The 57,671-nt window shown below is 59.3% G+C and carries 46 protein-coding genes (2 of these 46 running past the window's edge); 27 read left to right on the top strand and 19 right to left on the bottom strand.

Going from position 1 to position 57,671, the window contains the following annotated elements; all coding sequences use genetic code 11:
• The 8 genes from mhpB to EQV93_RS16585 all read left to right on the top strand — a co-directional run.
• Positions 1–675, top strand: the 3' portion of a protein-coding gene (gene mhpB, locus EQV93_RS16620; RefSeq protein ID WP_240891955.1) for a 3-carboxyethylcatechol 2,3-dioxygenase. The gene continues 279 nt to the left of window position 1, outside the view; 675 of the gene's 954 nt are visible here — the last part of the coding sequence; its start codon lies beyond the left edge, outside the window; its stop codon occupies positions 673–675.
• A gap of 17 nt (positions 676–692) precedes the next feature.
• Positions 693–1,556, top strand: coding sequence for an alpha/beta fold hydrolase (locus tag EQV93_RS16615; protein WP_122783629.1), 864 nt, complete (start codon positions 693–695; stop codon positions 1,554–1,556).
• A 14-nt stretch (positions 1,557–1,570) separates the two neighbouring features.
• The gene (gene mhpD / locus EQV93_RS16610) at positions 1,571–2,359 is read left to right on the top strand and encodes a 2-keto-4-pentenoate hydratase (protein WP_122783630.1); all 789 of its coding nucleotides are present in this window, start codon (positions 1,571–1,573) and stop codon (positions 2,357–2,359) included.
• 51 nt (positions 2,360–2,410) lie between these two features.
• A complete protein-coding gene (locus tag EQV93_RS16605; RefSeq protein WP_122783631.1) occupies positions 2,411–3,349 on the top strand; it encodes an acetaldehyde dehydrogenase (acetylating) in 939 nt (312 codons plus the stop codon).
• A gap of 10 nt (positions 3,350–3,359) precedes the next feature.
• The gene (gene dmpG, locus EQV93_RS16600; RefSeq protein WP_146425297.1) at positions 3,360–4,370 is read left to right on the top strand and encodes a 4-hydroxy-2-oxovalerate aldolase; all 1,011 of its coding nucleotides are present in this window, start codon (positions 3,360–3,362) and stop codon (positions 4,368–4,370) included.
• A 184-nt stretch (positions 4,371–4,554) separates the two neighbouring features.
• Positions 4,555–5,760, top strand: coding sequence for a 3-(3-hydroxy-phenyl)propionate transporter MhpT (mhpT, locus tag EQV93_RS16595; protein WP_122783633.1), 1,206 nt, complete (start codon positions 4,555–4,557; stop codon positions 5,758–5,760).
• Between the two features lie 74 nt (positions 5,761–5,834).
• Positions 5,835–7,106, top strand: coding sequence for an OprD family porin (locus EQV93_RS16590; RefSeq protein WP_146425301.1), 1,272 nt, complete (start codon positions 5,835–5,837; stop codon positions 7,104–7,106).
• A gap of 90 nt (positions 7,107–7,196) precedes the next feature.
• Entirely contained in the window at positions 7,197–8,900 is a 1,704-nt protein-coding gene (locus tag EQV93_RS16585; RefSeq protein ID WP_240891954.1) for an amidase, read from the top strand.
• 157 nt (positions 8,901–9,057) lie between these two features.
• Here the strand turns inward: EQV93_RS16585 and EQV93_RS16580 are convergent, their stop codons facing one another.
• The 4 genes from EQV93_RS16580 to EQV93_RS16565 form a co-directional block, all read right to left on the bottom strand.
• A complete protein-coding gene (locus tag EQV93_RS16580) occupies positions 9,058–10,695 on the bottom strand; it encodes a DUF1302 domain-containing protein (protein ID WP_122783636.1) in 1,638 nt (545 codons plus the stop codon).
• Between the two features lie 99 nt (positions 10,696–10,794).
• On the bottom strand, positions 10,795–12,177 hold the full coding sequence (locus EQV93_RS16575; RefSeq protein WP_240891953.1) for a DUF1329 domain-containing protein: 1,383 nt from the start codon (positions 12,175–12,177) through the stop codon (positions 10,795–10,797).
• Positions 12,178–12,272: 95 nt separating this feature from the next.
• Positions 12,273–14,711, bottom strand: coding sequence for an efflux RND transporter permease subunit (locus EQV93_RS16570; protein ID WP_240891952.1), 2,439 nt, complete (start codon positions 14,709–14,711; stop codon positions 12,273–12,275).
• Positions 14,712–15,083: 372 nt separating this feature from the next.
• Positions 15,084–15,554, bottom strand: a complete 471-nt coding sequence (locus EQV93_RS16565) for a hypothetical protein (protein WP_199750909.1) — start codon at positions 15,552–15,554, stop codon at positions 15,084–15,086.
• Positions 15,555–16,018: 464 nt separating this feature from the next.
• Between EQV93_RS16565 and EQV93_RS16560 the strand changes: the two genes are divergently transcribed.
• Complete coding sequence (locus EQV93_RS16560) at positions 16,019–16,249, top strand: hypothetical protein (protein WP_122783639.1); 231 nt, start codon at positions 16,019–16,021, stop codon at positions 16,247–16,249.
• 18 nt (positions 16,250–16,267) lie between these two features.
• On the opposite strand, the gene EQV93_RS16555 is transcribed toward EQV93_RS16560, so the two are convergent.
• From EQV93_RS16555 to EQV93_RS16545, 3 genes are all read right to left on the bottom strand, one after another.
• On the bottom strand, positions 16,268–16,486 hold the full coding sequence (locus EQV93_RS16555) for a hypothetical protein (protein WP_122783640.1): 219 nt from the start codon (positions 16,484–16,486) through the stop codon (positions 16,268–16,270).
• Between the two features lie 120 nt (positions 16,487–16,606).
• Entirely contained in the window at positions 16,607–17,956 is a 1,350-nt protein-coding gene (locus EQV93_RS16550) for a phospholipase effector Tle1 domain-containing protein (RefSeq protein ID WP_240891951.1), read from the bottom strand.
• A gap of 251 nt (positions 17,957–18,207) precedes the next feature.
• Complete coding sequence (locus EQV93_RS16545; RefSeq protein WP_122783642.1) at positions 18,208–18,612, bottom strand: TraR/DksA family transcriptional regulator; 405 nt, start codon at positions 18,610–18,612, stop codon at positions 18,208–18,210.
• Positions 18,613–19,494: 882 nt separating this feature from the next.
• On the opposite strand from EQV93_RS16545, the gene EQV93_RS16540 reads away from it, so the two are divergent.
• Both EQV93_RS16540 and EQV93_RS16535 read left to right on the top strand, forming a co-directional pair.
• Positions 19,495–19,773: a type VI secretion system contractile sheath small subunit gene (locus EQV93_RS16540; RefSeq protein WP_122783643.1), complete on the top strand. Its 279-nt coding sequence runs from the start codon at positions 19,495–19,497 to the stop codon at positions 19,771–19,773.
• Positions 19,774–19,990: 217 nt separating this feature from the next.
• Entirely contained in the window at positions 19,991–20,704 is a 714-nt protein-coding gene (locus EQV93_RS16535) for an HPP family protein (RefSeq protein ID WP_122783644.1), read from the top strand.
• Between the two features lie 28 nt (positions 20,705–20,732).
• Here EQV93_RS16535 and EQV93_RS16530 read toward each other — a convergent pair whose 3' ends face one another.
• From EQV93_RS16530 to EQV93_RS16490, 9 genes are all read right to left on the bottom strand, one after another.
• Positions 20,733–22,088 (bottom strand): MATE family efflux transporter, encoded by a 1,356-nt coding sequence (locus EQV93_RS16530; RefSeq protein WP_240891950.1) that lies wholly within the window; start codon positions 22,086–22,088, stop codon positions 20,733–20,735.
• A gap of 94 nt (positions 22,089–22,182) precedes the next feature.
• The gene (locus EQV93_RS16525) at positions 22,183–23,391 is read right to left on the bottom strand and encodes an acetyl-CoA C-acyltransferase (protein WP_122783667.1); all 1,209 of its coding nucleotides are present in this window, start codon (positions 23,389–23,391) and stop codon (positions 22,183–22,185) included.
• Between the two features lie 9 nt (positions 23,392–23,400).
• Positions 23,401–23,871, bottom strand: a complete 471-nt coding sequence (locus tag EQV93_RS16520) for a MaoC family dehydratase (RefSeq protein WP_122783646.1) — start codon at positions 23,869–23,871, stop codon at positions 23,401–23,403.
• Positions 23,872–23,880: 9 nt separating this feature from the next.
• Complete coding sequence (locus EQV93_RS16515; protein ID WP_122783647.1) at positions 23,881–24,666, bottom strand: SDR family oxidoreductase; 786 nt, start codon at positions 24,664–24,666, stop codon at positions 23,881–23,883.
• A gap of 201 nt (positions 24,667–24,867) precedes the next feature.
• Positions 24,868–25,746, bottom strand: coding sequence for an SDR family oxidoreductase (locus tag EQV93_RS16510; protein ID WP_122783648.1), 879 nt, complete (start codon positions 25,744–25,746; stop codon positions 24,868–24,870).
• Positions 25,747–25,756: 10 nt separating this feature from the next.
• On the bottom strand, positions 25,757–26,908 hold the full coding sequence (locus tag EQV93_RS16505; RefSeq protein WP_122783649.1) for an acetyl-CoA C-acetyltransferase: 1,152 nt from the start codon (positions 26,906–26,908) through the stop codon (positions 25,757–25,759).
• A 2-nt stretch (positions 26,909–26,910) separates the two neighbouring features.
• Positions 26,911–27,969, bottom strand: coding sequence for an acyl-CoA dehydrogenase family protein (locus tag EQV93_RS16500; protein WP_146387163.1), 1,059 nt, complete (start codon positions 27,967–27,969; stop codon positions 26,911–26,913).
• 8 nt (positions 27,970–27,977) lie between these two features.
• On the bottom strand, positions 27,978–29,132 hold the full coding sequence (locus EQV93_RS16495) for an acyl-CoA dehydrogenase family protein (RefSeq protein WP_240891949.1): 1,155 nt from the start codon (positions 29,130–29,132) through the stop codon (positions 27,978–27,980).
• A gap of 9 nt (positions 29,133–29,141) precedes the next feature.
• Positions 29,142–29,906, bottom strand: coding sequence for an enoyl-CoA hydratase family protein (locus tag EQV93_RS16490; RefSeq protein WP_122783652.1), 765 nt, complete (start codon positions 29,904–29,906; stop codon positions 29,142–29,144).
• 255 nt (positions 29,907–30,161) lie between these two features.
• On the opposite strand from EQV93_RS16490, the gene EQV93_RS16485 reads away from it, so the two are divergent.
• The 16 genes from EQV93_RS16485 (at position 30,162) to EQV93_RS16410 (ending at position 50,009) form a co-directional block, all read left to right on the top strand.
• Complete coding sequence (locus EQV93_RS16485; protein WP_122783653.1) at positions 30,162–31,334, top strand: acyl-CoA dehydrogenase family protein; 1,173 nt, start codon at positions 30,162–30,164, stop codon at positions 31,332–31,334.
• Complete coding sequence (locus tag EQV93_RS16480; RefSeq protein ID WP_146425313.1) at positions 31,331–32,515, top strand: acyl-CoA dehydrogenase family protein; 1,185 nt, start codon at positions 31,331–31,333, stop codon at positions 32,513–32,515. The genes EQV93_RS16485 and EQV93_RS16480 overlap by 4 nt, the downstream gene beginning before the upstream one ends.
• Before the next feature lie 223 nt (positions 32,516–32,738).
• The gene (locus EQV93_RS16475; RefSeq protein ID WP_146425316.1) at positions 32,739–33,185 is read left to right on the top strand and encodes a DUF411 domain-containing protein; all 447 of its coding nucleotides are present in this window, start codon (positions 32,739–32,741) and stop codon (positions 33,183–33,185) included.
• 410 nt (positions 33,186–33,595) lie between these two features.
• Positions 33,596–35,164 carry a glycogen synthase GlgA gene (gene glgA, locus EQV93_RS16470; protein ID WP_240891948.1) on the top strand — a complete coding sequence of 523 codons (1,569 nt, stop codon included), beginning with the start codon at positions 33,596–33,598 and terminating at the stop codon, positions 35,162–35,164.
• 23 nt (positions 35,165–35,187) lie between these two features.
• Positions 35,188–36,999 carry a malto-oligosyltrehalose trehalohydrolase gene (treZ, locus tag EQV93_RS16465; protein WP_240891947.1) on the top strand — a complete coding sequence of 604 codons (1,812 nt, stop codon included), beginning with the start codon at positions 35,188–35,190 and terminating at the stop codon, positions 36,997–36,999.
• Positions 36,992–39,073 carry a 4-alpha-glucanotransferase gene (gene malQ / locus EQV93_RS16460; RefSeq protein WP_146387155.1) on the top strand — a complete coding sequence of 694 codons (2,082 nt, stop codon included), beginning with the start codon at positions 36,992–36,994 and terminating at the stop codon, positions 39,071–39,073. The genes treZ and malQ overlap by 8 nt, the downstream gene beginning before the upstream one ends.
• Before the next feature lie 32 nt (positions 39,074–39,105).
• Positions 39,106–41,838 (top strand): malto-oligosyltrehalose synthase, encoded by a 2,733-nt coding sequence (locus EQV93_RS16455; protein WP_240891964.1) that lies wholly within the window; start codon positions 39,106–39,108, stop codon positions 41,836–41,838.
• A 16-nt stretch (positions 41,839–41,854) separates the two neighbouring features.
• A complete protein-coding gene (locus EQV93_RS16450) occupies positions 41,855–42,094 on the top strand; it encodes a DUF2934 domain-containing protein (RefSeq protein WP_240891946.1) in 240 nt (79 codons plus the stop codon).
• A 105-nt stretch (positions 42,095–42,199) separates the two neighbouring features.
• The gene (gene glgX, locus EQV93_RS16445) at positions 42,200–44,362 is read left to right on the top strand and encodes a glycogen debranching protein GlgX (RefSeq protein WP_240891945.1); all 2,163 of its coding nucleotides are present in this window, start codon (positions 42,200–42,202) and stop codon (positions 44,360–44,362) included.
• 2 nt (positions 44,363–44,364) lie between these two features.
• Positions 44,365–45,366 carry an acyl-CoA dehydrogenase gene (locus tag EQV93_RS16440; RefSeq protein ID WP_240891944.1) on the top strand — a complete coding sequence of 334 codons (1,002 nt, stop codon included), beginning with the start codon at positions 44,365–44,367 and terminating at the stop codon, positions 45,364–45,366.
• Positions 45,363–46,121 carry a PIG-L deacetylase family protein gene (locus tag EQV93_RS16435; RefSeq protein ID WP_240891943.1) on the top strand — a complete coding sequence of 253 codons (759 nt, stop codon included), beginning with the start codon at positions 45,363–45,365 and terminating at the stop codon, positions 46,119–46,121. The genes EQV93_RS16440 and EQV93_RS16435 overlap by 4 nt, the downstream gene beginning before the upstream one ends.
• A gap of 3 nt (positions 46,122–46,124) precedes the next feature.
• A complete protein-coding gene (locus tag EQV93_RS16430; RefSeq protein WP_240891942.1) occupies positions 46,125–46,724 on the top strand; it encodes a class I SAM-dependent DNA methyltransferase in 600 nt (199 codons plus the stop codon).
• Entirely contained in the window at positions 46,721–47,422 is a 702-nt protein-coding gene (locus tag EQV93_RS16425) for a glycosyltransferase (protein WP_240891941.1), read from the top strand. The genes EQV93_RS16430 and EQV93_RS16425 overlap by 4 nt, the downstream gene beginning before the upstream one ends.
• A gap of 65 nt (positions 47,423–47,487) precedes the next feature.
• A complete protein-coding gene (locus EQV93_RS16420) occupies positions 47,488–48,288 on the top strand; it encodes an endonuclease/exonuclease/phosphatase family protein (RefSeq protein ID WP_122783665.1) in 801 nt (266 codons plus the stop codon).
• A 903-nt stretch (positions 48,289–49,191) separates the two neighbouring features.
• The gene (locus EQV93_RS16415) at positions 49,192–49,536 is read left to right on the top strand and encodes a hypothetical protein (protein ID WP_240891940.1); all 345 of its coding nucleotides are present in this window, start codon (positions 49,192–49,194) and stop codon (positions 49,534–49,536) included.
• A complete protein-coding gene (locus EQV93_RS16410) occupies positions 49,536–50,009 on the top strand; it encodes a DUF6392 family protein (protein ID WP_240891939.1) in 474 nt (157 codons plus the stop codon). Before EQV93_RS16415 ends, EQV93_RS16410 begins: the two co-directional genes overlap by 1 nt.
• 350 nt (positions 50,010–50,359) lie before the next feature.
• Here EQV93_RS16410 and glgB read toward each other — a convergent pair whose 3' ends face one another.
• The 3 genes in view from glgB to EQV93_RS16395 are tightly spaced (at most 46 nt apart) and all read right to left on the bottom strand, a layout consistent with a single transcriptional unit that may run on beyond the window.
• Positions 50,360–52,588: a 1,4-alpha-glucan branching protein GlgB gene (glgB, locus tag EQV93_RS16405; RefSeq protein WP_146387143.1), complete on the bottom strand. Its 2,229-nt coding sequence runs from the start codon at positions 52,586–52,588 to the stop codon at positions 50,360–50,362.
• Positions 52,588–55,935, bottom strand: coding sequence for a maltose alpha-D-glucosyltransferase (gene treS, locus EQV93_RS16400; RefSeq protein WP_122782110.1), 3,348 nt, complete (start codon positions 55,933–55,935; stop codon positions 52,588–52,590). Before treS ends, glgB begins: the two co-directional genes overlap by 1 nt.
• A gap of 46 nt (positions 55,936–55,981) precedes the next feature.
• Positions 55,982–57,671, bottom strand: partial view of an alpha-1,4-glucan--maltose-1-phosphate maltosyltransferase gene (locus tag EQV93_RS16395; RefSeq protein WP_122782109.1) — the 3' portion only. It continues 308 nt past the right edge of the window; only the last 1,690 of its 1,998 coding nucleotides appear in the window; the start codon falls outside the window, past its right edge; its stop codon occupies positions 55,982–55,984.

Below are 57,671 nucleotides of genomic sequence, written 5' to 3'. Positions count from 1 at the left end.
TGCGCACAGGCGGTCATGGACGCGGGTATTGATACCGCCGTGTCCTACCGCATGCAGGTCGACCACGCCTTTGCGCAACCGCTGGAGTTGCTGCTGGGCGGGTTGAGCCAGTGCCCGGTGATTCCCGTGTTTATCAACTCGGTGGCGGTACCGCTGCCCGGTTTCAAGCGGGCGCGACTGCTCGGCGAGGCCATTGGCCAATGGGCCAAATCGCTGAACCTGCGGGTGCTGTTTCTGGCCTCCGGCGGCCTCTCCCATCAGCCTCCCGTGCCGGAGTTGGCCAAGGTCGATGCGCGTATGGCCGACCGTTTGATGGGCAGCGGTCGCCAGTTGCCCGCCGATGAACGTCAGGCACGCCAGCAACGGGTGATTCAGGCAGCACGCCACTTTGTTGAAGACCAGAACAGCTTGCACCCGCTCAACCCTGTGTGGGACCAGCACTTTCTCGACACCCTGGAACAAGGCCGGTTGAGCGACTTCGACGGTTTGGGCAATGACGAACTGTCGGCGCTGGCCGGTAAGTCGACCCACGAAGTCAAGACTTGGGTGGCCGCCTTCGCCGCCTTGTCAGCTTTCGGCCCTTACCAGGCCGAAGGCCGTTACTACCGCCCGATTCCCGAGTGGATCGCAGGCTTCGGCGCTTTGGGCGCGAAGCCGCTGCACACCTCCCTTTGAATTCAAGGAACACTGCCATGACTGCCACTGCATTCACTGAAGCGTCCACCAGCCGGTTCGCCCGCATCAAAGAAGGCGATCTGGACTTACAACTGCATTACAACGATGTCGGCCAAGGCAAAGAGACCGTGATCATGCTTCACGGCTCTGGCCCCGGTGCCAGCGGCTGGGCCAACTTCAACCGCAATATCGAACCCTTGGTCAACGCCGGTTACCGGGTGATCCTGCTTGACTGCCCCGGCTGGAGCAAAAGCGACCCGGTTGTGAGCCAAGGCTCGCGCTCGAACCTCAATGCCACCGCGCTCAAGGGTTTGCTGGATGTGCTGGATCTGGACCGCGTGCACATTATTGGCAACTCAATGGGGGCCCACAGCACCGTGGCCTTTGCTCTGGAAAACCCTGAGCGCATCGGCAAACTGATCCTGATGGGCGGCGGCACCGGCGGCCCGAGCGCGTTTGTGCCGCAACCCACTGAAGGCATCAAGCTGATCGGCGCGCTGTACCGCGATCCGACCATCGACAACCTGAAGAAGATGATGAGCGTCTTCGTGTTCGACGCCAGCAGCTTGACCGAAGAGCTGTTCCAGACCCGCCTCGACAACATCCTGTCGCGCCGCGACCACCTGGAAAATTTCGTTAAAAGCAGCACCCTCAACCCCAAGCAATTCCCTGACTTTAGCCATCGCCTGCACGAAATCAGTGCCGAGACTTTGCTGGTGTGGGGCCGTGAAGACCGTTTTGTACCGATGGACACCGGCCTGCGCCTGCTGGCCGGCCTGCCTAAAGCCCGACTGCACGTATTCAACCGTTGCGGGCACTGGGCGCAGTGGGAACACGCAGATGCGTTCAACCGCATGGTGCTGGACTTCCTCACCCATTGATGACTGAGACTCTTATGAATGTGACCCCAGAAACATTGGCGCAATTGGCCGCCGACCTGCGCCAGGCTGAAATCAGCGGCGAAGCCATCGGGCCGCTGCGCGAGCAGATCGGTGAAGACAACGCCAGCGCTGCGTACGCCATCCAACAGCTAAACGTCGCCCACGCCGTAGCCAATGGCCGCCGTGTGGTCGGCCGCAAGATTGGCCTGACCAACCCCAAGGTGCAAGCGCAACTGGGCGTCGACCAACCGGACTTCGGCACCCTGTTTGCCGACATGTGCTACGGCGACAACCAGACCGTGCCCCTGGAGCGTGTGCTGCAACCCAAAATCGAGGCAGAAATCGCCTTGATCCTGCAACACGATCTGCCCCACGCCGACACCACCTTTGACGAAGTCATGAGCGCGACGGGCTGGGTTGTGCCCGCGCTGGAGATTGTCGGCAGTCGGGTGCAGCAATGGAATATCCGTTTCGTCGACACCGTGGCCGATAACGCCTCCAGCGGCTGCTATGTGTTGGGCGGCCCGGCTCGGCGCATTGAAGGGCTGGACTTGCGCAACGCGGTTATGCGCATGACCCGCAACGATGAGCAAGTGTCCACCGGCAGCGGCGCGCAATGCCTGGGCCACCCGATCAATGCAGCGGTATGGCTGGCCCGCACCATGGCGCGGCTGGGCAATCCGCTCAAGGCCGGCGACATCATTTTGACCGGGGCATTGGGGCCGATGGTGGCGGTGGCCGCCGGGGATCGTTTTGAAGCGCACATCGAAGGCATTGGCCAGGTCGGCGTGGATTTCTCGTAAGACAGGCACCGCCGGGCAACCGGCAACCTGCGTGCACATGAGGCAACAATAATGAACAAGAAACTTAAAGTCGCGATCATCGGTTCCGGCAACATCGGCACCGATTTGATGATCAAGATACTGCGCAACGGCAAGCACCTGGAAATGGCCGTCATGGTCGGCATCGACCCCGCTTCCGACGGTCTGGCTCGCGCCGAACGCATGGGCGTGGCCATCACCCACGAAGGCGTCGAGGGCTTGACCCGCATGGACGTGTTCAAGGACATCGACTTCGTCTTCGACGCCACCTCAGCCGGTGCTCACGTCAAGAACGACGCCTTTTTGCGCTCGGTCAAACCGGGTATTCGCCTGATTGACCTGACGCCTGCGGCCATCGGCCCGTACTGCGTACCCGTGGTCAATCTGGAACAGAACCTCAATCAGCTCAACGTCAACATGGTCACCTGTGGCGGGCAAGCGACCATTCCGATGGTGGCGGCCGTGTCCCGTGTGGCCAAGGTTCACTACGCCGAAATCGTCGCCTCCATTGCCAGCAAATCCGCCGGCCCCGGCACCCGCGCCAATATCGACGAATTCACCGAAACCACCTCCAAGGCCATCGAAGTGATTGGCGGCGCGACCAAGGGCAAGGCCATCATCGTGATGAACCCGGCCGAGCCGCCGTTGATGATGCGCGACACGGTGTTTGTGCTGTCCGAAGCGGCCGATCAGGCCCTGGTTGAAGCCTCCATCGTCGAAATGGCAGCGGCCGTGCAGGCCTATGTGCCGGGCTACCGACTCAAACAAAAGGTGCAGTTCGACGTCATCCCCGAGGATGCACCGTTGAACATCCCCGGTCTGGGCAAGTTTTCGGGCCTCAAGACCTCGGTCTTTCTCGAAGTCGAAGGGGCTGCCCATTACCTGCCCGCGTACGCCGGCAATCTCGACATCATGACCTCCGCTGCCTTGGCCACCGCCGAGCGCATGGCGTTGTCGATGCTTAACGCCTGAGGAGAAAACCATGAACGGTAAAAAGATCTACATCAGCGACGTGACCCTGCGCGACGGCAGCCATGCGGTACGTCATCAGTACTCGCTCAAGAACGTGCAAGACATTGCCCGCGCGCTGGACAAAGCCCGTGTCGACGCCATCGAAGTGGCCCACGGCGACGGCCTGCAAGGCTCCAGTTTCAACTACGGTTTTGCCTCTCACACCGATCTGGAATGGATCGAAGCAGCAGCGGACGTGATCAGCCACGCCAAAATCACCACCTTGCTGCTGCCCGGCATCGGCACCGTGCATGACCTCAAGGCCGCGTATAACGCCGGGGCGCGGGTGGTGCGTATTGCCACTCACTGCACCGAAGCAGACGTGTCGAAACAGCACATTGAATACGCCCGTGAACTGGGCATGGACACTGTGGGTTTTCTGATGATGAGCCACATGATTCCAGCCGAGCAATTGGCCGCACAGGCCAAGCTGATGGAAAGCTACGGCGCCACCTGCGTGTACATGGCCGACTCGGGCGGAGCGATGAACATGCAGGATATTCGTGATCGCTTTCGGGCGTTCAAAGCGGTGCTCAAGCCTGAAACCGAAACCGGCATGCATGCCCACCACAACCTCTCGCTGGGTGTGGCCAACTCGATCACGGCGGTTGAAGAAGGCTGTGACCGGATTGACGCCAGCCTTGCGGGCATGGGCGCCGGGGCCGGTAATGCGCCGCTGGAAGTGTTCATTGCTGCTGCCGAGCGCATGGGCTGGAACCACGGCACTGACCTGTACACCTTGATGGATGCGGCGGATGACATCGTGCGGCCATTGCAGGACCGGCCAGTGCGGGTCGACCGCGAAACCTTGGCGCTGGGCTATGCGGGTGTGTATTCGAGCTTCTTGCGCCACGCCGAAATTGCCGCGCAGAAGTACGGTTTGAAGACCTTGGACATTCTGGTCGAGCTGGGTAAACGGCGCATGGTCGGCGGTCAGGAAGACATGATCGTCGACGTGGCGCTGGACCTGCTCAAACGCTGATCCTTGCTTCCCTACCCCCGTAGCAGCTGCCGAAGGCTGCGTTCGGCGACGCAGTCGTCGTAAATCCGGCTCACGCGGTTCACCTGCATTACCGCGTGCTCTGAATGGACGATCGCTGCGCAATCGAACGCCGCCTCCGGCAGCTGCTACGGGGCGTACTACAACAATAAAACGGGTACAGCCCATGACATCGCTCAACGTCACCACCGCTTTGCCGGTGGCGCGCACTATCGCTTTGTGTTTCCTCGTGGCCCTTATGGAAGGCCTCGATCTGCAAGCCGCCGGGATCGCGGCCCAAGGCATGGCTGCCGCTTTTGAACTGGATAAGTTACAGATGAGCTGGGTGTTCAGCGCCGGGATCTTCGGCCTGCTGCCCGGCGCGTTCGCGGGTGGCCGGCTGGCGGATCGCATCGGCCGTAAACGCGTGCTGATGGCGTCAGTGGCATTGTTCGGGGTGTTCTCACTGGCCACGGCCCTGGCATGGGATTTCAATAGCCTGTTGATTGCCCGTTGCCTGACCGGGGTGGGCCTGGGCGCCGCCCTGCCCAACCTGATTGCGCTGACCAGCGAAATAGCCGGCCCGCGCTTGCGCGGTATGGCGGTCAGCCTGATGTACTGCGGCGTGCCACTGGGCGCCGGGCTGGCAGCGATCATCGGCATCGCCGATCTGGGTGGCAGCTGGCACAGCGTGTTTTACGTGGGTGGGGTTGTGCCGCTGTTAATCGTGCCCCTGCTGGCCCTGTACTTGCCAGAGTCGCTCCAGTTTCGCACTGCTCAGGAGGCGGTGCCGGTAGGCGTTGTGCAGGGTCTGTTCCGCGAAGGCGCAGCGCTGCCCACGCTGCTGATTTGGGTCAGCTATTTCTTCACCCTGATGGTGGTGTACATCCTGATCAACTGGTTGCCGAGTCTGGTCATCGGTCAAGGTTTCAGCGGGCGTGAGGCCAGCTGGGTAATGCTCGCCCTGCAATTGGGGGCCGCCGTCGGCACGCTGTTTCTGGGCTGGGTGATGGATCGTCTGCCCGCCTGGGCTCTGTCTGCGTTGATCTACGTGGGTATTCTGCTGTCACTGACCGCGCTGGGACTGGCCACTGACCTGCAAAGCATGCTGCTGGCAGGTTTTGTCGCCGGTTTTTTTGCGACTGGCGGCCAGTGTGTGCTGTATGCGCTGGCACCGCACTTCTATCGCCCGTCCATCCGCGCAACAGGTGTGGGCAGCGCGGTGGCCATCGGCAGGCTGGGGGCCATGAGCGGCCCGTTGGTGGCCGGCAAAATGCTCGCACTGGGCACCGGCACCGCCGGCGTCATGCTGGCGTCGGCACCGGGCATCGTCATCGCCGCCGTGGCGATGTTTTACCTGTCGCTTCGGCGCAACACAACCACACCGGACTGACCCCAACGCTACACATTGCGCGTCGACACGACGCGCAATGCTTGACCCCTAATAACAATAAAAGTGAATCCGCCATGCTCAAACCTGTGCTTTCGGCACTCTGCGCCTGCACCTGCGCTTTCTATATCGGGCACGCGTGTGCCAGCGGCCTGGTCGAAGACAGCCACGCCGATCTGGTGATGCGCAACTATTACTTCGACCGCAACTACGTCAACGCCACGCCACAAGCCGCAGCCCGCGAATGGGCGCAAGGTTTTATCCTCAACCTGCGCTCGGGCTATACCGAAGGGCCAGTGGGGTTCGGCCTGGATGCCCAAGGCATGCTCGGGGTGCGTCTGGACTCCTCGCGTGCCCGCACCGGCACCGGGCTGCTGCCCTACAGTGCCAGCACCCGGGAACCTGCCGATACCTATTCGGAACTGGGCCTCACCGCCAAAGCCCGGGCGTCGAAAAGTGAACTGCAAGTGGGCACCATCAGCACCTTCCTGCCCATTGCATTCGCCAGCCCGACCCGCCTGCTGCCGCAAACCTTTCGCGGCGCGTACCTCAAATCCCGGGAGCTGGATAACCTGATCCTGCACGCAGGTTGGCTTGATCGCATTAACCTGCGTGACTCCACCGACTACCAGAAAATGTCGGTGGGCTCACCCAATGGCCGTTTCAACGGCGCTGCCGAGTCGAACCGTTTTATGTTTATCGGGGGCGACTACGCGTGGTCTTCGAGCCTGACCCTCAAGTACTACCATGCTGAACTGGCGCAACTGTACCGCAAGGATTTTTATGGCTTTGTCGATGATCGTCCCCTCGGCGCGGGACGTCTGAAAAGTGATTTTCGACTGTTTATCACTGGCGAAGACGGCGCCGCCAAGGCTGGCCCGGTCGACAACCGCAATGCGGCGTTGATGCTGACCTACAGCCTGGGAGCTCACAGATTGGGGGCAGGCTATATGCAGCTCACCGGCAAGACCGCCATGCCCTATCTGTTTGGCACCGAGCCACTGGTGATTACCGAGGGCACCCTGAGTTCTGAATTCCTCAACCCCAAAGAGCGCAGCTGGCAGGTGCGCTATGACTACGACTTTGCAGGGCTGAGCGTGCCGGGCCTCAAGGGCATGTTGCGCTATGTGAGTGGCGACAATATCGAACTGGCCAAATTCGGCGGCTCCAATCTGAGCGAAAGCGAAAAAGACATCGAGATCGCCTACGTGCTTCAAAGCGGCCCGCTCAAAGACCTGTCGCTGCGCGTGCGTAATGCTTGGTACCGCAACGACTTTATCGCCCAGGCCAGTCACCGCGATGACAATGAATTGCGCGTCAATGTCGATTACACCTGGAAGTTATGGTGAAAAAAGCACGCTAACGGTCACATGGGCTGGCTCAGCAGGCCGAAGTTTCGCTAAGCTCTGCCACCCCTATCAGCCACCAGCGGTAAGCGCATGATTGAAGTCACCGAGGTTTCCATTGCCCACCTGCGCGCGGCGCTTGAGTCCGGCCAGACCACTGCCGTGGAACTGGTGCAGGCCTATCTCGCGCGTATCGACGCCTATGACGCCCTCAACACCCCCACCGCGCTGAACGCGGTGGTGGTGCGCAACCCTGACGTGCTGACCGAGGCGCAGGCTTCTGACGAGCGCCGCGCCAACGGCCAAAGCCTCGGCCCGCTGGACGGCATTCCGTATACCGCCAAGGACAGCTATCTGGTCAAGGGCCTGACGGCAGCGTCTGGCAGCCCGGCCTTCAAGGATCTGATTGCCTACCGCGATGCGTTCACCATCGAGCGCTTGCGCGGTGCCGGAGCCATCTGCCTGGGCAAGACCAATATGCCCCCGATGGCTAACGGTGGCATGCAGCGCGGTGTGTATGGCCGTGCTGAAAGCCCGTACAACCCGGACTATTTGACGGCACCTTTTGCCTCGGGTTCGTCCAACGGCGCGGGCACCGCCACCGCCGCCAGCTTTTCAGCCTTTGGTCTGGCCGAAGAAACCTGGTCGAGCGGCCGAGGCCCGGCCTCCAACAATGGCCTGTGCGCCTACACGCCCTCACGCGGCGTCATTTCCGTGCGCGGCAACTGGCCGTTGACCCCGACCATGGACGTGGTAGTGCCCTTTGCCCGCACCATGGCCGACCTGCTGGAAGTGCTGGAAGTGGTGGTCGCCACCGACCCGGACACCCGTGGCGACCTGTGGCGCCTGCAACCCTGGGTGCCGATTCCCAGTGTCGCCGGTGTGCGCCCTTCTTCTTATGCAAGCCTTGCGGTCAAGGCTGATGCGCTGGCGGGCAAGCGTTTCGGCGTGCCACGCATGTACATCAATGCCGACCCCGAGGCCGGTACATCCGAAGCGCCGGGCATCGGTGGCCCGACCGGCCAACGCATCATCACCCGCGCCTCGGTGATTGACCTGTGGCAAGCCGCACGCGCGGCTATCGAAGCCCAGGGCGGTGTGGTGATCGAGGTGGATTTCCCGCTGGTGTCCAATTGCGAAGGCGACCGCCCTGGCGCGCCAACCGTGTTTAACCGCGGGTTGGTGTCCAAAGAGTTCTTGCGCGACGAATTGTGGGAGCTGTCGGCCTGGGCGTTCGATGACTTTTTGCGCGCCAACGACGATCCAAAACTGAACCGCCTGGCCGACGTCGACGGCGCACAGATCTTCCCCCACGACCCCGGCACATTGCCCAATCGCGAAGACGATCTGGGCGCGGGCATGGACGAGTACGTGCGCATGGCCCAACGCGGCATCACCCCGTGGGATCAGATCAGTTCCTTGCCGGACGGCTTGCGCGGGCTGGAGCAGACCCGCCGTCTCGATCTGGAAGACTGGATGGACCGGCTGGAGCTGGATGCGGTGGTGTTTCCAACCGTCGCCGATGTGGCCCCGGCAGATGCCGATGTGAACCCGGTGTCGGCGGACATTGCCTGGAGCAATGGCGTGTGGGTGGCCAACGGCAATCTGGCTATTCGCCATCTGGGCGTGCCGACCGTCACCGTGCCGATGGGCGTGATGGCCGACATTGGCATGCCGGTGGGGCTGACGTTTGCGGGCCGTGCGTACGATGATTCGTCGCTGCTGCGCCTGGCCTCAGCGTTTGAAGCGACCGGCAGCAAGCGCAGGGTTCCACCGCGCACACCGCCGTTGAGCTGATGCCTAGCCCGTAGCAGCTGCCGAAGGCTGCGTCCGATTGCGCAGCGATCGTAAAACCAGAGCATGGGGGGTGTACAGGCAAACCCCATTCACTCAATTTACGACGACTGCGTCGCCGGACGTCGCCTGCGGCAACTGCTACGCCGCCATTGCAGGGTCAGAACGTGTATTTGCCGTTGAACGACACGTAGTCACGGTCAGACAGCGTTCGCCCTTGGGCGATGTTGGCCGAACTCAAGTACGCCACATAAGTCAGGCCCAACTGGAAGTTGCCCAGGTATTTGAAGTCGCCGCCCACGGTCAGGCGTTTTTCGGCGCGGCCCAAGCCCGAATAGGCGCTGCCGTCGATATTTTGCGTCCATGTCGCCTTGGTGGTCAGGTCCCAGCCATTGAATACGCTGGGGTGATCGAAGTACGCGCCCACGCCCAACAGGCTCGACCCACGCGTCTGGCCGTCATACACAAACTTGTTGAACGTGCCGTCAGTTCCAGCACCGCCGCCGGTAATGGTCAGGTCGTCCACACCTTGAATGCGCTGATGCACCACTTCTGTCATCAACGTCGTTTGCTGAGCCATAAACGTCGGCCCGATGATGTACACGGCATTCAGGTTGCCTTGCCACACTTGCCCACGGGCCGGAGCGCCATTGCTCAAGTACACCGCAGCACCGTCGCGATAGCTTAGGTCACCGGCAAACTGCACCGAATCGCCCACCTTGGTGGTAAAGCTCACGCCGGTCAGTTTGATGTTGTCGAAGTAACCCAACTGGTAGCTAGGGCCATTTCCGTTACCGCCGACCTTGCCCAGCGATGAATAGTGCGTCTGGCCGGTGAAGTCGAAAAACAGCGCGGGCACGCGGTCGTGATAGCGGTAATGAAATAAACCGATTTCGGTGTTTTGCGTCAGCCGGTAGCGGGTGCCCAGCCCCCACTCGCCGCTGTTGCCGGGTTTGACTGAACCCCCATAGCCCACAGCGCGAAACTGCGGGTCGGGCAAGTTTTCGATAATTCCCGGAGCCAACCGATAGAACTCGGCGCCGGGGCCAAAGGTGTCACTGCCAAAATAGTCCCCCACCGGGTTAAGCAGGGTTTCTTCCCATTTGTATTGGTAGAAACCGAGCAAAGCCAAGTCTTCGTTGACCGACCAGGAGCCGGATACTTGCCCGACCGGCAGGTAGGCGTCTTTGGCTTCGGTGCCCGGCACGTTGAATTTGGTCGAGTCGACTGGTGCCTGCCCCTGGCTGATATTGGGCCAGAACAAGCTTTCGCCCCACGCCACCAGATGTCGCCCGGCCTTGAGCGATACATACTGATCATCATTGACCGTGAAATCCCCATACACGTAAGCATCCAGCAGGCGCGCCTTGCTGCCGCTGAGCTTGCGGGTGTCACTGATGAATTCGTCATAACGCCCGGTTTTGTTGACCGTGTCGGGCGAGTCGTTGGCGTTTCGCTGGTGGTACACCTCATCGTAGAAATGACTGCCGCGCAGCACCGCACCCAGGTTTTCATGCTTGAGCATCAACTCGCCAAACACACTGACCCGGTTGTTGATCAGCGAGCCACGTTTGAAGTTGCGCGTGGCGTCGTCGTAATTGAGGTTGTTGAGGTATTCGCTGTCGGGTTTGACGGTACGCATCGAGGCGGTGTAATTGACCGTCAGGTTGGAGTCCAGGGTGGTGTTTTCACCCAGTTCCAGCGTCGGTAACGCGAATGCAAATGTGCTCAACCCGCTCAGAAAACCGGCCCCCAGCACACGGCTGACAGGCTTGATGCGTGTGTACTGCGTAAACATGCGATGCTCCTTTTTATTGTTTTTGTGCTCATGCCTTGCGGTGCGCCGCCGACTGCGCACAGGCTGTGCCTGTGGCAGTCATGACGCTGCGCAGCGGGGTTATTTGCCTGCGCGGCGAGCGGCTTCGGGGCCGAAGTCACCCGCGACGATCCCGCCTTTGTTGAGGATGTAGCCATCGCGCTGTTCGTTGATCAGGTTGAAGGCCAGATAGCTGCCAGCGTTCAAGTCGTGATAAAGGCCAACCCCGGCTTGCCAGGTCTGGGTTTCGGGGGCGTAGAAGTAGTTGACCATTGAGGTGCGCCACAGCTCGCCACGGTTGTCATAGTTGTCACCCATGATCGGAAACCAGGTGTCTTCGTCGATGTACATCGTGCGCTTGCCATACAGGTGACGGTTACCCGGTTTGAGCACACCTTCCAGTACCCAGACACGGTGCAGCTCGTAGCGCATGTTGTCTGGGTTGATATGGTTGGGCGTGAGCATGTTCGCGTACTGCAGGTTGTTGGCATGCAAGCGCGCAGTGTTGTACGGGATGTACAGCTCTTTTTTGCCGACGATGTTCCAGTTGTAGCGCTGTGCTGAGCCGTTGAAGATCCGCACTTCATCGACCGTGATCGAACCGCCCGACCCTGGGAACGCCATGTCGAAGCCATAGCCCGGTGATTGGCGAACGCGGCGTGTGCCGGGGTCGTAGCGCCAGCTTTGACGAGGCTCGGTCTTGTCGTTCCAGAACTCGGTGCCGGTGTTGATTTCACCTTTGTCGCGTTGCGGCAGCAGGGTTTCGTTGAGGTAATAGGCAGAGTTGCCGGTGGTGTCACCGATCTTGCCCGGCGCAAGGCCCGGCGCCAGGTTGCGCGAGTGCACGCGGCCCCAGTTGATATTGCCCCCCTTGAGTACGTAAGCGTTGTCGGAGGTGTATTCCTCGGTCCAGGCCCGCACGGTGAACAACGAAGCATTTTTCAGCAACTCGATGCCGCTTTGCGGGATCGGGAACGCCACACCGCCTGTACGTGCCACGACCCCTTCGCCATCGTCCACCAACTTGGCCACCGAGGCGTTTTCCAGTGTGGCTTGGCACACCGTGTCCGAGAAACGGAAGTCGCGGTGCGAGGGGTAAATCGGCATACGGAAGGTGCTTGGGTAGAGCTTGAACAGGGCTTTCTGCCCTTCGGACAAATGCGCGCCGTATTGGTCGAGATTTTGCGCGGTGATCACAAACAAAGGTTTTTCGTTGGGGTACGGGTCAATCGGGTGTTTGCCCGTGCCTTCAAACTTGATGCCGGGCGGCGCGCCCAGCCATTGGCCACTGTAGGCCGGGATGGTGCCTTCGGCATTGCCTTCTTTTTGCGCACCGACGCAGGTCAGATCCTTGCCCAACCGGGCAATCTGGTCAGCGGGTGCCTGGGCGAGCGTCAAGGCGCTGTAACTGTGTAAGGCCAGAGCGACTGAGAGCCAGCCGCCCATCTGAGAGAGTCGTCGCATGGGGGGTCTCCTTGTTGTTTTTGTCGGTAAAGCAAAACCCCGTAGCAGCTGCCGAAGGCTGCATTGGAGCGCGAAGCGGTCCTGATGCGAACCACTCAATCTGTCGATATGGATGCGTTGAGCGCTTCACGGTCGCGGTGCGTCCGAACGCCGCCTGCATCAGCTGCTACGGGTGATTTGTCTACCACCAGCGGCTTGCCCAGGTTGAACCAGGCGGCCAACGCCGGTAGCAGGAAGATCGCGCCCAGGACGTTAACCATGAACATAAAGGCCAGCAGTACGCCCATGTCGGCCTGAAATTTGAGCGGGGCAAACACCCAGGTGCACACCCCCAGCGACATCGTCAAAGCGGTGAACACAGCCGCCGTGCCGCGTTGGCACATGGCCCGGTAGAAGGCTTCGCGCAGGTTCTGGCCCTCGGCCATTTCATGCTCGATGCGCTCATAGAGGTAGATGCCGTAGTCCACACCCACGCCGACCCCCAAGGCCATGACCGGCAAGGTGGCGACTTTGAGGCCGATGCCCAGCAGCGCCATTAGGGCATTGCACAGCACCGCGACAATCGCCAGCGGCACCAGAATGCACAGCACGGCGCGTACTGAGCGGAAGGTCAGCAGGCAAAACAGCGCCACCGAGATAAACAAAGCGGCCAGCATCACCACTTCGGCTTGCTTGACGGCCTCGTTGGACGCGGCCATCACCCCGATATTGCCGCCTGCCAGCTTGAAACTCACACCCGGCACCTGAATGCCGCCAATGATGCGTTTGGCTTCGCTAAGCACGTGGGCAACCGTGGCGCCTTCGTGGTCGGTCAAAAACACCAGAATCTGCATCTGCTGGCAGCCGTCGGTGACCAGTCCGGAATCCGGCGAATAGGCGTAGGCACCCTGCTGCAAGCCTTGGGATGAGCCCGGGATGGCAGCCCAGCGCGGGTTGCCCTCATTGTTGCCGGCAATCACCTCTTTACTCATGCCTGCCACGCTTTGCACCGACTGCACGCCGGGCACTTCGCGCATGTTGAAATCGAAGGCTTCCACCGCGCGCATCACGGCAGGGTCCAGGCACGCCTCGCTGCGATCACTGATGGTGAGGAACACCGACAACACATCCAGACCGATGGAGTAGCTGCTGATAATCGCGTGATTGTCCTGGTTGTAGCGCGAATCTGCGCGCAACTCGGGGGCACCGGCGCCGATGTCGCCGGTGGCCAGATCCCGAGCTTTGTAAGCCCCCGCGGCCAGCAACAACAGGCTGATAGCAAACACCCACAGGGCCGGGCCGGGAGTAGCCAAGGCCGATAAACGCCACCACAGCGGGTGACGCTGCTCGTTGAGCCGTGCGCGGGCAGTCATCAGGCGAGGCTCAAGGCGCAAGTGCGCGATGATCAGCGGCAGCATGATTTTATTGGTGATGATCATCAGCATCACACCGATGCAGGCGGTGATGCCTAACTCATGGACGATAGGAATGTCGATCAGCATGATCACCCCGAACCCCAGCGCGTTCATCAGCAGCGCCAATGCACCGGGGATGAATATCGTGCTGAATGCCGCCTTGGCGGCCGTCACCGAGTCACTGCCCGCGAGCACTTGCTGCTTCCAGGCATTGGTCATTTGCACGGCATGGGACACGCCAATCGAGAAAATCAGAAACGGCACCAGAATCGACATCGGGTCGATCCCCAAGCCCAGTAAAGGCAGCAGGCCGAGCAGCCATATGACCGGCAACAAGGCGACCAACAAGGCCACCACCGTCAAGCGTAACGAGCGGGAGTACAGCCACAGCAATACGCCGGTAATCACAAAGGCGATGGCGAAAAAGCCCATCACGGTGTTCAACCCTTCGACCACATCCCCGACCAGCTTGGCAAAACCGACAATATTGATGTCAATGTCCGCGCTGCTGTACTTGCCTCGAATGTCCTCAAGGCGCTGGGCAATTTGCACATAGTCCACCGGCTGACCGGTCTTGGGGTCAACGTCTTGTAGGTCGGCTGTCACCATCGCCGATTTCAGGTCATTGGCCAGCAGGCGGCCGATTTGCCCGGAGCGGGCGGCGTTGCTGCGCACTTGCTGCAAGTCCTCGGGCGTCGCTGCATATTGCGGTGGCACCACCAGATCGCCGACATAGCCGTCTTCGGTAATTTCGATATAGCGCACGTTGGGGGTAAACAGCGACGTCACACTGGGACGGCTGACGCCCGAGATATAGAACACGTCGTCCGTGACCTGTTGCAGGGTTTGCAAGAACTCGGGGTTGTAGATATCGCCCTCGCCCTTCCAGTGCACACTGACCAACAAGCGATTGGCACCGGTGAATATCCGGCTGAAATCCAGAAAGTTGAGCATGTAGGCATGGCGCACCGGGATCTGCTTGTTGAAGCCGGGGTCGAGCCGTACTTGGGTGGCGCTATAGCCCAGCGCCAGGGTGATGAGCAAAAACAATCCGAGCAGGGGCTTGCGATGGGCGAGCAGTCGTTCGGCACACAGATTGACCAGACGCTGCGTAGCGGTGAGTTCAGGCGCAGTTTTCATCGCAGCCTCGCACAGCAAATGACAAGACGATGGCGCCCATGCTCACGATCCCTCGCAGATTTTTATTGTTTTTGGTTTGCGGCTTGATCAACCACTCCGCGCTGATTGGGAGTGATCATCAGGTGCAGCTGTGCCTGGAACATCGTCCATAAGGCTTAGGCTGTTTGAAGGGGAAAAACACGGACCTCGTAGCCGCTGACGAGGAACCAAGGCTGCGATCGAGCGCGAAGCGCTCGCAAGACGGGACAGCGTGGTGTATCTGAACCCACACCCGACCATCGCGGCAGGACTAAGACTCTGGCTGGATGGTTTTACGACGGCTGCGCCGCCAATCGCAGCCGTCGTCCCTCGTCAGCGACTAGGCGCGCAGGGTCATTCTTTGCTGGGTTTGAACTTGAGCACACCTTTGGGCCAGGTAGCAGCCTTCTTGGTAATCGCCTTCAAGGTTTTGGTCAAACCGCCTTCAAGCTGCTGGTTGGCCGCAAACACCAGCATGACCGTCTGACCTTCCTTGAAGACAACGCCTTCACCCTCAGGCGAAGTGACATAGGCATAGTCACCAATGCCATAAACGGTCATTTTGATTTCGCGAAACTTGATGTCGAACTTGCCGCCTTCACGGCTGGGCAAAACAGCGGCGCTGAAATGATCACCGACTTTAAGCTTGAGACCGGGTTTGTCATCCACGACCAGCGCTGTTTCAGTATCGATCTCGGCGATGTAAATACCTTCCGCCGTTTGCTCGGTGACATAGACAAAACGGGAGTGGAACAGCTTTACCAGCCGAGCCCGCAAGTCACCCAAAACGAATAACGCATGCATCTCCAAATTGCTGACTGCCAACGAAAAACCCTCGAAACCTGAAGTGGAACTGCCTGAACAAAAAGGCAGCAAAAAAAGGCATCAGCCACGTAATGAAAAAATCCGAGTACAGCAATGACTCCGGACTGCTGGAGTCGGGAGACAAGAAACATCAAGACTAAAGGATCCGTACTCTGATTACCCTGGCGAACTATGCGCCTGAAGCTGAAGGAATTCAGCCTGAACCTGTACGAATACAACGGATAAAAAAATCAGTCGGGACGGCATTCTACCGGCCATGCTCGGAGTTGGGTATAAACATCCTCACAGCTGTCGAGGATTTCTAACTTTTTTGGCGTATTAACGCCTCAAATGGTGAGGCTTACGTCACACCGGTCAGTTAACTGCGCCACAGATCATCAACTACTGCCATACTCGCCAAAAAATCGACTTGGCCCATGAAGCCGGGTTCGCCGGGCTCCATTACCTATAAGGGAACGTGACACGTGACGGAATTTGATATTGGCGAGTTTTTCATCCACGGAGACGTCAGAGAAGTCGAAGGTGAGTTTCAGGCCGTGATCGTGATGCGGGCCAAACCTCCGCTCTCCACGGTCACTTACCACCAGGTCGAGAAGGATCGCTGGTTCAAGACCGCCGATGGCGCCAAAGCAGCGGGCCTTGAATCCGCCCTGGCGTTGAAAAGCGCAGTCGATGCAGGTGCCCTCAACGCTTGACCCCTGTGATGAGCTGGCTCAGGCGTGCCGGGCATTACCCGCATAGGCCCTGTGCTGGCTCCCCAGCTGCGCAAGCCATGCTGCGCGGCACTCTTCAGCTTCAAGGCGCGTAGAAAAAGCCGTGCCGCGCTGCTCACCATTGACCAAAACTACCCAGCAGGCTTTTTTACCCGCCTCGCGCAAGGTTTTGGGAACACCGCTGCCAATCATGACCGCTACATCAACCTGATAAGGCATGATGAATTCTCCAGCAATTAGTTAGTCACCTAACGATGTTGGCCATTCTAGTGACTAACACTTCCCGGAAAAAGCTATCTGTGGCATAGCTCAATTGCATCAGCGGTAACAATCCCTGCCTCAGGCCCATCCACTTTGCGGTATTGGCTGATCGAACACCGAGCGCCCGCCCTCACGTGGCCTATTGAAAAAAGCCTGATCCATCACCCCCGTCCCCATGCCCACGCCCGCATTCCAGTTGGCCGAGCAATGAATATAGCGTTGGCGCAACAGACGCTCCTGATCAGCGCTGAGTTCAATAACGCCCGTACGCACCTGAGCCTCAAGGCTGACGGCGATTGCTGACAGTTCGTCGGGTATATCAGCCTCGGCGACGGTCAATGCGCGCAACGGCACCCCCTGATCGCAAGCCAACCCGTGCATGATCCGCAGGTACACCCGCGACAAATGACCCAATACCCGGCGCTGCATGAAGACTGCTGCCTGCACACGCTGCATCGGGTCTTGGCGAGAGCCGGTGGGGTGTGACTCGCTGCGTATCTCCAGCAGCGGATTCGGGTCCTGGGGGTCCAGCAAGTCTTGACGCTGCCAGTCAGCCAGGTCGGTCTCGGCAACCGCCCACGCACGGGTCATGGTGAGTGGCGTCGAAGGGCTGACCAGATTGGTGTGCCAACGGGTCAGATACACCTGCTCCGCCATCTCCATCGGGTAACCGCCGCCCACATCGGCGTGCACACCCGGCAGGGCTATATCCTGCGGCCACTGTGGCGCAATTCGGCTCAGTGCGAAATTTCTCCGCTGTTCGTCTCTGGCACAGAGCTGCACCACCTGATGCGCGCACTCTGGGCCCAGATACAGGTTAAGCCCCGGATTGATGTCGTCGCCTATATCGCCCAAATCGGCCAGCCCACCCATGGCAGCGACGGTATCGAACAGCCCGACAAAACAGACCTCGCACGTAAAGTCGTCCGCCAGCGCAAAGTGCTCTGCGAAATCAGTCGCGTTGATTTGATTAATGAAATGTCGGGCCGCTGCTGCACCTCGACTGAAACCAAAAATATCCAGTTGCAAGCGGCTCAGGGTGTGAGGCGCCAGCGCCTGCACGAACGTTGTCAGGCACTGATTCAGTTGTGCCTGAGCCTCCCCTGCCTTGCCCAGCACACCCGTGCTGCCGCGCCCATAGGTCTGCGCCGGAAAGCGTGTATCCGCCTTGCCGGTGGTGGTGCCAATGCCGCTGACATACAGCGAAGTGACGGCCTTGCCCGTGGTATCAAAGGATGATTGCACCGGGTAACACTGATGCAACCGGGCAATATTAGTGGCAATGCCCTCATAGCTGCTGCCCTCGTCAACCCTCAGGCCCTGCGCTTTAAGCGCTTGGCCCAGTTGACTGTTGAAGGTGTTATTCGCCGTCCCGTCAAAAAAGATACCGACACGCAACACACATCCCGTGTTGCTGGAATTGCCCATGAATGCTGCCCTCTTCTTATTCAGTTGCACGCACAAATGCGCGGCCAAATATAAGGGTGCTCAGCACCAGCGACCAGTTCAAGACCCTAAGATTGTATGTGCACGGATTACTGCGAGGGGGTGCTGAACAACAGTACGAATGACTGTCGCGTGGGGCAAAAACCGAAACCACTCGGGTTACGAGAACGTCAGAGGTGTTCTCATTCAGTTTGCGCGCTGCGCAAAACCATTGAGAACACCTCCGCTGGCGCTTAGGCCTGACGCTGGTGCTTGTCGATTTGCTCGTGACGCTCTTGAGCTTCGATGCAGTACTTGGTGGTCGGGCTGATCAGCAGGCGCTTAAGGCCAATGGCTTCGCCGCTGTCATCGCACCAGCCGAAGCTGTCTTCTTTAATGCGCTCCAGCGCTTGCTCCAACTGAGGCAGCATACGTTGATCACGATCGATAGAGTTCACCAGCCAGGTGCGCTCTTCTTCTACCGAAGCAGCGTCCGCAGGGTCGGCCGGGGTATCCAGGCTTTCAATCGCGATACGGTTCTGCTCGATACGCTCGTGGGTTTCAACCTTCATGTTTTGCAACAGCTCGCTGAAAAAAGCATGTTGCTCGGCATTCATGTAGTCATCCGCCGGCATGGCCAGCAACTTATCCTTTGTCATTGATTTCTCTATAAAAAATACGTGCATTAAGGCGAACTGGGGAGCGTTCTGACCGATATTCGCCCCAACCCGTCAGGTGCCATCTGTTTCAAGCGCCACCCGGCACTCAATTTACGAGGGGCGGCAGTCTAAGGCCGAGTTATCGACTCAGCAACTGAAATGACATCTATTTGTCCAGCAAAACCTTAAAAGCGATAAAAAAGGGCTCCGCCGGCGCTAATGGAGTGCGATCGCAGCAAGAAATTCCCTCCATGAACGTATTCATCCCTTGGAGCCCCTCGGATTCTGCTGAAACGGATACCCATCTGCCATCTTTCATTTTTCCAGGCCCTGCAGCCGAAATGGCCTGTTCCAGTCAATGACACCCCTCTATAAGTAGGCATTGGCGACAGGAGCCCATTGACCGTGAGCCATTACACCTGCGAAAAAATACTTCACTTTATTACCTGAGCGTACTTGGGCGTAAAAAATTACATCCCTTGAAGTACCGAATTCGCCTTAGCCGGTGTACGAATTAAGCCCTTCAAAACTCCTCCTTTTCACGCTGAATAATCCCACGAACATCTCCGTAAATCTTATTGATAGTTACGCATTGACTGACAAGACTGAGGTGGCCGGGCCCTTTACAATCGTTTGCACAAATCCCAGATCCCAAGCCAAGTAAATGCCCGATATGTCACTGTTTGTATCGCGATGAACGGCATTCACGAGCTCTGCCCCCATACAGTTGAGAGTCCAGATCTGAACCACCCCCTCAGATAGCCCAAATACCGATCAGCCCATGGATATTTTGCCAACAAAGCACTGACTGTTTGGTTGACACTTTTCCCCTGGCCACTGCCCGGTATTGTCCAAATAGCCTTACTTAGGGAGCACGACACGATGAGTTATTCTTTGTTTGCCCAGACTAAGCCTGCACTTGAACCCGACGTGTGTGGCGCAGCCCCGACGCCAGACTGCCCCGATCCGATAGACGCCCCGGAACTGAGCAGACTGGTCAAGCTGCGCGATGCATTGTTGATGCTCAAGGTCCCCTTGGCCAATAACGAAAGCTTGCGCGACGTTATCGAGGGACGACTGTTAAACAACGAGGTCTATGAGCGCGTGCTGGGCAAATTGGCGTCTGAGAACCCCAATCACGTGTCGGCAACGCCTCCCTAGTTTTAGGTGCATCACATCATCGTGAACGGATGAAAGGCGGCTTAAGCTCAAAAATAATGCAGTTAAAGCTCATTATTATGAATTTGCAGATTGGCTGGGCATTGGGCAGACTTCACGCGTTCCTCCCCCACATGAAGGGACATTTCAAGGGCTTGCCGGGACACCCGCCAAGCCCTTTTTTCATCTTTACGCCCATCAAAACCGGATTCTCATCACCATGCAAACCCGCTGGATCAGCCGGCTGTTGCCTGCTTCTACCCATACCCGACCTACCGAATGGAGCCGCGCTGCCATCGGCGTATCCCTGGGCACCCTGCTGAGTGTCTGGGTCTGTAGCCTTTTTTTCGGCCTGCCGGTCGCTATGCACTTGATCGGCCCATTGGGGGCATCAGCAATATTGTTGTTTGCCGTCTCTTCAGGCGCGCTGGCGCAGCCCTGGTCAATTCTGGGCGGCTATTTCTGTGCCACGCTGGTGTCCTTGGTGGTGGTGCACTTTTTAGGGCGCGACCTGAACAGCGCGTGTCTGGCAGCGGGCGTGAGCCTGATAGCCATGTGCCTGTTGCGGTGTCTGCACCCGCCTGCCGGGGCGCTGAGCCTGCTGATCGTGCTGGCGGACCCGGCCAGTGCCAGCCTGGGCTGGGCCGTACTGGAACCGGTGATGCTTGCGGCTGCGTGCATGCTGGTAGCGGCAATGGCCTATAACAACCTGACACGGGTGCGCTACCCGAAAAAATCTGAAACCGCCGCCCCCGCGGCTCAGGCCGCTGCCGGAGATCCGGGGATCACTGCACAGGACTTGCAAAAAGCCCTGGAGCAAATGGAGGCCTTTATCGATGTAACCCCTGAAGACCTTGAAGCCTTGATCAAAGCCAGCGAACAGAACGCTCGTCGGCGGAGTGTCACAGAGGTCTTCACTCAAGGCCCAAGCTGATAAAAACGGCCTCTGCATCAGGGGCCGGTTAAATCAGGCGCTGAATCTGCTTGTGCCTCCACACCAGCCGGTAATACAGGGTTTGCAGAATCAGCATGGCGATATAGGTCACAGGGAACGCCATCCACACCCCTTGAAGGCCAAAATGGGCATCCAGCGCGTAGGCCACAGGTAATTCGATGCACAGCACACAAAACAGTGTGATACCCATAGGCACCACTACCACGCCACTGGCTCGCATGATCCCACCGATGACGGCTTGAAAGCCAAACACCAGAATGCTCCAGAGCATGATGTGCAAAAGGTGTTCTGCCCTGATCAGCGCATCTACGTCGGTGATGAACAGCCCCAGCAGCCAGTTGGACAATCCATAACCCAACAGCACCAGCGCACCGGTCAGGCAAAGATTGATCAGCAGACCGGTGCGCAGGATCGGGCCGATACGCTCCACGTGCCCTGACCCGATCGCTTGTGCCCCCAGAATCGACGCCGTGATGGCAATCGACAACGCCGGGAACTGCACATAATTGACGATCTGCGTGACCGCACCGTAGGCCGCCGTGGCGGATGAGCCATGGCTGTTGACCAATGCCAGAATCACCAGCTCGGAAAGCGACAGCACCACCATCTGCACCCCGGTCGGCAAGCCGATGCGCAAGACTTTGCTCAAAATGGTCCAGTCCAGACGCAACGCCGCAAAGAGTTCCCGATCCGGCGCCATCGCACTGCGTTTATGGCGCAGACGCAGCACCAAAAAACCCATCGCCAGGGCATTGCCCACCAGCCCGGCCAATGCCGCGCTTTGGATGCCCATGGGCGCGATACCCAACCAGCCGAGGATCAACGCCGGGGTCAGTAACAGGCCTACTGCCGTCGACACGATCAACGCCAGCAAGGGCGAAATCGTGTCACTGATGCCCCTTAACAGTTGCGTGAACAGAATAAACACCAGCAAGAGCGGCATGATCAGCATCATCACCCGCGCATAGGCCACGGCGTCTTCCAGCACGTCTATCGGAGTGCCCAGCCCCTGCAGTGCAGGGCGAGCCAAAAAGCTGCCCAGTACCGCCGCCACCAGCCCGATGATCGCGCCCAAGGTCAACGTGGCCCCGGTGACTTTTTTCACCAGCGACGTTTCCCCCGCCCCCCATGCCTGACCGATCAACACCGACGCACCGGCGCCGAGACCAATCACCAGGGCGATAAAGAAAAACACGATGGGAAACATCCCCGACACAGCCGCCAGTGCCTGAGTGCCGAGCAATTGCCCGACATAAATCCCATTAAGCGTCCCTGAAAAGCTTTGCAGGAAGTTGGACAGCACCATCGGCGCGAGGAAGATCAGGTAGATCTTCCACAGCGGCCGTTGTGAAGGTGTTTGCATAACGGATCGCCCTTAGAAAAAACGCATGGGCCGTTATACCGTAAAAGTTTGAAATAAATCTCTTAAGGGTGCCGCGATGGCCGCGACCACCTCCTCAACTCAGCTCAAACAACCCCGCAGCGCCCATGCCGCCGCCAATGCACATGGCTACCACGACAAACCGCGCGCCCCGGCGCCGTCCTTCCAGCAGGCTGTGGCCGACCATTCGCGCCCCGGACATACCGAACGGGTGGCCAATGGAAATCGCCCCGCCGTTGACGTTCAGGCGGTCATTGGGAATCTGCAAAAAGTCGCGGCAGTACACCACTTGGCAGGCGAACGCTTCGTTGATCTCCCACAGGTCGATGTCCGACACCGTCAGGCCAAAGCGCTTGAGCAATTTGGGGATGGCAAACACCGGCCCAATGCCCATTTCTTCCGGCGCACAACCACTGACCGCGATCCCGCGATAAGTGCCCAGCGCTTCGATCCCACGCTGCTTGGCCTCGGCGCGGCTCATCAACAATACGGCGGCAGCGCCATCGGAGAATTGCGAAGCGTTGCCAGCGGTGATGAACTCGCCCTGCTGCACCCATTTGCCGTCTTTCCACACAGGTTTCAACGCGGCCAGGTCTTCAAGGGTGGTCGAGGGGCGATTGCACTCGTCACGGTCGGCCACCACCTCTTCATGGCCACTGGGTTTGCCTTCCTTGTCAAAGCACAGCTTGCGCGCGGCCAAGGGCACAATCTCCTCGGCAAACAACCCGGCGGCCTGTGCGGCAGCCGTACGCTGCTGGCTTTGCAGCGAGTACTGATCCTGCACCTCACGGCTGATGTTGTAGCGTCGAGCCACAATCTCGGCAGTTTCGAGCATCGGGATATACGCCGTAGGCATGCACGCGAGCACCGCTTCGGACTGCGCCCGGTAGGTGTTTTTGTATTTATTTTGAGTCAATGACAGCGACTCGACACCGCCCGCGACCGCAATCGACATTTCGCCGGTCATGATGCCCTTGGCCGCCACACCGATACTCATCAACCCCGAGGCGCACATACGGTCAATGGCCATGCCCGGTACAGTGTTTGGCAAGCCGCCGGTATTGGCGCACAAACGGCCAATGTTGTAGCCCTGGGTGCCTTGTTGCGCCGCAGCGCCCATGATCACGTCCTCGACCGAGCCAGGCTCGATGCCCGCTCGCTCAACCACCGCACGCACCACATGGCCACCGAGCACCGGGGCTTCGGTGTCGTTGAACGAGCCACGGAAGGATTTGGTCAGGGCCGTACGGGCCGTGGAGACGATCACAACGTCATTCAAATTCATGCTCACCACTCACTGTTCAATAGGGTTGAAGGTGTAACGGCTGATGGTGTCCACCACACAGCCGGGGCGCTCGCTGCCTTCGATTTCAACGCTGATGCGCACCACCGCCTGCAAGGCAGCTCCGAGCACCTCGACCTGCACGATCTGGCCATGCCCGCGCACCCGCGAGCCGACTTTGACCACCGCCGGAAAGCGCAAGCGGTCGCTGCCGTAATTGACACCCATGGCCAGATTGTCGAACTGCATCAATTGCGGCATAAACAGATTGGCCAGGGCCAGCGTCAGATAGCCGTGGGCAATGCAGGCACCAAACGGGCCGCTGGCAGCACGCTCAGGGTCGACATGAATCCACTGATGATCGCCCGTGGCTTCGGCGAACAGGTTAATGCGTTCCTGAGTCAGTTCCAGCCAGTCAGTACGGCCCAGATCCTGTCCCTGTGCGGCAAGCAATTGCGCGGCGCTGCTGAAGAGTGTGCTCATGGGTTCACCTCAAGCCTGCTGCGAACTGACCGGCAACACTTCACCGACCATGTAAGAGGCGTAATCGCTGGCCAAAAACACCATGACGTTGGCCACTTCCCAAACTTCGGCCGCGCGACCAAAGGCTTCGCGGCTGGTCAGTTGTTCGAGCAGCTCGCTGCTGGAGGCTTTTTTCAGGAAGTCATGCAGCGCAATCGACGGCGCGACGGCATTGATCCGCACACCGCTCTCGGCAGCTTCCAGCGCGCTGCAACGGGTCAGTGCCATCACCCCGGCCTTGGCCGCGGCGTAATGGGCCTGTTCTTTTTGCGCCCGCCAGCCCAGTACCGAGGCGTTGTTGACGATAGCTCCGGCGCCACGACGCTCCATGTGCGGCAGCATGGCGCGGGTCATGCGCATGGTGCCGGTGAGAGTGATGTCGAGCACAGAAGACCATTGTTGATCGGTCATTTCGGTGAGACGCACCTGGCCGCCCAGACCTGCGTTGTTGATCAGTACATCGACGCCGCCCAAGGCGTCTTCAGCAGCGGCGACAAGGGCTTGCACGTCGGCTTCAACCGTGACGTTGCACAGTTGACCGAAGACCGCTTGCAGGCCGGTCTCGGCTTTCAAGCGCTCAACCGCTTCTTCGAGACGACGCGGGTGAATATCGGAAATCATCAAGGCGCGACAGCCTTCTTCGGCGCAGCGTTTGGCGGCGGCATAGCCGATACCTGCACCGGCTGCGGCGGTGATCAGGATCGACTTGCCTGCCAAAAGCTGGTGGCCGGGGACGTAGGGAGGTGCTTGTCTCATGGTTGAATTCTCTTATTGTGATGGCAAACAAAAGCCCCTCACCCTAGCCCTCTCCCAGAGGGAGAGGGGACTAAAGGCAAAAGCAGATCCGCTTCTAGCCCCTCTCCCTCCGGGAGAGGGGACTAAAGGCAAAAGCAGATCCGCTTCTAGCCCCCTCTCCCTCCGGGAGAGGGCTGGGGTGAGGGCCAGGGTTCAGCCGTCTCAGCTGCCCCAAACCCTTTGCGGCTTCGGCGCTTCAGCTAATATCTGGCTCATGGCCACGCCCACTTCTTCAGGCTGCCACTGCGCGCCCTTGTCACGGGTCACGCCCGTACGCCAGCCATCGCCCAGCGACAGCCGCCCGCCCTGGCTCTCAATGATTTGCCCAGTCACATCCCGCGACAGGCTGCTGCCCAGCCACACCACCAACGGCGCGACGTTTTCTGGCGCCCAGGCATCAAACCCGCCGTCTTCCGGCTTTTTCACAATGTCCGGCATCGCACTTTCAGTCATCGAGGTGCGCGCCGCCGGGGCCAACGCATTAGCCGTGACGCCATAACGCGCCAGCTCAGCCGCTTGCACCAGCGTCAACGCGGCAATACCGCCTTTGGCCGCACTGTAATTGGACTGCCCCACCGAACCCTGCAAACCCGCACCCGAACTGGTATTGATAATCCGCGCGTCCACGGGGTGCCCGGCCTTGGCCTGATCGCGCCAGCGCTTGCCCAGAATGTTGGCCAGGCAAAAGTGCCCCTTGAGGTGCACGCGCATCACCGCATCCCAATCGTCTTCGCCCAGACTGATAAACATACGGTCGCGCAAAATCCCGGCGTTGTTAACCAACACATGAACTTCACCAAAGGCGGCCAGTGCAGCATCGACAATCAACTGCGCCGTCGCAACCGTGGTGATGTCATCCGCGTTGGCAATCGCTTGCCCGCCGCGCTGGCGAATCTCGCCCACCACGTCTTCGGCCGCTTCACGGCGAATGTCATTGACCACCACATTGGCGCCCTGTTCGGCAAACGCCAGCGCATAGGCGCGGCCCAAACCACCCCCCGCGCCAGTAATAATCACGGTACGTCCTTCACAAATGGCCATCTCGGTACTCCTAAAGACGCTCAATGATGGTTACGTTGGCTTGCCCGCCGCCTTCGCACATGGTCTGCAGCCCATAACGGCCGCCACTGCGCTCCAACTGATTGAGCAAGCTGGTCATCAACCGGGCACCACTGGCGCCCAACGGGTGCCCCAGGGCAATGGCTCCGCCATTGGCATTGGTGCGAGCCGGGTCATAATCCAGCTCCTTGGCCCATGCCATCACCACAGACGCAAAGGCTTCGTTAATTTCCACCAGATCGATGTCTTGCATGCGCATACCGGCCTTTTTCAATGCCATGCGCGTGGCTGCAATGGGGGCAGTGAGGTGCCAGATCGGATCGTCGCCCATCACGCACAGGTGATGGATGCGTGCTCTGGGGGTCAGGTTATAGCGCTTGAGCGCCGCCTCGGAGACCACCAGCAAAGCGGCCGAGGCGTCACAGGTCTGACTGGAAACAGCCGCGGTGATGGATGGGAACTCAGCAGACACCGGCTCCAGCTCAGCCATTTTGGCCAGACTGGTCTGACGCGGCGTTTCATCGTCCCAAACGCCTTCGCACGGCACGATCTCATTGACGAAACGGCGCCCGGCAATCGCGTCCAGCGCACGGCGATGACTTTCCAGCGCGTAGGCTTCCATCTGCTGGCGGGTGATCTGCCAGTGATCGGCGATGCGCTGCGCTGCGTAAAACTGATTCACCGGCTGGTTGCCAAAACGCGCCTGCCAGCCCTTGCTGCCAGAAAACGGATCACTGAACCCAAGCGGCTGCCCCGCCAACATCGCCGATGAAATCGGAATCTGGGTCATGGTTTGCACACCACCCACCGCAATCACATCCTGAGTACCGCTCATGACGGCTTGCGCGGCAAAGTGCAGCGCCTGCTGCGATGAGCCGCACTGTCGGTCAATGGTGGTGCCCGGTACGTTGAGCGGCAGGCCCGCCGCCAGCCAACTGGTGCGGGCAATGTCCCCGGCCTGCGAACCAATGGTGTCAACGCAACCAAAAATCACGTCGTCGTATTCGTCGGCGGGGATCTGGTTACGCTCCACCAGCGCTTTAAGCACATGGGCGCCCAGGTCAATCGCGTGCACATGGGCCAACCCGCCTTTACGCTTGCCGGTCGGGCTGCGCAAGGCATCAACAATATAGGCTTGGGGCATCATCAATCCTCGAAGGTGTGGCCTGGGCCCAGAGGCGCAGCACCGCTGAGTACGTGGTCTGCCACGCGTCTTTTATGCAGGGCGCGATCGCCCCAGGCATTGTCCAGCGCCCAGGCGCGCTTCATGAACATTTGCAGGTCAACTTCCCAGGTGTAGCCCATGGCACCGTGCACCTGAATACCGTGGCGGGCCGCCAGCCAACTGGCTTCACAGCACGCCAGACGCGCTTGCGAGACCCAGACGCTGGCGTATTGCTCGCCGTGAGCCAATGCATAGGCCGCGCGATACAGCACCGGCTTGGCAAACTCAATCTGCGTGGCAACATCGGCCAAGTGATGCTTGACCGCTTGAAAACTGCCTATCGGCTTGCCGAACTGTTTGCGCTGCGCGGCGTAGTCCACCGAGAGGTCAAGCATGCGCTGGGCCAGACCGAGCAATTGCCCCGCCACCGACAGCGCCCCACGGTTCAGGGTTTGCGCCCACAAATGGCGACCACACGGGCCGTCGGCCACCAGCGTTGAAGTAGTCGACTGCCAACTGACACGGGCCAGACGCCGTGAGGCATCCAGGCTGCTGAGGGGATGCACATCGACCTCGCTACGGGGCACCACGTGGACTTCGTCCCCCTGAGCCAGTAGCAGCAAATCCGCGTGAGCCGCATCGGCCACCATCGGGTTCACCGGGTGACCAATGGCAATGCGCAGGCTGCCGTCAGCAATGCCGCTCAGCCACTCGCTGCGTGTGGCGGTGTCCGCTGCCAAACCGGCAATCATCGCGCTGGCCACATACGCGGTGTCGCTGAGTGAATCGGGAATGGCGTAGTAGCCCAGTTCCTGGGTCATCAACGCCCACGCCACATCATCCATACCCAAACCGCCGTAGGCTTCGGGCACTGAAAGCGCAGTCAAACCCTGCGCAGCTATTTTGTTGCGCAAGTCTGGCGAGCGACCGAGATCGGTTTCCCAGATTTCGCGGAGCATTTCGGGTGCAGCTTCAGTCATCAAAAAACGGCTGATGGCTTCGCGAAACGTTTGCTGGTCTTCGGTAAAGGTAAAGTCCATTCCCGGCCTCACTTCGGCAGGCCGAGCATGCGCTCGGCGATGATGTTGCGCTGGATCTCGTTGGTGCCGGCGTAAATAGGCCCTGCCTGAGCAAACAAAAAGCCTTCGAGCCAGTTGTACCCACCGTCCAACTGCCCGGTCAGTTCGCCGTGGGCACCGAGAATGCGCATGGCGGTTTCGTGCATGCGCAGGTCAAGTTCCGACCAGATGATTTTATTGATGCTCGACTCGGCACCAATATGCGCACCCCGGTTCAGGCGTCCCACCGTGTGATAGGCGGACAAGGCATACGCCTGGGCGTCCGACCACGCCTTGCACACCGCCTCGCCCAACGTCGGGTCACGGTCGGCACTGACACGATGGTTTTGATACAACTCCACCAACTTGCGGGCGGTGTACTGAAAACGGGCGGGCGAACGCAACAGCAAGCCCCGCTCAAAGCCAGCCGTGGCCATCGCCACGTGCCAGCCCTGCCCTTCATCACCAATACGGTTTTGCAGCGGGATACGCACGTCATCAAAAAACACTTCGGCAAACGCATCTTTGCCGTTCAGCGCCTTGATTGGACGCACCGTTACGCCCGGCGCATTGAGCGGCACCATGACAAACGACAAACCATGATGGCGGCTGGACGCCGGATCGCTGCGGAACAAGCCAAACAGCCAGTCGGCAAAAATCGCCCGGGTCGACCAGGTTTTCTGTCCATTGAGCACATACTCGTCACCCTCACGAGTGGCTTTACTGGTGATGGCGGCCATGTCCGAACCGGCGTTCGGCTCAGACCAGCCTTGAGCCCACATATCAGCACTGGCAGCCATGCGCGGCAGAAAGCGCTTTTTTTGCTCCTCAGTGCCGAACTCCATCAAGGTCGTGCCGAGCAGCAACTGACCGTTCTGGTTAACCCGCATGGGGGCACCGGCACCGTAATATTCTTCCTCGAAAATCAACCACTCAATCAGATCGCAGCCACGCCCACCCAGCTCGGTGGGCCACATGACCATCGACAGGCGGTTCTCAAAGAGCTTGGCTTCCCACTGACGGTGCTGCTCAAAGCCTTCGCGGGTGTCGTAACTGGCTAATGGGCTGCTGGGCAGATTGGCTGCCAGCCATTGACGCACCTCGTGTCGAAAGGCCTTTTGTTTCGGCGAGTAAGTCAGGTCCATGTCAGCTCCTTAGAACGCAGCGTCGCGTTTCTCAACAAAAGCGCGGCGGGTTTCAGCGGAGTCCGCACAGGTGTAGGCCTGTAATGTAAAACCCTGCTCCCAGCGGTATTTGTCTTCCAGGTTGCCGTCTTCGATACCGTTGAGCGCCTCTTTGGCGATGCGGATCATGGCCGGGCTTTTGCTGGCGATTTTGTGGGCGATTTGCAACGCGGTTTCGCGTAATTGCTCACGGGGCACGACGCGCTCGATAAAGCCGTACTGCTGGGCTTCAACGGCACCGATCTTGTCGCCGGTAAAGAACAGATAACGGACTTTTTGCACCGGGAACAGGCGCTGCAAGTGCGCCCCGCCGCCCATTGCGCCGCGGTCTACTTCCGGCAAGGCGAACGTGGCGCAATCGGAGGCCACGACGATGTCGGCTGCACCGGTAATGCCAATTCCGCCGCCCAGAACAAAGCCGTGGACGGCCACAATCACCGGCACCGGATTGCGATGCACCGCCTTGAAGGTGGCGTAATTACCGGCATTGACCTGCACGATCAGTTCCGGGTTGGCGTCCAGCTCCTTTATATCGACGCCTGCGCAGAAACCCCGGCCTTCTGCCCGGATCACGATGACGCGTACTTGTGGGTTGGCGCCCAAGGCCTCAATCGTTTGCGCCAGGTCAAGCCATTGCTGGCTGTTGAGCGCATTGACGGGGGGCCGATCAATCACCAGCTCAGCGACGCCGGCGTCGATGGCGGTATGAAATGCAGTGTGGGTTGCGCTAGTCACAAGTGCTCCTGAAATGGCCTAAGGCATGGGAGCAGTATGGGAATGCGCAGTGAGTGGATCATCGTCCATTAAGACTAAGCAAAACGTCTGGCCCGCACGTGTCCGCAGGGTCGTGCCTGCCAGTCATGGTCGACGCCCAGCCCGTGAGATCTGACTTTTCACGGCTGAATGGACTAGTCCACCCTAAGGTTTTCAACACCCGGCGCCACTTCTATGCTTGCGCCTTAAACCGTATCCATTGATGAGAGCCACCGTATGGAGTTAGCCCTGACTGACGAGCAACGCATGATTGTGCAGTCTGCCGAACGCTTTTTGGCTCAGGTGGCCGACAGCACGGCGGTGCGCACAGCAATGGCCAGCGAGCGTGGCTATGACGCTGACACATGGGGGCGCATAGCCCGCGAACTGTACTGGCCGGCGCTGGCTATTCCTGAGGCCTATGGCGGGCTTGGGTTGGGCTTTGTCGAAGTCAGCCTGTTACAGGAACAACTGGGCCGTCGCCTGCTGCCCTCGCCTTTCTTCGCAACCTGTTGCCTGGCCACCCCCGCCCTGCTGCTGAGCCAGAATGAGGCGCTCAAGGCGCGCTGGTTGCCGCAGATTGCAGCGGGCGAACTCAGCGCCAGCCTGGCTTACACCAGCTCATCACGCTGGGATGACGGTGGCGTGCAAGTCTACGCACAGAGCCACGGCGGCGGTTACCGCCTCAATGGCCACTACCTTTACGTCATCGACGGCGCCGAGTGTGACCTGTTGATCATTGCCGCACGTACTCCGGGCAGTGTCGGAGAAGCCGGTATACGTCTGTTCGCAGTGTCTGCGGACACGCCCGGCATTAGCCGCCAGCGACAACCGACCCTTGATCAAACCCGCAGCCTGGCGACCGTCACCCTTAAAGACGTTGCCCTGACCGATGAGCATTTACTCAGCGAGCCCGGCCAAGGGTGGCCCCTGTTGCGCAATGTGCTACACATTGCCGCCATCGGACTGGCCGCCGAACAGACAGGCGGCGCTCAACAGTCACTGGACCTGACGCTGGAATACATAAAAGGCCGCGAGCAATTTGGCCGCAGCATTGCCAGTTTTCAGGCCGTCAAACACCGTTGCGCTGACCTGATGCTGGCGGTTGAATGCGCACGCTCAGCCAGTTACTACGCCGCCTGCATTGCCGATGAATGCTTGAAAGTCGATGGCGACCCCATCGCCCGTCGGGAACTGGCCGAAGCGGCCAGCGCAGCCAAAATCCACGCCAGCGAAGGGTTTTATCAGTGTGCCGCGGAGTCGATCCAGTTGCATGGCGGCGTCGGCTTCACCTGGGAATACGACCCGCACCTGTATTTCAAACGTGCCCGCGCCAGTGAACAGCTGTTGGGCAGTCCGGACTTTCACCGCGAGCAACTGGCCAAACTGATTTTTGGAGAATGCGCATGAATACCGGCTTTAGCGCGGCAGATGAACAGTTTCGCCAGCAGGTGGCGGCGTGGATGCAGCAGCACTTGAGTGGCGAATTCGAGGCCCTGCGTTTTCGCGGCGGGCCGGGCGATGAGGACTTCGCGCCAGAACAACGCAAGGCGTGGGAACAGGTCGTGGCCAGTGGTGGCTGGATCGGTGCCGGCTGGAGCACCGAACACGGCGGTCGCGGTTTGAGCATCAACCAGCAAGTGATCTTTTATGAAGAGTACGCCCGCGCTGGTGGCCCCGGTCGCATGGGCCACATCGGTGAGGGGCTGGTCGGCCCGACGATCGCCGCCTTCGGTACCCCTGAACAACAACAGCGTTTTTTGCCGCCGATCCTGGCCGGTCAGCATTTTTGGTGCCAGGGCTACTCCGAACCCGGTGCCGGGTCTGATTTAGCCAATATCAAAACCCGCGCCAGCCTCGATACGGACAGCGGCCAATGGCTGATCAGCGGCCAGAAGGTCTGGACATCGCTGGCCCATGAGTCTGACTGGTGCTTTGTGCTGGCCCGTACTGAAGCCGGTAGCGTGGGCCATCGCGGCTTGTCGTTTTTTCTGGTACCGATGGCTCAACCCGGCATTCGGGTGCAACCCATTCGCCAGATGACCGGCACCAGCGAATTCAATGAAGTGTTTTTTGATCAGGCGCACACCTCGGCAGACAACTTGATAGGGCAGCCCGGTGACGGCTGGAAAATTGCCATGGCCTTGCTGGGCTTCGAACGCGGCGTCTCAACGCTGGGCCAACAGATGCAGTTCCAAAACGAGCTGGATGAAGTGGTGCGCATTGCCAAGAACAATGGAGCAGCACAAAACCCTATGCTGCGCCAACGCATCGCCCGCGCCTGGAGCGGCTTGCGTGTGTTGCGCTATAACTCGTTGCGCATGCTGTCGGGGGTGCAGGACGGTAGCCTGCGTCCCGAAGCGACCATCTACAAACTGGCGTGGTCCAGCTGGCACCTCGAATTGGGCAAGCTGGCGATGGACGTGCTGGGGCCTGAAGCTGAGCTGCTGGAGTCGGGCCCTTACCAACTGACACGCCTGCAAGCCCTGTTTCTGTTCACCCGCGCTGACACGATTTATGGTGGCAGCAGTGAAATACAGCGCAACATTATTGCCGAGCGCGCCTTGGGCATGCCGCGCGAGGCCAGATAACACGCGAGCAACCTTCAGCAAGGGTGCTGACCCGCGAGGGCTTCAGCACCGCTCTCCAGATAAAGCGCTGACCGTGCCCGGTCAACGGCCAAAAGCAATACCTCATGTTTCGCCCCCTTGCTTAACGTAAAAACTGTCCCCACCTGACAGATCTGTCATCTCGCCATCAGTTGCCTGACAGGCCCTGGGGTGCAGAATTTATATTTACGTTAAGAGGTCGCTCATGAAAAACCCATTGCGTCTTGTGGCCCTATCGGCCTTGCTGCTGACTTCAATGGCACAGGCTGCTGAATCACTGACCATCGACGTGCACCGCGATGCCAACTGTGGATGCTGTAAGTCATGGATTTCACACCTGCAAGCCAACGGTTTCAAGGTCAATGACCATGTAGAGGCCGATATGAGCCAATTCAAACAACAGGCCGGAGTAGCGCCACGTCTGGCTTCTTGCCACACCGCAATCATCAACGGCAAGTTCGTTGAAGGCCACGTACCCGCCGAACAAGTGGTGGCTCTGACTCAGCGTCACGACCTCAAGGGCATTGCCGTGCCCGGTATGCCGATGGGCTCCCCGGGGATGGAAATGGGCGATCACAAGGACGCCTATCAAGTCATTGGCTTGCGTAACGATGGCCGCGAAGAAGTCATCGCCGAATACGCCGGCAATTAATCTCCGCAGCCTTTAAATGCACCGCAACGGTGCATTTAAAGGCTTTTATACCCGTGAGCGCTACACCCTCCCTCCCCGTCCGTCGTGACTGTTTCTTGCCCATTTACATCGGGCATCTCAATGATTCATATTTTTGTCCTACAAGAATCGAACATCACTCCTACACTCCAGACTGTCGACCTTCGGCGTTTTATTTTTCGTTGTTAAAAAAACGAACCTTCTGTCTCAGAGGCAGGTCAAGTAAATGGGAGGGCACGCTGATTGGTGCAATCTTTGCTACTGCCTGTTCACGTCAGTCGTTCATGCCATCGCTCACAGGCTTAATTTGATGGCGTGTACCACCCAAATGGAAAAGGGTGATTGGTTGCCGGAAGAAAAGTGCTAGCCAACAACTATAAAGGGAGAGAGTCATGATCAGTGCTGCTGCGCCCAATCAAGATGAACGGCTGGAGCTACCTGCCGTCGACCGAATTTCGTTGTCTGAGCTCGCTCCTGCCAGCAAGGTCGTGCTACCGGCAGGGAGCGCCAACCCCAATAAAAAGAAAGTCTTGTTTGTGACCTCTGAAATTGCCGATCTGGTCAAGACCGGAGGCTTGGGCGATGTCTCAGCCGCGCTGCCCAGGGCCATGCGCCACCTGCATGATGTGCGGGTGTTGATTCCTGGCTACCCTCAAGTGCTGCACAGTGATAACCCGATTCATGTCATCGGTGAGCTGGGTGGCCACGCCGCCTTGCCTGCCTGCAAAATCGGGCGCATGGACATGAAAGATGGCTTGGTCATCTATGTCCTGATTTGCCCTGAGCTTTATGAGCGCGATGGCAGCCCTTACGGCGCCAACAACGGCCGTGACTGGCCGGACAACCATATCCGCTTTGCGCGTCTGGGTCTGGCAGCGGCGGACATCGCCGCCAATCTCGCGCAGATTCACTGGCAGCCTGATCTGGTACATGCTCACGACTGGCCTGCGGGGCTGACACCAGCCTATATGCATTGGCGCGGCCAACGTACGCCGACCCTGTTTACGATCCATAACCTTGCCTACCAAGGCGTATTCAGCCGCGCCAGCTGCCCGGAACTGGGCATCCCGCACCATGCCCTGCAACAGGACGGCATGGAGTTTTACGGCAAACTCTCCTACCTCAAGGCGGGCATGGCCTATTCCAGCCACATCACCACTGTGAGCGCCACTTACGCGCAAGAAATCACCACCCCGGAATTCGGCTGCGGGCTGGACGGTTTTCTCTCCAGCAAAACCCAGCAAGGCTTGCTCAGCGGCATTCCCAACGGAATTGATGAAAGTTGGGAGGCTTCCACCGACCCGCATCTGGTCGCGCCCTTTGCCATCGGCGACTGGGAGGGTAAAGCCCGAAATACCCAGCATGTGCGCGAGTTGTTTAACTTAAAGCCGTCCAAAGGGCCTTTGTTCGCGGTGGTATCTCGGCTGGTGTATCAGAAAGGTCTGGACCTGACCGAAGCCGTGGCCGGGTTTATCGTGGCGTCGGGTGGACAGATGTGCATCATCGGCCGAGGCGAACCCGAAGAGGAGCAGGCCATGCGTGAGCTTGCCCTGCGCCATCCTGGGCAAGTGGGGGTGAACATTGGCTTCAATGAAACCGACGCTCGTCGCATCTTCGCCGGCAGCGACTTTTTATTGATGCCTTCTCGTTACGAACCCTGCGGCTTGAGCCAGATGTACGCGCAACGCTTCGGTTCGCTGCCGGTGGCGCGTAACACCGGCGGTCTGGCAGACACCATTGAAGATGGCGTGACCGGTTTTCTGTTTAACGAATCCACTGCTCAAAGCTATGAGAACGCCTTGCGTCGGGCTTTCAAGGTGTTTGCTTTTCCCGATCTGCTCAATGCCATGCGTTGCCGCGCCATGTCTGCACCCTTCAACTGGTGTCAGGCCGTGGAACCGTATGCCGAGCTGTATGAGCAACTGGTGGCCCAATCACTGAGCAGAGTTACTCACACCTGACGTCCTTAAAGAGGCCTTTATCGATGCCTTCACAGACATTGGCAACATGGCCCCACGGCGCCCACTTGCTGGATGCACACCACACACGTTTTGCCTTGTGGGCACCTGACGCACACAGCGTCAGCGTCGCCCTTCAAGACGGGCGTTGTGTGGCCCTCTTACCTGAACCTGACGGCTGGTTTGTACGTGAAGTCGAATGCCCCAAAGGCACTCGTTATCGCTACTGCATCAATGACACAACCGAAGTACCCGACCCGGCCTCTCGGGCCCAGGATGGCGGGATCGACGGTTACAGCGTGGTGGTAGACCCGCAAGAGTTCGTTTGGCGCCACCGTCACTGGACAGGCAGGCCCTGGCATGAAGCCGTCATTTATGAACTGCATGTGGGTGTGTTTGGCGGTTATGCCGAGGTCGCCAAGCAGCTGCCGCGTCTGGCGCAACTGGGCGTTACAGCCATTGAACTGATGCCGCTGGCGCAATACAGCGGTGAGCGCAATTGGGGTTATGACAGCGCGCTGCCCTATGCGCCCCATGACACCTATGGCTCACCCGGCGCCCTCAAAGCGCTGATCGATGAGGCACATGGCTTGGGCCTGATGGTAATTGTCGATGTGGTCTACAACCACTTTGGCCCGCAGGGCAATTTTTTACCGACCTACGCCAAAGCGTTTCTCAACCAACAACACCACACCCCGTGGGGGGCCGGGCTCAATTTCGAGCGCGAGGAAGTCCGCAATTTCTTTATTGAAAATGCCTTGATGTGGTTGCTCGATTACCGCATCGACGGGCTACGTCTGGATGCGGTGCATGCCATTAACCATCCCGGCTTTATGCAAGAACTGGCTCATCGAGTACGCCAAAGCGTCGATCCAGCCCGGCATGTGTGGCTGACGCTTGAAAATGAGTTCAATCAGGCCTTTCTGCTGGAAAAAGACTTCAACGCGCAATGGAATGACGACGGCCATAACGTCCTGCACGTGTTGCTGACCGGAGAAACCGACGCCTACTACGCCGAATTTGCCCAACACACCAGCCAGCAATTGGCGCGTTGCCTGAGTCAGGGCTTTGTTTTCCAGGGTGAAAAAGACCGTCACGGTCACGCCCGGGGTGAGCCCAGCGGTCAATTACCGCCCAGCGCCTTTGTGCTGTTTTTGCAAAACCACGATCAGGTCGGCAATCGCGCCTTTGGCGAACGCTTGCACCAGCTATGCCCGCCCCAGGCATTGCGCGCAGCCACGGCGCTGTTGCTCCTGTCACCGATGATTCCGCTGATGTTCATGGGCGACGAAAGTGCCGCGCCCGAGCCCTTCACCTTTTTTACCGACTACACCGGCGAGCTGGCAGAGGCTGTGTGCGAAGGTCGGCGCAAAGAATTTGCCGCCTTCAGCCATTTTTCTTCAGGTGAACACGCCCCACTGATTCCCGACCCCAATCTTCGCTCGACCTTTGAGATCGCCCGCCCCTCTTTGCCAAAAGCCGATGACGAAGAACGTCAGGGCATGCTCGCGCTGTATCAACACCTGCTGCGCATCCGCCATCACACAATCATTCCCCGTCTGGACGGTGCCCAGGCATTGGGTGCTCACGTATTGGCGACAGGCGCAGTCGCTGCCCGCTGGCGCATGGGCGATCACAGCGTGCTGCACATCGCCCTCAACCTGAGCGCCCAAGCGGTGGCTTATAACCCCCCGGCCCAAGGCGAAGTGGTGTTTCAAACCCCGCCGCAGTTGGTCACGCACCTGAGCGAACATGGCCTGTTAGCGCCTTACAGCGCGCTGGTTTCTCTGGTTCCCAGCCCTTATCACCCCACGTTCCTGGAAAGTGCCCATGAGTGAATCACAGCTTGAAATACTCGCCGGCCGAGCAGGTCTGGCCGTGGATTGGGTCGACGCTAACGGCCGTCCGCAACGCGTCGAACCTTACGTGCTGCAAGCGGTACTGGCCGGTCTGGGCTTGCCCGCCGACAGCAACGCAGCGATTGAAACCAGCCTGTTGAATTTACAGCTTGAACAGCAAGACAAACGCCTGCCGCCCCTGTTGACCGCCGATGAAGGCAAAGGTCTGGATCTGGCCCGCTACTTCTCCCCCCACAGTCACTGCGTGGTGTACCTGGAAACGGGCGGATCACTGGATATTCAACTGGACGCCGATGCCTATCTGCCCGGCATGATTCCGATGGGCTACCACCGCGCGCAAGTGGATGATCAGCACTTCACTCTGGCCGTCGCACCGGCCCGCTGCTACAGCATGGCCGATGCTCTCGACACCCAGACACCCCGGGCTTGGGGCTTGAGCGTGCAACTGTATGCGTTGAGGCGCGAAGGCGAAGGCGGCTTTGGCGATAGCCTGGCGCTTGAACGGTTTGCCAAAGCGGCCGGTGAACGCGGGGCCGATGCACTGGCCATCAGCCCCATGCATGCCATGTTCAGTTGCGACCCCTACCGTTACAGCCCCTACTCGCCGTCCAGCCGACTGTTTTTCAACAGCCTGTACGCCGCACCCGCCATGGTGCTGGGTGAAGTGGCCGTGCAGCGAGCCATTGAAGCCACCGGCCTGACCGACGAACTTCGCAGGCTGGAACAACTGCCCCTGGTCGACTGGCCCGCCGCCACCGCGGCCAAAAACACCCTGCTGCACCAGCTGTACGAAGACTTCCTGCTGGGCGAGCAACCGTTGCGCGAAGACTTCAATCAATTTCGCGACAACGGGGGCGAGGCCCTCGAAAACCACTGCCGCTTTGAAGCCCTGCAAGCGCAACACGTCGCCGAGCATCAAGGCCTGGACTGGCGCCAGTGGCCCGAACAATGGCGCGACCCCAACAGCCCTGCGCTGTTGGTGTTTGCAGAAGAGCACGCGCACAGCATTGGCTACTTCGCCTTTTGCCAATGGCTGATTGCCCGCTGCCTGGCGCACACCCACAAAGCGGCCCGCGCCAGCGGCATGGCCATTGGCCTGATCGCCGACCTCGCCGTGGGCGCTGATGGTGGCGGCAGCCAAGCCTGGTGTCGTCAGGACGAACTACTCGCACAACTGACCGTGGGCGCTCCCCCTGACCTGCTCAATCGCCAGGGCCAAGGCTGGGGAATATCTGCTTTCTCTCCGGATGGCCTGAAGCGCAACGGCTTTCGCGCGTTTATCGAAATGCTGCGCGCCAATATGGCCTACGCAGGGGGGCTGCGCATTGACCACGTAATGGGCTTGCAACGGCTGTGGGTGATCCCCTTGGGTGCACAACCCCATGAGGGTGCCTACCTGTATTACCCGGTCGAAGACATGCTGCGTTTGCTGGCCCTGGAGTCGGTGCGTCATCGCGTCATTGTGCTGGGCGAAGACCTGGGCACCGTGGCTGACGGCCTGCGTGAAAAGCTCAGTGAACGTGCCATCCTCGGCATGCGCGTGTTGCTCTTCGAGCAGGATTACGGCGCACGCTTCAGGCCCATCCTCGACTGGCCCGACAACGCGCTGGCCACCACCAGCACCCATGACTTACCGACGCTCAACGGCTGGTGGCTGGGGCGCGACATCGATTGGAATCTGCGACTGGGCATGGTCGATGAGCCCACCGCAACGCACTGGCGCGAACACCGGCAACATGAACGCGACGGCTTGCATCGCGCCCTGAGTCAGGACCCGCAAAACTTTCAGGACGAATCCAGCGGCGCAGATCAAGTACTCGATGCCAGCGCCCGTTTTCTCGGGCACACCCGGGCTCCACTGGTGCTGCTGCCCATCGAAGATGCATTGGGCCTTGAGGAACAGCCCAACCTGCCGGGTACCGTGAGTACTCATCCGAACTGGCAGCGCCGACTCCCCGCCGACGCTGAAACCTTGCTCGACTCTGCAGAGGTGGCACGCCGTCTGGAATTATTGGCCTGCGCACGCCTGCAAGCACAGGAGCGCGATCAGTGAGCCGCCACGCGGCCGTGGACTGGCGCGCGACAATGCGCCTGCAATTCCATGCCGGTTTTACCTTGGATGACGCTCGCGAACAGGTGCCCTACTTTGCCAGTCTGGGCATCAGCCACCTCTATGCGTCACCTTTGCTGACAGCCCGCGAAGGCTCAATGCATGGCTACGATGTGGTCGACCCCACCCACGTCAGCCCGGCGCTGGGCGGTGAAGACGCGTTGCGCCGACTGGTGGCCGAACTGCGCGCCCACAACATGGGGTTGCTGCTCGACATCGTCTCCAACCATATGGCCGTAGGCGGCGCCGATAACCCGTGGTGGCTGGACTTGCTGGCCTGGGGGCGGGCCAGCCCCTATGCGGAGTTTTTCGACATTCAGTGGCACTCAGCCGACCCGCTCCTGGAGGGGGTGCTGTTACTGCCGTTTCTGGGCGACGACTATGGCCCCACTCTGCAAGCGGGCGGCATTGCCCTGCGTTTCAACGCCCAGCAGGGGACGTTTCACGCCGAGCACGGCCCGCATCATTTCCCGATTTGCCCACTGGATTACCCGGCGCTGCTGAGTGCCAGTCACTTACCAGAACTACAGGCGTTGGCCCAGGGATTTGCAGCACTGACCCAGTTTGGCAATCCCCGCGATCAAGCGGCGGCGTTGCACCGCCAACTGGCCGAGTTGGGCCGCTCGCCCACCACCGTCGCCGCCATCGAGCAGCACCTGCTACGTTACGACTCACACAGCCCCGAAGGTTTTGCGCGCCTGCATCAATTGCTCGAAAGGCAGTCCTGGCGACTGGCCAGTTGGCGCACGGCGGCAGACGACATCAACTGGCGGCGCTTTTTTGATGTCAACGAACTGGCCGGTTTACGCGTCGAGCGGGCCACGGTGTTTGAGGCCACACACGGCAAACTGTTCGACCTGATCGCCGAGGGTCTGGTTGACGGTGTACGCGTCGACCACATCGACGGCCTCGCCGACCCCGGCGGTTATTGCCGCAAACTCAGGCGCCGGATCGACAGCCTCAGCCCAGATCGGCATGTACCGATCTATGTCGAAAAAATCCTCGGGGGCCAAGAACAACTGCCCACCGATTGGGGAGTGGACGGTACTACCGGCTACGAGTTCATGAATCAGGTCTCGCTGCTGCAACATCAGCCTGACGGTGAACAAGCGCTGGCCTTGTTGTGGGCCGCCCACAGCCACCGGCCTGCCGACTTCAAGACCGAAGCGCTGCTGGCACGCAAACAGACCCTCAACGGTGCACTGGCGGGCGACTTCGAACGGGTGGCGCTGGCCCTGCAGGACGTTGCGCGCAGCGACATCATGACCCGGGATCTGACTCTGGGCGCCATTCGCCGAGCCTTGCAGGCGCTGGTGATCCACTTCCCGGTGTACCGCACCTACATCACCGCCGCTGGCCGCAGTGAGGCGGATGATGCAGTGTTTGAGCAGGCACTTGCAGGTGCACGCGAACGCTTGAGCGAAGCCGACTGGCCAGTGCTCGAGCACCTGCAACAGTGGCTCGGCGGCGCCCCTTGGCGCAGCCGCCCGGTGGGGCGCTCGCGCACATTGCTCAAGCAGGCCTGCGTGCGTTTTCAGCAATTGACCTCTCCCACGGCCGCCAAGGCCGTGGAAGACACAGCCTTCTATCGCTACGGGCGATTGCTGTCGCGTAATGACGTGGGCTTCAATGCCGAATGCTTCAGCGCACCCGTCGAGACGTTTCATCACGCCTGTGAAACGCGTCTGGCGAGTTTCCCTGACAACCTGCTGGCCACCGCCACCCATGACCACAAGCGCGGCGAAGACTGCCGAGCGCGCTTGGCGGTACTCAGTGAACGCAGCGACTGGTATGCGCAATGCGTTGCCCGCTGGCTGCCGCTGGCGCGGCAACTGCAGGTCGATCCGCCAGACCCGAACCGCGTTGATGAGTTGATGCTGTTTCAAATCATCCTCAGCAGTTGGCCTCTGGATTTGCACCCGGATGACAGGCCCGGCCTGGAGCGCTACCACGAACGCATTTGGCAGTGGCAACTCAAGGCCCTGCGTGAAAGCAAACTCGACAGCCAGTGGGCGGCACCCAACGAGCCTTATGAGCAAGCGGTCAAGGCCTTTATCGAGCGGCTGCTGCTGCAACCCGAAGGCTTGAGCTTGCGCACCGAGTTGTATGAGGCCGCGCAATGCATCGCTCCGGCCGGAGCGCTCAACGGCCTGGCCCAATGCCTGCTGAAACTCACCAGCCCCGGCATCCCGGATATCTACCAAGGCTGCGAAGGGTGGGACTTGAGCCTGGTCGACCCCGACAACCGACGTCCGGTGGACTATGCCCACCATCAACAGATGCTCGATGCCGACCTCAGCCCGCAGGCCCTGCTCGCTGACTGGCGCAGCGGCGCTGTCAAGCAAGCCATGATTGCCCGCACGCTCAACCTGCGCGCCCGTCACCCGCAGTTGTTCAGCCGGGGGCGTTATATTCCGCTGGAGGTACGCGGAGAAAATGCCGATCACCTGGTGGCGTTTGCCCGTCAATGGAATGAGCAAGTGGCTGTCATCGTCGTTCCTCGACTTATCGCCAATTACACCCAAAAACATACATTAATGCTTGGAAAAACACCCATTTGGAGTGAAACCTTCATCGAACTACCGTTCGACGGAATAGATCTCAAATTTAAGGGATTTTTTGACTCGCCCGCAGTCACTACAAATAGGACGCTAAGGGTCAGCGACGCTCTGGACACCTTCCCCGTCACCCTCATGATCAACACTTGAGTTCAGGAGCTTTGCGATGAGTACTAACGAAAAACGCATTCGTGAATTGGCTTATCAAATCTGGGAGTCCGAAGGACGGCCCCATGGGCAGGAAGCCAAGCATTGGGAGATGGCGCACAAACTGGCGCAGGCCGAGGCACTCGCCCCAGCCAAGCCCCAAGCGTCCAAAGCGCCTGCCAAGGCAGCGGCCAAGCCTGCTGCCAAGGTAGCCGCCGCTAAAAAGCCACGGGCACCGCGCAAGCCGGCCACGCCTTAACGCTGCTCTCGTAACGCTAGCGCGTCACTTACAACAGGACCATAACGCCTGACGGGCACTTATTGCCCGTCATTGGCGACACGACCCGATCACCCAGGAGCATCTATGTCTCAGCGCAAGTCAGCACCCCCTGCAACACCGGACGTTGAACCCTCGCGCATTCGCGAAGGGCTGCCCTTCCCGCTTGGCGCTACTTGGGACGGGCTAGGTGTTAATTTTGCGTTGTTCTCAGCCAACGCCACCAAAGTCGAACTGTGCCTGTTCGACTCCACTGGCGAAGTGGAACTGGAACGTATTGAACTGCCCGAATACACCGATGAGACCTATCACGGCTACTTGCCCGATGCCCATCCGGGGCAAATCTACGGCTACCGCGTGTACGGCCCCTATGACCCCAAAAATGGCCATCGTTTCAACCACAACAAACTGCTGATTGACCCGTACGCCAAGCAACTGGTTGGTGAGCTGAAATGGTCAGAAGCCCTGTTCGGCTACACCATCGGCCACCCCGACGCAGACCTGAGCTTCGATGAACGCGACAGCGCCCCCTTCGTACCCAAGTGCAAAGTGATCGACCCGGCCCACACCTGGGGCCACGACCATCGCCTGGTGGTGCCATGGGAACGCACGATTTTCTACGAGACCCACGTGCGCGGCATCACCATGCAACACCCCGCAGTGCCGGAAAATGTACGCGGCACCTTTGCCGGCCTGATGGTCGATGAAGTCATCGAACACATCCGCAAACTGGGGGTTACCAGCGTCGAACTGCTGCCTATTCATGCCTTCGTCAATGACCAGCACCTGCTGCAAAAAGGCATGACCAACTACTGGGGCTATAACAGCATTGCGTTCTTCGCACCCGACCCGCGTTACTTGGCCAGCGGCAAAATTGCCGAGTTCAAGGAAATGGTCGCGCACCTGCACGAAGCCGGGCTTGAAGTCATCATGGACGTGGTCTACAACCACACGGCTGAAGGCAATGAACAAGGCCCGACCCTGTCCATGCGCGGGATCGACAACGCCTCTTACTACCGTCTGATGCCCGATGACAATCGCTATTACATCAACGACTCCGGCACCGGCAACACGCTGGACCTGAGCCACCCGTGTGTGCTGCAAATGGTCACCGACTCGTTGCGCTACTGGGCGCAGGAGATGCACGTCGACGGCTTCCGCTTCGATCTGGCCACCATTCTGGGGCGTTACCACGACGGCTTTGACGAACGGCACAGCTTTCTGGTGGCCTGCCGCCAGGACCCGTTGCTGCGTCAGGTGAAAATGATTGCCGAGCCTTGGGACTGTGGCCCCGGCGGTTATCAGGTGGGCGGTTTCCCACCGGGCTGGGCAGAATGGAACGACCGTTTTCGCGACACCGTTCGCGCCTTCTGGAAAGGCGACGAAGGTCAGTTGGCCGATTTCGCCGCGCGCATGACCGCCTCCGGGGAACTGTATAACCAGCGCGGACGGCGCCCTTACGCCTCGGTCAACTTCATTACCGCCCATGATGGCTTCACCCTGCACGATCTCGTGTCTTACAACGACAAGCACAACGAAGCCAACGACGAGAACAACCAGGACGGCAGCAATAACAACCTGTCGTGGAACCACGGTGTCGAAGGCCCCACCGAAGACGAAGACATCAACACCCTGCGCTTGCGCCAGATGCGCAACTTCTTCGCCACCCTGTTACTGGCCCAGGGCACACCCATGATCGTTGCCGGTGACGAGTTCGCCCGCACCCAGAACGGCAACAACAATGCGTACTGCCAGGACAGCGAAATTGGCTGGATCAACTGGGAACTGGACGCTGACGGCAAGTCGCTGCTCAAGTTCGTCAAACGCCTGATCAAGCTGCGCATGAGCTACCCCATCTTGCGCCGTGGCCTGTTTTTGGTTGGCCATTACAACGAAGAGCTGGGCATCAAAGATGTGACCTGGCTGGCCCCTGAAGGCACCGAAATGAGCATTGAACAGTGGCAAGACCCCAACGGTCGCTGCCTGGGGATCCTGCTCGACGGTCGCGCTCAAGTGTCCGGTGTGCAGCGCGCCGGAGCCGATGCCACGCTGTTGATCACGGTTAACGCGCAACATGACAGCGTCGACTTCACCCTGCCTGAAGTGCCCGAAGGTTCAGGCTGGACCTGCAAGTTCGACACCTTCGACCCCGACTTCAAAAACCGCGACACCTTGGCCTTCAACAGCACTTACAGCCTCAATGGGCGCTCCATGGCGCTGTTCGAGCTGATCCACACCGACGAGGACTGACCATGGATCTGCACGGTTTTTTCAAGACCGTCACCCTGCCCATGACCACTGCGCAGGCGCTGGGCGACTGCTTGCAAAAAATGGCCGATGCCGGGCTCGACACCCTGCCCTTACCGGGCAGCGGTCGCACACTGGAGCGCTGGCAGCGGCTGGCGTACGTGGCGAGCAACGATTTGGGGTTGTGCAAACTCTATGAGGGCCATACGGACGCGCTGGCGACCATGCAGGAATTGCATGCGCAGCGTCCGCCCGCAGGCAGCACCTGGGGGCTGTGGGCCGCAGAGCCGCCCAATGCCCGGGTTCAGGTGCGCAGGGTCAACGGGCAAGTCGTGCTCAACGGCCGCAAGTCGTGGTGTTCAGGAGCGGCGGTGGTCAGCCACGGGTTGTTGACCGCCTGGGATGAACAGGGCGCGGTGCAACTGGTGGCAGTCGAAATGCACCAACCGCAGATCAGCATCACCGCCTACGGCTGGGAAGCCGTCGGCATGAGCGCCACGGCCAGTCTCGATGTGCATTTTGAACAGGCGCCAGCGACCTGTATCGGTGGCCCCGGCGACTATTTGCAGCGCCCCGGCTTCTGGCAAGGTGCGATTGGCATTGCCGCCTGCTGGCATGGCGCCGCCAGCGCGTTGGCCCACGCCCTGCAACACCACTGTAGCCAGCGCGCCGATCCCCATGCACTGGCCCATCTGGGAGCGGTGAATGCTGCCTTGTTCAGCGCCACCTGCGTATTCGCCGAATGTGCCCGGCAAGTGGACGAACAGCCCACGGCCGACGCGCAATTATTGGCGCGCCAAACTCGCGCCCACGTTGAAACCTGCGTCGAACAGGTGATCGCTCACGTAGGCCGGGCGTTGGGCGCGGGCCCATATTGTAAAAACCCGCACTTTGCCCGCCTGAGTGCCGATTTGCCGGTCTATCTGCGCCAAAGCCATGCCGAGCGCGACCTGCAAGCGCTCGGCGAACAGGCGGCCCTGCTGCCTGAAAGGGAATGGCCACTATGACCACCAACCTGATTGTGGGTGCAGGCACCGGGCTGGATCACTGGCGCAATGCCCGGTGTCTGGCGGACATGCGGCCAATCGACCTGACCCGTCTGGTGCCCGACGGTGCTCGTGCCGTCATTATCGCCCCGCACCCTGATGATGAAATTCTGGGCTGCGGCGGTTTGCTGCAATTGCTGCACGCTGCCGGTCGCTCACTGCTGTTGATTTCGATCACGGACGGCACGGCCAGTCATCCGGGGTCAACGGCATGGCCTGCCGAGCGGCTGCGCCAGGTTCGCCCACAGGAATCCGAAGAGGCCTTGACCCGTTTGGGCCTCAGCGGATTGAACTGGGTGCGCGGCGGGTTTGAAGACACCCAGGTCGCGACCTGCGAGGACGCCGTGAGTGCATTCATCAAACAGCACTTGCGACCCGGCGATGTGGTATTCGCCACGTGGCGAGAAGACGGTCACAGCGACCACGATGCGGTGGGCCGTGCCAGCAGTCGAGCCGCCAAAGCCGTCGGTGCGACCTTGCACGAAGTGCCCATCTGGGCCTGGCACTGGGCCCATAATGACGACCCCCGAGTGCCCTGGAAGCGTGCACGCAAAGTGTGCTTGAGCCCTTATGCCATCGCCCGCAAACGCTACGCGGCGCAGGCGTTTACCAGCCAATTGGTACAAGACCCGAGCACCGGACTGGAAGCTGTTTTGCCCGCGCCTGTACTGGAGCGTTTGCTGCAACCGTTTGAAGTCGTGTTTATACAGGAGTGAAACATGAGTGTGCCGACCACTTTTTTCGATCAGCTTTATGAGCAAAACCCCGACCCCTGGGCCTTCCGTGATCGTTGGTACGAGCAGCGCAAACGCGCGCTCACCCTGGCCAGCCTGCCGCGCCAGCACTATGGGTCAATTTACGAACTGGGCTGTGCCAATGGCGAACTGAGTGCGGGGCTGGCCCAACGTACCGACCGTTTGTTGTGCTGCGACGCGGCCGCCAAAGCGGTTGAACTGGCGCGTGAGCGTTTGAGTCATTGCGCCCACGCCCATGTGGAGCAGAGCCGCATACCGGAACATTGGCCCGCCGAACAGTTCGAACTGATCGTGCTCAGCGAACTGGGTTACTACCTCGATGCGCAGGCGCTGCAACGCTTGGTTGATCGGGTGTTGAGCAGCTTGAGCGCTGACGGACACTTTTTGGCGTGCCATTGGCGCCCTGCCATTGAGGGCTGCTCACTGACCGGTGATGAAGTGCATGGCCTGCTGCACGACACACTGGGTTTATACCGCCTGGCCCAGCACCTCGAAGACGACTTCGTGCTTGAAGTCTGGAGCCGCGCCCCTATCTCAGTGGCACGGCAGGAGGGCCTGCGATGATTGGCATTTTGATCCCGGCCCATAACGAGCAGGACCTGCTCGCGCAGTGCCTGCAAGCCGCGTTGGCGGCGGGGCGTCACCCGCGTCTTAACGGCGAAACCGTGAGCGTGGTGCTGGTACTGGACAGTTGCAGCGACCGTTCGGCTGAACTAGCCGCTGAATTCCCCATCCACGTGCTGCACATCCAGGCCCGCAATGTCGGGGCTGCTCGCAGCCTGGGGGCGCAATGGTTGCTCAAACAAGGTGCGCGCTGGATCGCCTGCACCGACGCCGACAGCCTGGTTGCTGAAGACTGGCTGGTTGCGCAACTGGCGCTTAACAGCGATGCGGTATGCGGCACGGTGGCCGTGGACGATTGGGGCACCCTGATCGACGCGCCTGCCCAAGCGCGTTACCACGCGGCATACGAAGCCTGCGACGGGCACCGGCACATTCATGGGGCCAACCTGGGAATCAGCGCCCGTGCCTACCGGCAAGCGGGCGGTTTTGAGGCCCTGAGCTGCCATGAAGATGTTCAATTAGTGAAACGGCTACAAGCCTGCGGTGCAAGCATCGCCTGGAGTCACCGGCCCAAAGTGACCACCAGCGCCCGATTGGATTGTCGAGCTGCGGGGGGTTTTGGCGATTACCTCAAGTCCCTGCTAGCGTTGCCTGCACCTGATCAACATCAACTGGACTCGCGTCCCGATACGCTATAACTGCCTGTGCGCCGAACGGCCGGGCGTGTACCGGGTCGAACGTGATTCAACGCACAGGAGAGACCATGACGCTTGATATTGTTGGCAACCCCATCGAGTCGCCGGCGCCTGAAACGGCGCCGGCCGTACACCGAGTCAAAGTGCTCACGGTCAACATGCACAAAGGCTTTACCGCATTAAATCGACGCTTCATCCTGCCGGAGCTTCGCGAAGCCGTGCGTGCCACCGGCGCTGACGTCGTATTTTTACAGGAAGTGCTGGGCGAACATGACAAACACGCCTCGCGTTATGACGCGTGGCCGGCGGTTTCGCAGTATGAATTTTTGGCCGACAGCATGTGGACTGACTTTGCCTACGGCCGCAATGCGGTCTATCCCGGTGGTCACCACGGCAACGCGGTGCTGTCCAAATTCCCGATCAAGTCCTATCGCAACCTTGATGTTTCCATCACAGGCCCTGAACGGCGCGGGCTGCTGCACTGTGTACTGGACGTGCCGGGGCATAACCAAGTGCATGCGATTTGCGTGCACCTGAGCTTGCTGGAGAGCCATCGGCAGTTGCAAATCGTGCTGCTTAACCAACTGCTCAAATCCTTGCCACCCAGTGACCCGGTCATCATTGCGGGGGACTTTAACGATTGGAAACTGCAAGGCAATGCTACGTTGTTACAGCGTGACGACTTGCATGAAGTATTCCAGCGTCACCACGGCCAACTGGCCAAGAGCTACCCGGCTCGGTTTCCGATGCTGAGGCTGGATAGGGTTTACCTGCGCAATGCGACGGGTCAAAACCCGATGATCCTGGGAGGCAAACCGTGGTCGCATTTATCGGATCATTTACCGTTGTCGGTAGAGGTGAATTTATAAAGCGCGGGCTAGTCACCTTGTTGTGATCTGGCTTTTGATCTGCTTGTGATCTGGCTTTTGATCTTGATTTGCCGCCCCTTCGGGAGGCCGAGTGGAGGTTTCGCGGAGTGGGTCGACCGGCATGGATGCCGGGAGAGCTGCGATCGGGCCAAGGATGGCCCGTCGCAGCGTGCCCACGGAGCGGGACCGGAGTGAGGGACACCTGAGCGCAGCGAGGGCCGTACGCGGGGGCGGAAGCATTTTGGTTACTTTGCTGCTTTTGCAAAGTGACACGCCGTAAGGGCGTAACCCGTAGAACGCCGTGATACATGAAATGGATATGTACGCGGTTTATATAACTGGAGCACTAAATACATATCCATTGTATGTGTTAGTTCTTTCTACGGGTTTCGCCCTCACGGCGAGGCACTTTTGTCAAACAGCCGAGACTTTAGCCATCCACATTCGTCGCCAAACGAAAACAGGTGGCTGCTGTACGCGGGTTGGCGAACCGGTCATACCCAAGAAACTCCGGCAGATCCTTAGATCTCCCACGTACAGCTGCCATAAAGCCTCGCGATGCAAAATACACGCTTGGCTAGAGATAGCAATTCTTGGCATGTTCCGAGTCGCCAAACCCGGTCGCATAATGCGAGCGCTGGCTATAGGCCCGCGCCCCAGCTATCTCAATCCACAACCCTGTGCGAAACCTCCCGAATCCCCGTGAGGGCACACCTACACAAAAAGCATTACGACGGCTTCGCCGCCAATCGCAGCATTCGTGCCTCGTCAGCGGCTACCACCGCTGCCGAAGGCTGCGATGGGCCGGTTTCACCTGCGGAAATGTCTGGAGAAGTGGATTTATAAAACGCGGGCTTGTGATCTGGGTTTTGATCTTGATCTGCCGCCCCCTCGGAAGGCCGAGTGGAGAATGGCCAGCAAGTCGACCATATGCCCTCACAAGCAGCTATACGGCGCTACTTGGAGGCAAATTTCAGAACCTTGACTCAGAAACAGGTAGATGAGTATCTGAAAAAAGTGGCAAGTGTTGCTATCCCGGCCAAGGTCCATCAGAAATTTAGTCAAACCTACGGCGGGCGAAACACCCGGATAAAACAACACTCGGACGCAGGCGATCTGCGGGGGGCCGTAGATAGAAACTTTGATGCGATCAAGCCCTATATGCTTGAAGAAGGCTTTGCTGAAGCCGACCTAGAGATGGCACGAAGTAAAATCCACGACATCAACGAAGAGCAGGGGTGGTACTAATGGACGCAGTAACCATAAATAGATTGATCAAAGGACTAGGTCACACCTACGAGGAACTCATCGCCGACGGTTTAGTGCTGGGTTCATCACCAACCCCACTGTTTACTGAGGGTCAAAACGAGGATCTTATCCAGAAGCCGGCCCTAGGGATTGAGTTGTGGTTTTGTGCTGTGACCAGGAGACTGGAACGGATCGTAATGACTCTGTCACCGATTTTTGATGACGACCCTGTATATGAAGGTGAACTCCCTATCCCTTTCATCCGCAAAATGGACCAGGACGGTGTTAGAGCATTGGTTGGGGAACCCTACCAATCGAAAGGACCAGCGAAGCTACCTCCTCCAATTGGCATTACGGGGGGATGGGATGCTTTTCGAATTGACCACACTCATGCAGAACTAGTGGTCCAATATTTAAAGGATAAATCTGTTTGTGGACTGGCATTTTGCCAAATCGATAAAGATACAGATTGAGCCACTCTCAGCCAGCGCCTCAAGGCCCGAAGGCGGGCTTTTTTAATAAAAATGCCGAACTAATCATTCGGCATTGTCATAGAAAATCACATCCGTGCTGAAAAGGGGAATTTTCAAGCAGACCTGATACACCCAGTCGCTAAACGCGAGCGCTGACAGTTGGCCCGCGGGCCAACCCTCTCAATCGACAACCCTGTACGAAACCTCCCGAATCCCAGTGAGCGCACACCTACAGTCAAAAGCATTACGACCGCTACGCGCTCGATCGCAGCCTTCGTGCCTCGTCAGCGGCTACAACTCCCTGTAGCCGCTGCCGAAGGCTGCGATGGGCCGCAAAGCGGCCCGCTTTATCACCTCTGCGGCTGCAACACCAACACCCCCAACGGCGGTAAATTCAACGCCACCGAACACCCTTGACCATGGCTGGGCAAGTCATCACTGACGACCCCACCACCATTGCCATAATTAGACCCGGCATACAGCCCCGCATCGCTGTTTAACACCTCATGCCACGTCCCCGCGAAAGGCACCCCAATGCGATACCCCTCACGCGGCACCGGGGTAAAGTTAGCCACCACCAACAGCGGCGAGCCTTCCTTGCTCCAGCGCAACCAGGCATAAACACTGTTGGTCGCATCATCACCAATCAACCACTGAAAACCCTGCGGGGCATCATCTTGATCATGCAACGCCGGATACTCGCGATAGAGCCGGTTCAAATCCCCCACCAGCTTCTGCACACCCTGGTGCTCCGGGTATTGCAGCAAATACCAGTCAAGTTGCTGATCGTGATTCCATTCACGCCACTGGCCGAACTCACACCCCATAAACAGCAACTTCTTGCCCGGGTGCGTCCACATGAAACTCAGATAAGCCCGCAAGTTGGCAAACTTCTGCCAGCGATCCCCAGGCATTTTGTCGATCAGCGAATGCTTGCCATGCACCACTTCATCATGGGAGATAGGCAAGATAAAACGCTCGCTCCAGGCGTACACCAGACCGAAGCTCAGCTCGTTGTGGTGATGGGCTCGGTAGAGCGGGTCTTGCTGAATGTAGTGCAGCGAATCATGCATCCAGCCCATGTTCCATTTGTACGAAAAGCCCAACCCTCCATGGGCGGTACTCTGGCTGACGCCAGGCCAGGCCGTCGATTCTTCGGCAATCATCAACGCACCCGGCGCTTCCAGTGCAACCACGTCGTTGAGGTGACGTAAAAAATCAATGGCTTCAAGGTTTTCCCGCCCGCCAAAGCGGTTAGGCACCCACTCACCGGCTTTGCGCGAGTAGTCGCGATATAACATCGACGCCACAGCATCAACCCGCAGCCCATCAATGTGGAAGTGCTTTAGCCAGTGCAATGCCGAGGCCAGCATAAAACCATGCACTTCGGTGCGGCCCAGGTTGTAAATCAGCGTGTTCCAGTCCTGATGAAAGCCTTCCAGCGGGTTGGCGTATTCATACAGCGCCGTGCCGTCAAATTGCGCCAGCCCGTGGGCATCATTGGGAAAGTGCGCCGGCACCCAGTCGAGAATCACGCCAATGCCGGCCACATGGCAGGCATTGACGAACGCACCGAAATCATCAGGGGAACCATAACGGGCCGTGGGGGCGTACTGCGACAACGGCTGATAACCCCACGACCCACCAAACGGATGCTCCATGATGGGCATCAATTCAATATGGGTGAAGCCCAGCTGTGTCACATAGGGGATCAGCCGTTCAGCCAGTTCATGCCAGGTGTACTGACGCGCGATGTCGCCCACATCGTCGACTTCGCATTGCCAGGAACCCACGTGCAGCTCATAGATGGACAGCGGCTTGTCGTGACGGTGATGCTCGGCGCGCCCCTCCATCCAGGCCGAGTCCTGCCAGTCCACCGCCAGTGGCGATGCGACTTTGGACGCTGTATCGGGCGGCAGCTGGGTTGCCAGCGCCATGGGGTCGGCCTTGAGCGGCAAAATGCCGTGCTCGCCAAGGATTTCGTACTTGTACGCTTCACCGGCTTCAAGGCGCGGTATAAAAATCTCCCATACGCCGCTCGGATGACGCAGGCGCATGGGGTGGCGACGGCCATCCCAGATGTTGAAATCGCCGACCACCGACACCCGTCGGGCATTCGGTGCCCAGACCGCAAACCGCACACCCGGTACGCCGTCGACACTCATCACCTGGGCGCCCAGGCAACTGCTCAAGTCGCGGTGATTACCCTCGGCGAACAGGTATAAATCCATTTCGCCCAGCAAAGGGCCAAAGCTGTAAGGGTCTTCACTGGTCTGCTCGGCACCCGCCCAGTTGATACGCAGGCGGTAGGGTTGCGTGTGATCGAAATGAGCGGCGAACAGACCTGCCACGTCTGTGCCGTGCAAGCTGCCAAGCAGGTCGTCGCTGTCGCGGGCAACCACCTTGACACTCAATGCACCGGGCAGAAACGCGCGAATAATCTGCCCGCCCTGCCCGTCCGGATGTGGCCCCAATACGGCAAACGGATCACGATGCTGGGCGCTGATCAACGCCTCAATATCCTGTTGCTCAGGCAATAGTGCCTGTTTTCCTGCCCCCAGATCCTTGCTAGAACTCATTACTTCTCTCCATCCGGTAAAGGCTTGGCCCTGCTTGGCAAGTGAGCAAGCAGCTCGCTTAAACCTTGCAAGGGCACGCGCAACCACGTCGGCCGATTGGCTGCTTCATAGATAACTTCGTAGGCCGCCTTTTCCAGGCTCATGAGCGCCAGCGCAGCATCGTGACCGCGTGGCGAAGTCCATTCAGGACTAAGGCTAGCTGTTGCCAGCCGATATGCATCGATCAAAGCATGACGCGCATCATTTAAGTAGCGCTCTACGACCCGTTGCCGCGCATCGTCTGCCTCGGGCGAGTGATCCGCCTGTTGCACGTTACTGATCGCCATTGCACCGGCGTAGTCAAAGGAACGCAATAATCCGCTGACGTCCTTGTAGGGGCTGTGTTTGGCTCGCCGCTCGGTCAGGGAACGCGACGGCTCGCCTTCGAAGTCGATAAAGAACGCATCGCCCTGCACCACCAGCACTTGTCCCAAATGCAAGTCGCCATGCACGCGGATGTTCAGCCCGCCTTGGGTATCGGCAGCCAGTTGCTGGATGTGGGCGTTGATTGCGCCCTGTTGATCGATCAGGTGCTTGACGCGCTGTTGATCGGCGGCGGGCAAATCGTTCAGGTGTGCCTTGAGCTGTTGCAGGGCGTGCTTGACCTGCGCCGTAATATGCGTGGCCAGGCGCTGACTGTCTTTTAGTGTGGTGGTGTGCGGCGCAAAGTCAGGGTTGTCGCGGGCTTGTGCCAATACGGTATGCATCTCACCCAGTCGCTGGCCCAGCACACGGGCAAACTCAGCCAACTCGCTCAACGCGTTGTAATGCTGTTCGTGCTCGGAACGGGCATCTGCCAGTTCGTCGCGAATCGCTCGCTCAAGGGTGTTGTGGGTCCAGCTCCAGGCATCCCCCTGATTGCTCAAATACCCTTGGGCAATCATCAGCAACGTGTCCTCACCCTGAGCATCACGGCGCAGCACTGACCCGAGCAGCGGGGACATATTCGGATAACCGGCGCGCGTCAGGAAACGCCCCATTTCCAGTTCGGGGTGCGGGCCGCTGTGGAGTTGGCGCAGCAGTTTGAGCACCAACACCCCGCCCACCACCACCGAGCTGTTTGACTGTTCGCCCGTGAGGTAACGCACCTCACTGTGCTCATCGAGGCCCAGCGTGGCCATCTGATCCGTTGCGCTGAAGTGAATGTCACCGGCACTGCTGCTGATCGTCTGGCCTTTTTTCAGGCTCGATAACACGGCGTGCACAAAGGGCTCCAGATTGAACGCATCGGTCAGAAAACCGACATGGCGCCCGCGGCGCAAGCGTGACAATACGACCTGTTGGGCCACTGCAGAATTGGGTTGCTCCTCACCCATTGCGCCCAAGGGCACTTGATAACGGTGCGGCTGACCGGCGCACATGACCTCCAGCTCCGTCAGTAATACCGGCGATTCAGCCTCGCCAAAGGCCGCGCCGTACACAATAGTGACCTGCTCAATGGGCGCCTCTTTGTGCCCGAACCAACGACGATTGGGCAACCAGCTCGGCAGCACCGTCTGCTCCAGCACCGTGCTTACAGGTTGTTTAAGCACATCAGTGAGGCCGTTTTTGAGCACCAGCGTCACCAGCTCCGGCAAGCTTTGCGAAGGCTCAGTGTGCCAGCCGGGCATCTGGTTTTCGCTGGCCAGCAGAAACCAGAAAAACCCATAAGGCGCCAGCGTCAGCGTGAAAGGTGTCTGACCAATGGGCGTAAAGGCGTTACCGCCGATCATTTCAACCGGCACACGGCCCGCAAACTCGGACAGATCCAGTTCGACCCCTTGGGCACTGCGTGACACATTGGCCACGCACAAAATGGTTTCGGTCTTGCCGTCGCTGTCGGTGAACGCGCGGATGTAGGCCAGAATGCGTCGATTGCTCGGCGAGAGCATTTTCAAGGTGCCACGGCCGAAGGCTTTTTGCTGCTTGCGCACAGCCAACAGACGACGGGTCCAGTTGAGCAAGGAATGCGGATCACCCGACTGCGCTTCCACGTTAACCGACTGATAGCCATACAGCGGGTCCATGATCGGCGGCAATACCAAGCTGGCCGGGTTGGCCCGCGAGAAACCGCCGTTGCGGTCAATCGTCCACTGCATGGGCGTGCGTACGCCATCGCGGTCGCCCAGGTAAATGTTGTCACCCATGCCGATTTCGTCGCCGTAATACAGGGTCGGCGTTCCGGGCATCGACAGCAGCAAACTGTTGAGCAATTCGATGCGGCGGCGATCGCGCTCCATCAACGGAGCCAAACGTCGACGAATACCCAGGTTGATGCGGGCGCGCTTGTCAGCGGCGTAGTAGTTCCACAGGTAATCGCGCTCTTTGTCGGTGACCATCTCCAGCGTCAGTTCATCGTGGTTGCGCAAAAAAATTGCCCACTGGCAGTTCGCAGGTATTTCCGGGGTTTGGCGCAAAATATCGGTAATCGGGAAGCGATCCTCCTGCGCCAGCGCCATGTACATACGCGGCATCAGCGGGAAGTGAAAGGCCATATGGCATTCATCGCCATTGATGCCGTCGCTGTCGCCGAAATATTGCTGGGTGTCTTCAGGCCACTGATTGGCCTCGGCCAGCAACATGCGGTCGGGGTAATGGGCATCGATTTCGGCGCGGATCTGCTTCAGTATCTGGTGGGTTTCTGGCAGGTTTTCGTTGTTGGTGCCGTCGCGTTCGATCAAATACGGGATGGCATCCAGACGCAGGCCATCAATGCCCATGTCCAGCCAATAGCGCATCACCGCCAGCACTTCTTTCATGACCTGCGGATTGTCGAAATTGAGGTCTGGCTGATGGGAGTAAAACCGGTGCCAGAAGTACTGGCCGGCCACCGGGTCCCACGTCCAGTTCGAGGTTTCGGTGTCGAGGAAGATAATCCGCGTGCCGTCGTACTTTTCATCGGTGTCCGACCACACATAATAATCCCGGGCTTTAGAGCCGGCTTTGGCGTGCCGGGCCTTCTGGAACCACGGGTGTTGATCGGAGGTATGGTTGATCACCAGTTCAGTGATGACCCGCAAGCCACGCGCATGGGCTTCCTTGATAAAGCGTTTGACGTCGGCCAATGTGCCGTAGTCGGGGTGGACCCCACGATAGTCGGCAATGTCATAGCCATCGTCGCGCCGTGGCGAGGGATAGAACGGCAGCAACCAGAGGGTGTTGACCCCCAGCTCGGCAATGTAATCGAGCTTGCTGATCAATCCAGGAAAATCGCCGATACCGTCATTATTGGAATCGAAAAATGACTTGATATGCACTTGGTAAATCACCGCGTCCTTGTACCAGAGCGGGTCTTTGATAAAGCTTGCCGAAGCGGATTTCTTCGCCATGTGGACTCCCTGCCGATGCGAGTGGGTTGGGCCTTGCAGACGTGGCCTAAAGGGGTTTGATACGCCAGATGCCAAAGGGCTGTTGCCAGGGTTCAAGGCGCATCCATTGCGTCTTTCCGTACCAGGTCCAGCGATGGCCGCTCATCAAGTCTTCACCTGAGGTTTGCGCGTCATCGGCCAGGCCCATCTCCCACAGCGGCAACTCGAAATGCGCTTCCTGGGCGTTATGCGGGTCAAGGTTGACCGCAACCAGCACAAAGTTGCTGCCGTCTGCGCTGCGTTTGCCGAAATACAGGATGTTGTCATTCCACGCGTTGTACAGCGTGAGGCCCAAGTGACTGTGCAAGGCGGGGTTTTGCCGCCGGATGCGGTTGAGCTGGGCGATTTCGGCGACGATATTGCCCGGTGCGCCGTAGTCCCGAGGGCGGATCTGGTACTTCTCGGAGTCCAGATACTCTTCCTTGCCGGCCAGAGCGGCCGACTCACACAGCTCAAAGCCCGAATACATGCCCCATAACCCCGACCCCATAGTGGCCAGCGCGGCGCGAATCAAAAAACCGGCACGGCCGGACTCATGCAAAAAACGCGGGTTGATGTCCGGGGTATTGACGAAGAAGTTGGGCCGGAAGCACTCGCGTAACGGGCTTTGGTTCAGCTCGGTGAAATACGCCGCCAGCTCGGCCTTGGTATTACGCCACGTGAAATAGGTGTAGCTCTGGGAATAGCCGATCTTGCCCAGGCGCGCCATCATCGCCGGGGTGGTAAAGGCTTCGGCGAGAAAGATCACTTCGGGACAGCGCGTGCGCACATCCGCAATCAACCACTGCCAGAACGGCAAGGGTTTGGTGTGCGGGTTGTCAACGCGAAAAATCTTTACACCCTCGTCGATCCAGCCCAGCACGATGTCGCGCAGCTCAAGCCACAGGCTGGGAATGGCATCCGGAGCATAGAAATCGACGTTAACGATGTCCTGATATTTTTTGGGCGGATTTTCCGCATAGCGAATAGTGCCGTCAGGCCGCCAGTTAAACCAACCGGGGTGCTGTTTGAGCCAGGGGTGGTCTTGAGAGCATTGAATGGCAAAGTCCAGCGCGATGGCCAACCCTTGGCGCGCGGCGGCAGCCACCAGGCGACGAAAATCCTCACGGCTGCCCAACTGCGGATGAATGGCCTCGTGCCCGCCCTCCTCGCTGCCGATGGCATAGGGGCTGCCGGGATCGTCCGGGCCCGCCTGTAATGAATTGTTGGGGCCTTTACGATGACTGCGACCGATGGGGTGAATGGGCGGGAAATACAGTACGTCAAACCCCATGTCGTGGATCATCGGCAAGCGTTCGAGCACATCATTGAAGGTGCCGTGACGGCCGGGGTCATCGGTGGCTGAACGCGGAAACAGCTCGTACCAACTGGCAAACTGGGCTAACGGGCGCTCCACATCCACCGGAAACTCGGGGCTCAGGCTCACGTACGCATGGTGTTGGGCCTGAGCCATCAATTGCGCACTGTGTTCGTGCACAAACAAGGCCACTTGCTCGTTTTCCAGCAGGCCAGACAACTGGCGCAGCAATACCTGCAATTGCTCATGCAATTCACCCTGGCTCAGCTCAATGGCGTGCTGCACCAGAATGCGACCTTCCTGAAGCTCCAGACTGACGGGAATACCGGCCTGATGCTTTTTTTCCAGCTCATGGCAAAAGCTGGCGAAGCGATCGATCCAGGCTTCGATGCAAAACACA

Origin of the sequence: Pseudomonas sp. TMW22091, from assembly GCF_022496705.1 — a bacterium.
Classification (GTDB): domain Bacteria; phylum Pseudomonadota; class Gammaproteobacteria; order Pseudomonadales; family Pseudomonadaceae; genus Aquipseudomonas; species Aquipseudomonas saxonica.
Note: the sequence above shows the minus strand (reverse complement) of the source record. Positions and strands in the feature narration are given on the sequence as shown.

Excerpts from the sequence above, each read along its gene's own strand:
- dmpG (WP_146425297.1), top strand. The coding sequence starts at position 3,360 with ATGAACGGTAAAAAGATCTACATCAGCGACGTGACCCTGCGCGACGGC.
- EQV93_RS16475 (WP_146425316.1), top strand. The coding sequence starts at position 32,739 with ATGAAAAACCCATTGCGTCTTGTGGCCCTATCGGCCTTGCTGCTGACT.
- EQV93_RS16455 (WP_240891964.1), top strand. The coding sequence starts at position 39,106 with ATGCGCCTGCAATTCCATGCCGGTTTTACCTTGGATGACGCTCGCGAA.
- EQV93_RS16450 (WP_240891946.1), top strand. The coding sequence starts at position 41,855 with ATGAGTACTAACGAAAAACGCATTCGTGAATTGGCTTATCAAATCTGG.
- EQV93_RS16585 (WP_240891954.1), top strand. The coding sequence starts at position 7,197 with ATGATTGAAGTCACCGAGGTTTCCATTGCCCACCTGCGCGCGGCGCTT.
- glgB (WP_146387143.1), bottom strand. The coding sequence starts at position 52,588 with ATGAGTTCTAGCAAGGATCTGGGGGCAGGAAAACAGGCACTATTGCCT.
- EQV93_RS16615 (WP_122783629.1), top strand. The coding sequence starts at position 693 with ATGACTGCCACTGCATTCACTGAAGCGTCCACCAGCCGGTTCGCCCGC.
- EQV93_RS16590 (WP_146425301.1), top strand. The coding sequence starts at position 5,835 with ATGCTCAAACCTGTGCTTTCGGCACTCTGCGCCTGCACCTGCGCTTTC.
- glgX (WP_240891945.1), top strand. The coding sequence starts at position 42,200 with ATGTCTCAGCGCAAGTCAGCACCCCCTGCAACACCGGACGTTGAACCC.
- EQV93_RS16505 (WP_122783649.1), bottom strand. The coding sequence starts at position 26,908 with ATGCCCCAAGCCTATATTGTTGATGCCTTGCGCAGCCCGACCGGCAAG.
- EQV93_RS16540 (WP_122783643.1), top strand. The coding sequence starts at position 19,495 with ATGAGTTATTCTTTGTTTGCCCAGACTAAGCCTGCACTTGAACCCGAC.
- EQV93_RS16510 (WP_122783648.1), bottom strand. The coding sequence starts at position 25,746 with ATGGCCATTTGTGAAGGACGTACCGTGATTATTACTGGCGCGGGGGGT.
- EQV93_RS16555 (WP_122783640.1), bottom strand. The coding sequence starts at position 16,486 with ATGCCTTATCAGGTTGATGTAGCGGTCATGATTGGCAGCGGTGTTCCC.
- mhpT (WP_122783633.1), top strand. The coding sequence starts at position 4,555 with ATGACATCGCTCAACGTCACCACCGCTTTGCCGGTGGCGCGCACTATC.
- EQV93_RS16605 (WP_122783631.1), top strand. The coding sequence starts at position 2,411 with ATGAACAAGAAACTTAAAGTCGCGATCATCGGTTCCGGCAACATCGGC.
- EQV93_RS16500 (WP_146387163.1), bottom strand. The coding sequence starts at position 27,969 with ATGGACTTTACCTTTACCGAAGACCAGCAAACGTTTCGCGAAGCCATC.
- EQV93_RS16580 (WP_122783636.1), bottom strand. The coding sequence starts at position 10,695 with ATGTTTACGCAGTACACACGCATCAAGCCTGTCAGCCGTGTGCTGGGG.
- EQV93_RS16420 (WP_122783665.1), top strand. The coding sequence starts at position 47,488 with ATGACGCTTGATATTGTTGGCAACCCCATCGAGTCGCCGGCGCCTGAA.
- EQV93_RS16520 (WP_122783646.1), bottom strand. The coding sequence starts at position 23,871 with ATGAGCACACTCTTCAGCAGCGCCGCGCAATTGCTTGCCGCACAGGGA.
- mhpD (WP_122783630.1), top strand. The coding sequence starts at position 1,571 with ATGAATGTGACCCCAGAAACATTGGCGCAATTGGCCGCCGACCTGCGC.
- EQV93_RS16425 (WP_240891941.1), top strand. The coding sequence starts at position 46,721 with ATGATTGGCATTTTGATCCCGGCCCATAACGAGCAGGACCTGCTCGCG.
- EQV93_RS16570 (WP_240891952.1), bottom strand. The coding sequence starts at position 14,711 with ATGAAAACTGCGCCTGAACTCACCGCTACGCAGCGTCTGGTCAATCTG.
- EQV93_RS16485 (WP_122783653.1), top strand. The coding sequence starts at position 30,162 with ATGGAGTTAGCCCTGACTGACGAGCAACGCATGATTGTGCAGTCTGCC.
- EQV93_RS16495 (WP_240891949.1), bottom strand. The coding sequence starts at position 29,132 with ATGGACCTGACTTACTCGCCGAAACAAAAGGCCTTTCGACACGAGGTG.
- malQ (WP_146387155.1), top strand. The coding sequence starts at position 36,992 with ATGAGTGAATCACAGCTTGAAATACTCGCCGGCCGAGCAGGTCTGGCC.
- EQV93_RS16430 (WP_240891942.1), top strand. The coding sequence starts at position 46,125 with ATGAGTGTGCCGACCACTTTTTTCGATCAGCTTTATGAGCAAAACCCC.
- EQV93_RS16550 (WP_240891951.1), bottom strand. The coding sequence starts at position 17,956 with ATGGGCAATTCCAGCAACACGGGATGTGTGTTGCGTGTCGGTATCTTT.
- glgA (WP_240891948.1), top strand. The coding sequence starts at position 33,596 with ATGATCAGTGCTGCTGCGCCCAATCAAGATGAACGGCTGGAGCTACCT.
- EQV93_RS16575 (WP_240891953.1), bottom strand. The coding sequence starts at position 12,177 with ATGCGACGACTCTCTCAGATGGGCGGCTGGCTCTCAGTCGCTCTGGCC.
- EQV93_RS16480 (WP_146425313.1), top strand. The coding sequence starts at position 31,331 with ATGAATACCGGCTTTAGCGCGGCAGATGAACAGTTTCGCCAGCAGGTG.
- EQV93_RS16440 (WP_240891944.1), top strand. The coding sequence starts at position 44,365 with ATGGATCTGCACGGTTTTTTCAAGACCGTCACCCTGCCCATGACCACT.
- EQV93_RS16535 (WP_122783644.1), top strand. The coding sequence starts at position 19,991 with ATGCAAACCCGCTGGATCAGCCGGCTGTTGCCTGCTTCTACCCATACC.
- EQV93_RS16545 (WP_122783642.1), bottom strand. The coding sequence starts at position 18,612 with ATGACAAAGGATAAGTTGCTGGCCATGCCGGCGGATGACTACATGAAT.
- EQV93_RS16530 (WP_240891950.1), bottom strand. The coding sequence starts at position 22,088 with ATGCAAACACCTTCACAACGGCCGCTGTGGAAGATCTACCTGATCTTC.
- treS (WP_122782110.1), bottom strand. The coding sequence starts at position 55,935 with ATGGCGAAGAAATCCGCTTCGGCAAGCTTTATCAAAGACCCGCTCTGG.
- EQV93_RS16435 (WP_240891943.1), top strand. The coding sequence starts at position 45,363 with ATGACCACCAACCTGATTGTGGGTGCAGGCACCGGGCTGGATCACTGG.
- EQV93_RS16515 (WP_122783647.1), bottom strand. The coding sequence starts at position 24,666 with ATGAGACAAGCACCTCCCTACGTCCCCGGCCACCAGCTTTTGGCAGGC.
- EQV93_RS16410 (WP_240891939.1), top strand. The coding sequence starts at position 49,536 with ATGGACGCAGTAACCATAAATAGATTGATCAAAGGACTAGGTCACACC.
- treZ (WP_240891947.1), top strand. The coding sequence starts at position 35,188 with ATGCCTTCACAGACATTGGCAACATGGCCCCACGGCGCCCACTTGCTG.
- EQV93_RS16525 (WP_122783667.1), bottom strand. The coding sequence starts at position 23,391 with ATGAATTTGAATGACGTTGTGATCGTCTCCACGGCCCGTACGGCCCTG.